52 protein-coding genes and 1 tRNA gene (1 of these 53 only partly in view) are annotated in these 57,671 nt (G+C 38.4%); 34 read left to right on the forward strand and 19 right to left on the reverse strand.

Features of this window, described 5'->3' with window-relative positions; all coding sequences use genetic code 11:
* Positions 1–3: 3 nt before the first annotated feature.
* A tRNA-Tyr gene (locus tag ATS74_RS10340) sits at positions 4–88 on the reverse strand.
* A 112-nt stretch (positions 89–200) separates the two neighbouring features.
* On the opposite strand from ATS74_RS10340, the gene ATS74_RS10345 reads away from it, so the two are divergent.
* The 3 genes from ATS74_RS10345 to ATS74_RS10355 all read left to right on the forward strand — a co-directional run bounded on the left by ATS74_RS10345 (position 201) and on the right by ATS74_RS10355 (position 2,735).
* Complete coding sequence (locus tag ATS74_RS10345; RefSeq protein WP_058548827.1) at positions 201–728, forward strand: VC2046/SO_2500 family protein; 528 nt, start codon at positions 201–203, stop codon at positions 726–728.
* Positions 729–1,108: 380 nt separating this feature from the next.
* The gene (locus tag ATS74_RS10350; RefSeq protein ID WP_058548828.1) at positions 1,109–1,411 is read left to right on the forward strand and encodes a DUF6172 family protein; all 303 of its coding nucleotides are present in this window, start codon (positions 1,109–1,111) and stop codon (positions 1,409–1,411) included.
* 469 nt (positions 1,412–1,880) lie between these two features.
* A complete protein-coding gene (locus tag ATS74_RS10355; protein WP_232007046.1) occupies positions 1,881–2,735 on the forward strand; it encodes a GGDEF domain-containing response regulator in 855 nt (284 codons plus the stop codon).
* Positions 2,736–2,770: 35 nt separating this feature from the next.
* Here ATS74_RS10355 and ATS74_RS10360 read toward each other — a convergent pair whose 3' ends face one another.
* From ATS74_RS10360 to ATS74_RS10370, 3 genes are all read right to left on the reverse strand, one after another.
* The gene (locus tag ATS74_RS10360) at positions 2,771–3,250 is read right to left on the reverse strand and encodes a YchJ family protein (protein ID WP_058548830.1); all 480 of its coding nucleotides are present in this window, start codon (positions 3,248–3,250) and stop codon (positions 2,771–2,773) included.
* Between the two features lie 38 nt (positions 3,251–3,288).
* Positions 3,289–3,723, reverse strand: coding sequence for a SulA-like leucine-rich domain-containing protein (locus ATS74_RS10365; protein WP_058548831.1), 435 nt, complete (start codon positions 3,721–3,723; stop codon positions 3,289–3,291).
* 285 nt (positions 3,724–4,008) lie between these two features.
* Positions 4,009–4,473, reverse strand: a complete 465-nt coding sequence (locus tag ATS74_RS10370) for an SEL1-like repeat protein (protein WP_058548832.1) — start codon at positions 4,471–4,473, stop codon at positions 4,009–4,011.
* Between the two features lie 118 nt (positions 4,474–4,591).
* On the opposite strand from ATS74_RS10370, the gene ATS74_RS10375 reads away from it, so the two are divergent.
* Positions 4,592–5,884 carry an NCS2 family permease gene (locus ATS74_RS10375; protein WP_058548833.1) on the forward strand — a complete coding sequence of 431 codons (1,293 nt, stop codon included), beginning with the start codon at positions 4,592–4,594 and terminating at the stop codon, positions 5,882–5,884.
* Positions 5,885–6,017: 133 nt separating this feature from the next.
* Here ATS74_RS10375 and ATS74_RS10380 read toward each other — a convergent pair whose 3' ends face one another.
* On the reverse strand, positions 6,018–6,776 hold the full coding sequence (locus ATS74_RS10380; RefSeq protein ID WP_058548834.1) for a hypothetical protein: 759 nt from the start codon (positions 6,774–6,776) through the stop codon (positions 6,018–6,020).
* A 320-nt stretch (positions 6,777–7,096) separates the two neighbouring features.
* Between ATS74_RS10380 and cysB the strand changes: the two genes are divergently transcribed.
* Complete coding sequence (gene cysB / locus ATS74_RS10385; protein ID WP_058548835.1) at positions 7,097–8,074, forward strand: HTH-type transcriptional regulator CysB; 978 nt, start codon at positions 7,097–7,099, stop codon at positions 8,072–8,074.
* 90 nt (positions 8,075–8,164) lie between these two features.
* Here cysB and ATS74_RS10390 read toward each other — a convergent pair whose 3' ends face one another.
* The 3 genes from ATS74_RS10390 to pabB all read right to left on the reverse strand — a co-directional run bounded on the left by ATS74_RS10390 (position 8,165) and on the right by pabB (position 11,571).
* Positions 8,165–9,541, reverse strand: coding sequence for an L-serine ammonia-lyase (locus ATS74_RS10390; protein WP_058548836.1), 1,377 nt, complete (start codon positions 9,539–9,541; stop codon positions 8,165–8,167).
* 101 nt (positions 9,542–9,642) lie between these two features.
* Positions 9,643–10,218 carry an NUDIX hydrolase gene (locus ATS74_RS10395; protein ID WP_058549157.1) on the reverse strand — a complete coding sequence of 192 codons (576 nt, stop codon included), beginning with the start codon at positions 10,216–10,218 and terminating at the stop codon, positions 9,643–9,645.
* 6 nt (positions 10,219–10,224) lie between these two features.
* The gene (gene pabB, locus ATS74_RS10400) at positions 10,225–11,571 is read right to left on the reverse strand and encodes an aminodeoxychorismate synthase component I (RefSeq protein WP_058548837.1); all 1,347 of its coding nucleotides are present in this window, start codon (positions 11,569–11,571) and stop codon (positions 10,225–10,227) included.
* Positions 11,572–11,738: 167 nt separating this feature from the next.
* On the opposite strand from pabB, the gene ATS74_RS10405 reads away from it, so the two are divergent.
* The 5 genes from ATS74_RS10405 (at position 11,739) to ATS74_RS10425 (ending at position 19,913) form a co-directional block, all read left to right on the forward strand.
* Positions 11,739–13,265 (forward strand): fumarate hydratase, encoded by a 1,527-nt coding sequence (locus ATS74_RS10405; RefSeq protein ID WP_058548838.1) that lies wholly within the window; start codon positions 11,739–11,741, stop codon positions 13,263–13,265.
* A 423-nt stretch (positions 13,266–13,688) separates the two neighbouring features.
* Positions 13,689–14,729 (forward strand): Leu/Phe/Val dehydrogenase, encoded by a 1,041-nt coding sequence (locus ATS74_RS10410; RefSeq protein WP_058548839.1) that lies wholly within the window; start codon positions 13,689–13,691, stop codon positions 14,727–14,729.
* Between the two features lie 105 nt (positions 14,730–14,834).
* Positions 14,835–15,473 (forward strand): CatA-like O-acetyltransferase, encoded by a 639-nt coding sequence (locus ATS74_RS10415; RefSeq protein ID WP_058549158.1) that lies wholly within the window; start codon positions 14,835–14,837, stop codon positions 15,471–15,473.
* Between the two features lie 336 nt (positions 15,474–15,809).
* Positions 15,810–16,634 (forward strand): M90 family metallopeptidase, encoded by an 825-nt coding sequence (locus tag ATS74_RS10420; protein ID WP_058548840.1) that lies wholly within the window; start codon positions 15,810–15,812, stop codon positions 16,632–16,634.
* 105 nt (positions 16,635–16,739) lie between these two features.
* Positions 16,740–19,913 (forward strand): amidohydrolase family protein, encoded by a 3,174-nt coding sequence (locus ATS74_RS10425; protein WP_058548841.1) that lies wholly within the window; start codon positions 16,740–16,742, stop codon positions 19,911–19,913.
* Positions 19,914–20,202: 289 nt separating this feature from the next.
* Here the strand turns inward: ATS74_RS10425 and ATS74_RS10430 are convergent, their stop codons facing one another.
* Entirely contained in the window at positions 20,203–20,571 is a 369-nt protein-coding gene (locus ATS74_RS10430) for a hypothetical protein (protein ID WP_058548842.1), read from the reverse strand.
* 150 nt (positions 20,572–20,721) lie between these two features.
* Here ATS74_RS10430 and ATS74_RS10435 point away from each other — a divergent pair, with 150 nt between their 5' ends.
* A complete protein-coding gene (locus tag ATS74_RS10435) occupies positions 20,722–21,474 on the forward strand; it encodes a Nif3-like dinuclear metal center hexameric protein (RefSeq protein WP_058548843.1) in 753 nt (250 codons plus the stop codon).
* Between the two features lie 18 nt (positions 21,475–21,492).
* Here ATS74_RS10435 and ATS74_RS10440 read toward each other — a convergent pair whose 3' ends face one another.
* The 3 genes from ATS74_RS10440 to ATS74_RS10450 form a co-directional block, all read right to left on the reverse strand.
* A complete protein-coding gene (locus ATS74_RS10440) occupies positions 21,493–22,257 on the reverse strand; it encodes a YdcF family protein (protein ID WP_058549159.1) in 765 nt (254 codons plus the stop codon).
* 52 nt (positions 22,258–22,309) lie between these two features.
* On the reverse strand, positions 22,310–23,197 hold the full coding sequence (locus tag ATS74_RS10445; RefSeq protein ID WP_058548844.1) for a LysR substrate-binding domain-containing protein: 888 nt from the start codon (positions 23,195–23,197) through the stop codon (positions 22,310–22,312).
* Between the two features lie 1,018 nt (positions 23,198–24,215).
* The gene (locus ATS74_RS10450; protein WP_058548845.1) at positions 24,216–26,585 is read right to left on the reverse strand and encodes an EAL domain-containing protein; all 2,370 of its coding nucleotides are present in this window, start codon (positions 26,583–26,585) and stop codon (positions 24,216–24,218) included.
* A gap of 183 nt (positions 26,586–26,768) precedes the next feature.
* On the opposite strand from ATS74_RS10450, the gene pyrC reads away from it, so the two are divergent.
* From pyrC to ATS74_RS10495, 9 genes are all read left to right on the forward strand, one after another.
* Entirely contained in the window at positions 26,769–27,821 is a 1,053-nt protein-coding gene (gene pyrC / locus ATS74_RS10455; RefSeq protein ID WP_058548846.1) for a dihydroorotase, read from the forward strand.
* Positions 27,822–28,276: 455 nt separating this feature from the next.
* Complete coding sequence (locus ATS74_RS10460) at positions 28,277–28,480, forward strand: cold-shock protein (protein WP_004588138.1); 204 nt, start codon at positions 28,277–28,279, stop codon at positions 28,478–28,480.
* A gap of 1,741 nt (positions 28,481–30,221) precedes the next feature.
* Positions 30,222–30,992, forward strand: coding sequence for a DUF3450 domain-containing protein (locus ATS74_RS10465; protein ID WP_058548847.1), 771 nt, complete (start codon positions 30,222–30,224; stop codon positions 30,990–30,992).
* A 7-nt stretch (positions 30,993–30,999) separates the two neighbouring features.
* Positions 31,000–32,364, forward strand: coding sequence for a MotA/TolQ/ExbB proton channel family protein (locus ATS74_RS10470; RefSeq protein ID WP_058548848.1), 1,365 nt, complete (start codon positions 31,000–31,002; stop codon positions 32,362–32,364).
* Positions 32,364–32,888 (forward strand): MotA/TolQ/ExbB proton channel family protein, encoded by a 525-nt coding sequence (locus ATS74_RS10475; protein WP_058548849.1) that lies wholly within the window; start codon positions 32,364–32,366, stop codon positions 32,886–32,888. The genes ATS74_RS10470 and ATS74_RS10475 overlap by 1 nt, the downstream gene beginning before the upstream one ends.
* A 14-nt stretch (positions 32,889–32,902) precedes the next feature.
* Positions 32,903–33,307, forward strand: a complete 405-nt coding sequence (locus ATS74_RS10480) for an ExbD/TolR family protein (protein WP_006792384.1) — start codon at positions 32,903–32,905, stop codon at positions 33,305–33,307.
* Positions 33,307–33,924 carry an energy transducer TonB gene (locus ATS74_RS10485; RefSeq protein ID WP_058548850.1) on the forward strand — a complete coding sequence of 206 codons (618 nt, stop codon included), beginning with the start codon at positions 33,307–33,309 and terminating at the stop codon, positions 33,922–33,924. The genes ATS74_RS10480 and ATS74_RS10485 overlap by 1 nt, the downstream gene beginning before the upstream one ends.
* 11 nt (positions 33,925–33,935) lie before the next feature.
* Positions 33,936–35,195, forward strand: a complete 1,260-nt coding sequence (locus ATS74_RS10490; RefSeq protein WP_058548851.1) for a tetratricopeptide repeat protein — start codon at positions 33,936–33,938, stop codon at positions 35,193–35,195.
* A 62-nt stretch (positions 35,196–35,257) separates the two neighbouring features.
* Positions 35,258–36,307 (forward strand): hypothetical protein, encoded by a 1,050-nt coding sequence (locus ATS74_RS10495; protein ID WP_058548852.1) that lies wholly within the window; start codon positions 35,258–35,260, stop codon positions 36,305–36,307.
* A gap of 30 nt (positions 36,308–36,337) precedes the next feature.
* Here the strand turns inward: ATS74_RS10495 and ATS74_RS10500 are convergent, their stop codons facing one another.
* Both ATS74_RS10500 and ATS74_RS10505 read right to left on the reverse strand, forming a co-directional pair.
* Positions 36,338–36,664, reverse strand: coding sequence for a hypothetical protein (locus tag ATS74_RS10500; RefSeq protein WP_058548853.1), 327 nt, complete (start codon positions 36,662–36,664; stop codon positions 36,338–36,340).
* Positions 36,665–36,722: 58 nt separating this feature from the next.
* Entirely contained in the window at positions 36,723–37,703 is a 981-nt protein-coding gene (locus ATS74_RS10505) for a tRNA-dihydrouridine synthase (protein WP_058548854.1), read from the reverse strand.
* Between the two features lie 234 nt (positions 37,704–37,937).
* Between ATS74_RS10505 and ATS74_RS10510 the strand changes: the two genes are divergently transcribed.
* From ATS74_RS10510 to adk, 12 genes are all read left to right on the forward strand, one after another.
* A complete protein-coding gene (locus tag ATS74_RS10510) occupies positions 37,938–38,372 on the forward strand; it encodes an HvfA family oxazolone/thioamide-modified RiPP metallophore (RefSeq protein ID WP_058548855.1) in 435 nt (144 codons plus the stop codon).
* 84 nt (positions 38,373–38,456) lie between these two features.
* Positions 38,457–39,314: an HvfB family MNIO-type RiPP peptide maturase gene (locus ATS74_RS10515; RefSeq protein ID WP_058548856.1), complete on the forward strand. Its 858-nt coding sequence runs from the start codon at positions 38,457–38,459 to the stop codon at positions 39,312–39,314.
* A gap of 25 nt (positions 39,315–39,339) precedes the next feature.
* Entirely contained in the window at positions 39,340–40,092 is a 753-nt protein-coding gene (locus ATS74_RS10520) for an HvfC family RiPP maturation protein (protein WP_058548857.1), read from the forward strand.
* 72 nt (positions 40,093–40,164) lie between these two features.
* Positions 40,165–40,287 (forward strand): hypothetical protein, encoded by a 123-nt coding sequence (locus ATS74_RS20170; protein ID WP_008132255.1) that lies wholly within the window; start codon positions 40,165–40,167, stop codon positions 40,285–40,287.
* A gap of 172 nt (positions 40,288–40,459) precedes the next feature.
* The gene (gene apt / locus ATS74_RS10525; RefSeq protein WP_058548858.1) at positions 40,460–41,005 is read left to right on the forward strand and encodes an adenine phosphoribosyltransferase; all 546 of its coding nucleotides are present in this window, start codon (positions 40,460–40,462) and stop codon (positions 41,003–41,005) included.
* Between the two features lie 3 nt (positions 41,006–41,008).
* Positions 41,009–43,528 carry a DNA polymerase III subunit gamma/tau gene (dnaX, locus tag ATS74_RS10530; protein WP_058548859.1) on the forward strand — a complete coding sequence of 840 codons (2,520 nt, stop codon included), beginning with the start codon at positions 41,009–41,011 and terminating at the stop codon, positions 43,526–43,528.
* A 59-nt stretch (positions 43,529–43,587) separates the two neighbouring features.
* The gene (locus ATS74_RS10535) at positions 43,588–43,914 is read left to right on the forward strand and encodes a YbaB/EbfC family nucleoid-associated protein (protein ID WP_058548860.1); all 327 of its coding nucleotides are present in this window, start codon (positions 43,588–43,590) and stop codon (positions 43,912–43,914) included.
* Positions 43,915–43,920: 6 nt separating this feature from the next.
* Positions 43,921–44,529, forward strand: a complete 609-nt coding sequence (gene recR, locus ATS74_RS10540) for a recombination mediator RecR (protein WP_058548861.1) — start codon at positions 43,921–43,923, stop codon at positions 44,527–44,529.
* Positions 44,530–44,659: 130 nt separating this feature from the next.
* Entirely contained in the window at positions 44,660–46,561 is a 1,902-nt protein-coding gene (locus ATS74_RS10545) for an MFS transporter (RefSeq protein WP_058548862.1), read from the forward strand.
* Complete coding sequence (locus tag ATS74_RS10550; protein WP_058548863.1) at positions 46,561–47,274, forward strand: RluA family pseudouridine synthase; 714 nt, start codon at positions 46,561–46,563, stop codon at positions 47,272–47,274. The genes ATS74_RS10545 and ATS74_RS10550 overlap by 1 nt, the downstream gene beginning before the upstream one ends.
* Before the next feature lie 88 nt (positions 47,275–47,362).
* Positions 47,363–49,276 (forward strand): molecular chaperone HtpG, encoded by a 1,914-nt coding sequence (htpG, locus tag ATS74_RS10555; protein WP_058548864.1) that lies wholly within the window; start codon positions 47,363–47,365, stop codon positions 49,274–49,276.
* Between the two features lie 178 nt (positions 49,277–49,454).
* Entirely contained in the window at positions 49,455–50,099 is a 645-nt protein-coding gene (gene adk / locus ATS74_RS10560) for an adenylate kinase (RefSeq protein ID WP_058548865.1), read from the forward strand.
* An 86-nt stretch (positions 50,100–50,185) separates the two neighbouring features.
* Here the strand turns inward: adk and tpx are convergent, their stop codons facing one another.
* Positions 50,186–50,767, reverse strand: coding sequence for a thiol peroxidase (tpx, locus tag ATS74_RS10565; RefSeq protein ID WP_058548866.1), 582 nt, complete (start codon positions 50,765–50,767; stop codon positions 50,186–50,188).
* A 288-nt stretch (positions 50,768–51,055) separates the two neighbouring features.
* On the opposite strand from tpx, the gene ATS74_RS10570 reads away from it, so the two are divergent.
* Both ATS74_RS10570 and ATS74_RS10575 read left to right on the forward strand, forming a co-directional pair.
* Entirely contained in the window at positions 51,056–52,060 is a 1,005-nt protein-coding gene (locus ATS74_RS10570) for a response regulator (RefSeq protein ID WP_058548867.1), read from the forward strand.
* Between the two features lie 3 nt (positions 52,061–52,063).
* Positions 52,064–53,035, forward strand: coding sequence for a sensor domain-containing diguanylate cyclase (locus ATS74_RS10575; protein WP_058548868.1), 972 nt, complete (start codon positions 52,064–52,066; stop codon positions 53,033–53,035).
* A 23-nt stretch (positions 53,036–53,058) separates the two neighbouring features.
* On the opposite strand, the gene ATS74_RS20175 is transcribed toward ATS74_RS10575, so the two are convergent.
* From ATS74_RS20175 to ATS74_RS10590, 4 genes are all read right to left on the reverse strand, one after another.
* Positions 53,059–53,190 carry a hypothetical protein gene (locus ATS74_RS20175; RefSeq protein ID WP_268801287.1) on the reverse strand — a complete coding sequence of 44 codons (132 nt, stop codon included), beginning with the start codon at positions 53,188–53,190 and terminating at the stop codon, positions 53,059–53,061.
* 94 nt (positions 53,191–53,284) lie between these two features.
* Positions 53,285–54,799, reverse strand: coding sequence for a SpoVR family protein (locus tag ATS74_RS10580; RefSeq protein WP_058548869.1), 1,515 nt, complete (start codon positions 54,797–54,799; stop codon positions 53,285–53,287).
* A 19-nt stretch (positions 54,800–54,818) separates the two neighbouring features.
* The gene (locus ATS74_RS10585; protein ID WP_058548870.1) at positions 54,819–56,102 is read right to left on the reverse strand and encodes a YeaH/YhbH family protein; all 1,284 of its coding nucleotides are present in this window, start codon (positions 56,100–56,102) and stop codon (positions 54,819–54,821) included.
* 31 nt (positions 56,103–56,133) lie between these two features.
* On the reverse strand, positions 56,134–57,671 hold the 3' portion of the coding sequence (locus tag ATS74_RS10590; protein ID WP_058548871.1) for a PrkA family serine protein kinase. It continues 385 nt past the right edge of the window; only the last 1,538 of its 1,923 coding nucleotides appear in the window; the start codon falls outside the window, past its right edge — the gene reads right to left on this strand; the stop codon is at positions 56,134–56,136.

Consider the following 57,671-nt stretch of genomic DNA (forward strand, 5'->3'; position numbering starts at 1 on the left):
AAGTGGTGGAGGGAGCTGGATTCGAACCAGCGAAGGCTGAGCCGTCAGATTTACAGTCTGATCCCTTTGGCCGCTCGGGAACCCCTCCAATGCAACGGCGCTGATAATAGCAAAATGCGTATTTAAGTAAAGAAAAAAGCTAAAGAAAATTGAAATAAAGCCGATAAATATCTATCAGTTACCATAATCGGCTAAAGACTATGCAAATCGATGGTTTGTTAATCACAGAGAGTCAGCTAAATAGCAAACTTAATAATAGTGTGCATGAAAATCGCCGAGGCGAGTTTGCACTTTTATTAGCGATGCTTTCGCATGATGCATTAGACTTCAGTCAATTTCATCTGCCAAAAACAGAAATTGACAGTACAGCCACATCTGAAGATTCCTTGAGAAAGAAATTTGGTGCTGGGCCTAAACAATCGCTAGCCCCCGGTGAGTTTGATATGCTTATAGGGCAGTTTAATGCAGCTTTAATCTCAGAGCATGGTGCGCAGGCGGGTATGAAAAGCATTAAACTTAATCAATACCTAAAGCCCGAGCCACTCACAATTAGAGATGATGACAAGCATATTCCACTTAATGTATTAGATAATTGCGAGATAGCGGTTAGGCGACGGATTAAAAGTGAATATACTCAGTTAGCAAACCCACCTATTGACGCAAGTGCTTTTTACGATAGTTTAAACGACGATTCAATTCATCAACCCCTTCATTTGATAGCGGTTTAGTCTCTAACCACCTTGCATGAAAACATGCACCCTCTATATAATTTTCTTGTAATAAAAAGTCTGTAAAATACATTTTATTCAAGCTTTGCTTTATATAATGTCTAATACCAACCTGCATAAATCTTTGATCAATTTAACGAATTAAATTGCACTATAACGTCGTTAAAAGTTTTTTATTTAGAACAACTAGATATAAAAATTTTTGCCTAGTTCTAGCGTAATTTTTTTAACGTTAAATAGACCCCATATATAAGCAGATTGGTATAATAATTGATTTAATGTAAAAAAAGCATCCAAAAATTAAATGCAATTGCTATAATGGCGACAAATGGTATGACATTAAATGCCGTTATCATTAAACCAAGGTAATTAGGAACGTAATGAAGAAAACATTCACGCTAAATCACGAGAAAATCAAATACCCTCGTATGGTTGATGCTGCAAAGCACGAAGTGAAAAAATATTTGAAAAGAGAGCGTAACAAGACGCTTCCTGAAGATGCTGATTATTGGGCATTTGACTGTAAGTTTGGTAATACAGCAGAAGAAGCACAGGTTGTGCATGTTGCTGAATTAAACAACCAAATTGGCGAAATTGAAAAGCAAGGTTTAACTTCTTTCTATGTAGAGATTTTAGCTCGACCTGCACAGCGTCAACAGTTAGACCTTGATGATGACGAGTAAAAAGTTAGTTTAAAACTAATATGTAAATTATGAAATGGGCCTAAGTGGCCCATTTTTTGTTTTTATGATCCGTTCTTTGTTTATGCCAATCTAAATAACCCTCAATCATTTTGAAGTGCCATACCTAGCGTTTGCTATGTGATTGCCTAGAAGGTTAGGTAACTACATATGTGCTTAGTATAGCTTTCATTTTTAAATGATTAGCAAAGCGAGTCGAATTTTTCTGCACACATTTTAACTGTCACTTCATTCAACTCGCCAATAAAGTAATAATGCATTTCTTGATATTTTGTCGCCACCTCAGCTTCACTACATAAGCTTAGCCTTTTATATGGCTGTTAACATTTGCATAACATAAAATAGTATTATAGTGTGTGTAAAATAATAAAAATAAGTATCGCAAGTTATGCCAATAAATTACTCAGATCATGCATTACAACTAAGTTTAAAAAGTTCTAAGGTACTTATTGTGGAAGACCAACTACTAACATTAATTGTACTTAGAAAGGCATTGTCGGATCGTTTTAATGTAATGACTTCTAGAAGTGGTGAAGAGGCTATAGATTTATGTAAGTTAGATCCGCCCGACCTAATACTTCTAGATATCAATTTAGAAGGTATTAATGGAATAGAAACCTGTTTAAAACTAAAAAATACTTACGAAACTCAAGATATCCCAGTTATATTTATTACGTCACTCGAAAGCGAAGAGGGGGCATGTTGGGAAGCTGGTGCCGTAGATTTTATAAAGAAACCGACAAATCCTGAAACACTATTTAGGAGGGTGAGAGCTCACTTAATGATTAAGGCTCAACATGATTTACTTAATCAAAAAGTGTTTATTGACGACTTAACTCAAATTTATAACCGACGCTACTTTGATACCCACTTTATAAAAATAGAACAAAGTGCATTACGTGAAAATGCAGACTGTGCACTGTTACTAATAGATATAGATTACTTTAAGCAATACAATGACACTTATGGCCACGTACAGGGGGATGCGGTATTAAACTTAGTTGCCCAAACAATTACTAAAAGCTTACAACGTCCTGCAGATTTTGTATCAAGATTTGGAGGGGAAGAATTTGTTGTTGTACTTCCCCATACAGGTAATAAAGGCGCTAATTGTGTAGCAGACAAAATAAAAAATAATGTAATGCAACTAGGTATATTGCATAAACACTCAGAGCATGAATTTGTAACAATTAGTATTGGTGGCGCAACATTGCAAACGCGCGACAATAGTAAAAATACATTACAGTTAGCAGATGAAAGAATGTATCAATCTAAGTTTCAAGGGCGTAACCAAGTCAGTTTTTAGCCCCTTTTTAAGTTATAGTTTTGGTTATGGGAGAGTCATACGCTGTGGCATTTTTTGTATTTTTTACCACTGCCACAAGGGCAGTTATCATTTCTACTCACCTTAATATCAGCTACAGGAAGTATAGTCCCATCGATATAACGCCATTTATCGTCCTCTTTTATAAATCGTGAGTGTTCGTGAAGCTCACAGTATAAATTTTGATAAAAATAATGCGCTTTAAATTCAACACTTCCTTGAGAGTCATCGTGGTTTGTACTTACTACGTCTAAACCTACAAACCGGCAACTATTTGCAAAATCTTTAATCTCTTTTATAGGGTTTTCCGCTTTTTTTTCAGAGGCATAAGTATGATAAACATACTTTGCATTTTTTGTAACATAAGCACTATAGCGAGAACGCATTAATTGCTCAGGATTAGCGGCTTGTTGTGACCCTATATGAAGGGGCTCGCAGCAGTGGGCATAATTCAGCCCGCTACTGCAAAAACATTGAGTGGTATTTGGTAAAATCATAATAACAGTACAGAGTTTAAAACATTAGTTTATCAATCTTATTGTGCTAGTGGTATCTCTGTAATTGTCGAGTTTTTTGTAAAGCAATAAAGCTTCGTTGCAGTTTTACTTAAATCTAAAGAAAGGCTATTAAGCAATTGATTATTTACTATATCGGTCCACGTTATTACAGCCGCAAAATTACCGTTATTCAACGCAGAATTCAAAACATACTCTAAATTTACTAAGTGTTTTTGCCTGATCACTAGCAACTTACTTGTATCAATAGAGCACGAGTCGAGTAATGCTCTACTAGGAACATGATCAGGAGCAATCAATAATGTCCATGCGTTAGAGCTATTATAATGGTGCAGCACTTTTAAAAGCTCAAACGTTGCTGATATCTCATCTTCAATTTGAATTAAGTTTACACAATCACGTTTATCATCTTGCTTATAACTTTTAACTGTTCTTACGGTAATAGGCTGTAACATAAATATCTCACTCACTGGGTTTTTATACAGTACACGTATACAGTAGTTTATACAGTGCTTCTGTGCAAGCGATATTTGCTATTTATTTGTACAGTTATTCAGTTTAAAACTAGTGAAGTTAAAAAGTTTAAAAATAATCAATTAGAATCAATCGGTTACATTTAATTTAATGTGAGTCATAATATTTATATTAGCTGATATTTTTGTCAAAGGTGCGATGACGGGTAGAGATAGATATTTTTATACAGTGTTTTATGCTCTATACAGTATTAAGCAAATGATTAATTAATCGATTTGAGGAGCATTAGGAATAAGGTGTGCGTACTGCAGCTGATGAATTTGCTCGTATAGGCTGGCGGCATAGCATTGAGCATCTTTAAATCGTTTAGTTTCTATATGCTTTCTTAGGTCGTTAACTGCAGCGCTAGCGGGTTCATAACCTTGGCTGCTAGCAAGGCTTAACCAAGCCGCAGCATGAAATACACTTTGTGGCACGCCTTCACCTTTTACAAAAAACAAACCTAAATAAAACTGTGCTCTTTGATTACCTGCCATTGCCGCTAGGCGCATCCATTTTGCAGCTAATGGAGGTTGCTTATTTTTTAAATAATATAGCGCTTTATTCAGTGTGCTTTGCTCATCTTTTTTAGCGTTAGCTACTGCAGGGTTGTTATCGGGTTGAGTAACAAAGCCTAAAATATTATCTAACTGTTGTTCTAGGTCGTGCCCGTTGGGTGTTGTTTTTAGCATATTGATTCATTTGTTATTTTAACTGCTTCAATAGTTTAGTATATCGCAAGGTAAAATGTCCTGTTAAAGATGATTTTTATGATAAAATCTCACTACTTTTTACTATTACAAGCTTATTATGTTCGAAGCCTTATTTAAACTTAGCGAAAATAACTCAACAGTTAAACGCGAATGCGTGGCTGGCCTTACTACCTTTATCACTATGGTTTACATTGTATTTGTAAACCCAGCCATGCTTGCAGAGGCTGGAATGGATCAAGGGGCTGCATTTGTTGCTACTTGTATTGCTGCCGCAATAGGCTGTTTTATTATGGGATTATGGGCAAATTACCCATTAGCGCTGGCTCCTGGCATGGGACTAAACGCCTTTTTTACTTATGGTGTTGTATTGGGGATGGGTTATACCTGGCAAGCTGCGTTAGGGGCTGTATTTATGTCGGGGTGTATATTTTTATTTTTGAGCTTATTTAAAGTCAGAGAGTGGATTATTAACGCTATACCTTTGGTATTAAAAAGAGCCATTGCAACTGGTATTGGTGCTTTTTTAGCGTTAATTGCATTAAAAAATGCAGGTATTATTGTCGCAAGTCCTGCAACTCTTGTTCAATTAGGTGATATCACATCGGCAGGTCCATTATTAGCAATATTAAGCTTTTTTGTTATCGCAGCACTTTTATACCGCGATTTTAAAAGTGGTGTACTCATTAGTATTTTATTAGTGACTGGCATTGCTTTAAGTTTAGGGCTTGTTGAATATCATGGTGTGATAGCTATGCCGCCTTCAATTATGCCTACTTTTATGCAACTAGATTTTGCCGCGGCTTTTGAGCTGTCTATGCTAAGTGTAATTTTTGCATTTCTGTTTGTTGATTTATTTGATACTTCGGGCACCTTGGTTGCTGTTACTCAAAAAGCGGGACTCGCAGACGAGAAAGGCAATATGCCGCGTTTGGGTCGTGCTTTAAGTGCCGATAGCTCTGCAACAATTGCCGGTGCTATGCTTGGTACTTCAACTACAACGTCTTATATTGAGTCAGTAGCGGGTGTATCTGTTGGTGGACGTACAGGCTTAACGGCTGTAGTTGTTGGCATATGCTTTTTATTAATGATGTTTTTTGCACCCCTTGCACAAATGGTACCGGCGTATGCAACAGCAGGCGCAATTCTTTACGTTGCTGTATTAATGCTACAAAATCTAAAGTTTGTAAATTGGGATGATATGACTGATGCAATTCCTGTTACTGTTGTATTGTTAATGACTCCACTTACTTTTTCTATTGCACATGGCATAGCGCTTGGTTTTATATCTTACACTGCGGTTAAAGTACTGTGTGGTAAGAAAGATCAAATTAGCATTAGCGTTTGGATTTTAACGGCATTATTTGTTATTAAATTTGCGTTCTTATCATAATAGAATAAAACGGTAATCATAAAAAACCCATACAAATTGATTTGTATGGGTTTTTTAATATTTGTAGCATGGATATAAAGAGTCGATAAGTTATCGCTGTTAATAACACCATGTATTATTTGGCAAACCTAATTTACCATTTCTTTTTAGGGGCAAATAAAACATCCAGATCGTCTTGTTCGGCTTCGGCTTTCTTTTTAAGGGCACTTGCATTAGAGGCTCTTAATTCAACACTAATTGCTTCTAGGTAGCCTTCAACTTCTTGGCGTTTTGATGTTACATACTCATCAGAGTAGGTAACAGCACTTAATGTTGCATATGCTTTTTCAAAATACTGTCTTGCTGAGCCAACCATGCTTGCTGAGCGAGCCGATAGACCTCGTTTTATTTGGCTTTCAATATTTATGCGTAATTGTAATTTTTCAAGACGTTTGTCCTCTACAGAAAAAACCTGACTATCAACACGGCCTTTACTGTGCTCAGAGCGTAAAATTGCGCGCAGCTTTTTTATACCTTGAATCAAACTTACCAGTTGCTTATCATTACTTGGTAATGCTAAAGACTCGCTATTATTACCTTGTACAGGGTTTGATAAGTGAGTTTTTGACTCGCTTAATCTACTTTTAAGCGCTTTAGAATTTGGCGAGTTTGAAACCATTGTATTTAATGCTTCATATACGCGGCGTTGTAATGCACGAATTATATTTTCGGATAAAGGAATATTTGCACTATTCATAAGTGCTTCTTCGGTTTCTTCAATAATTGCTTTTTGCTTTGTTAACTCTTTGCGGCGTTCAGCTTCTTGTTTTTCTTTATGTTGCTGTACAGCACTTACCCACAGCGCTATTACTATAAGCGCGACTATAAGTATTATTATGATAGAAACAATCATTTTTTAATTCTCTGATTCATAATCTAATTTGCTTAATCTTACATTAATTATACGTTAACTGTGTAGCTTTGCGTTGATAAACTTAAAAATACCCAGTTAATTAGGGTTTAGCTTTCTTAAAGTGTTGTAAGACGAAGGGATTATAAGATTAACCTGAATAAACATCGCTACCTCAAGCATATTTATTATGCTAGCCTTGAGTACTAATCAGATAATTGCATGCCTTAAGCACTAATGTGGCTTTTTATTCAAATAACACTTGGTTTTAACAGGTATTGCCTTTATAAATAATATGAATAACAACGTTAAAATTTGCAGCCATGAAATTACAACAACTCAGATACATAGTAGAAGTACAAAATCATAAATTAAATGTTTCAGCCACCGCTGAGAGCTTATTTACCTCGCAGCCGGGGATTTCTAAACAAGTACGAATGCTTGAAGATGAGTTAGGTGTACAAATTTTTGGTCGTAGCGGAAAGCATTTAACGCATGTAACAGGTGCTGGCGAAGATATTATTAATATTTCTCGTGAAATATTATCTAAAGTTGAAGGGATTAAAGCGGTAGCAAACGAACACACATTACCTGATCAAGGTAAGTTAAACATTGCAACCACACACACTCAAGCTCGTTATGCTTTACCAAATGTTATTCAAGGGTTTATGAAAAAATACCCTGCGGTATCACTGCATATGCATCAAGGCACACCTCAGCAAATCTCTGATGCTGCAGCACGTGGTGATGCAGATTTTGCAATTGCCACTGAAGCACTGCATTTATATTCAGATTTAGTTATGTTGCCTTGTTATCATTGGAATCGCAGTATAGTGGTGGCTAAAGATCACCCACTTGCCAAAAAAGCAGATAATTTAACTGTTTCTGATATTGCACAATACCCTCTAATTACTTATGTATTTGGTTTTACGGGTCGTTCGGAGCTTGATAAGGCATTTAGTGCTCATGGTCTTGAACCACACATTGTATTTACCGCAACCGATGCAGATGTTATTAAAACCTATGTACGGCTAGGGCTCGGCGTAGGCGTTGTTGCGTCTATGGCTATTGATCAGTTAAGCGATACAGATTTAGTGTGTATAGATGCTAGTCACTTGTTTGAAGCAAGTACGACTAAAATTGGCTTTAGAAAGGGCAGTTTTTTACGTACGTATATGTATGATTTTATTGAACGTTTTGCCCCGCACCTAACCAAGGAGCGAGTAGAGCGAGCAAGTTTACTGCGCAATCAAGAAGACGTAGATAAACTTTTTGAAGACATAGAGTTACCTGTTAAATAGCCTAATTAATCCGAGCTCTGGATAATTAAATTGAACGAATAATAAAAAGCCGCCTATTTTACAATAGGCGGCTTTTTGATTTTATCGCATTTAACATTCAATAATATTTACAGCTAACCCACCACGTGCGGTTTCTTTGTATTTAGTCTTCATGTCATTACCGGTATCAAGCATCGTTTTAATTACTTTATCAAGCGATACCTTTTGCTCACCACTGCCACGAATAGCAAGGCGTGATGCGTTTATTGCCTTAATAGAGCCCATTGCATTGCGTTCAATACAGGGTACTTGCACTAAGCCACCAACAGGGTCGCAGGTAAGACCTAAGTTATGTTCCATGCCAATTTCAGCGGCGTTTTCAACTTGTACAACATTACCGCCTACTATTTCAGTAAGTGCACCCGCAGCCATTGAACACGCAACACCTACTTCACCTTGACAGCCTACTTCAGCGCCTGAGATCGAAGCATTCTTTTTGTATAAAATACCAATAGCCGCAGCTGTTAATAAGTAGCGTGTTGCTATATCACGATCCACTTCTTTAATAAATGTGTGATAGTACATAAGTACAGCGGGCAATATACCAGCAGCGCCGTTAGTTGGAGCGGTAACAACACGGCCGCCGGCTGCGTTTTCTTCATTTACAGCAAGGGCAAATAAATCAACCCAGTCCATTGCGCGAAGAGGGTCGTTACTTACTTCAACATTAAGCTTTAAATATAAACTAGGGGAACGGCGTTTAACTTTTAGGCCTCCGGGTAAAATACCTTCGGTGCGCATACCGCGTTCAATGCAGGCTTTCATTACTTGCCAAATATTAAAGAGTTCATCTTTAATTGCATCTTCGCTGCGTAGTGTTTTTTCATTTTTCATCATCAAGCTAGATACACTCAAGCCTGACTCTTTACACATTTCTAGCAAATCTTTGGCACTGCCAAATGGAAAGGGTGCAGGGTTTTCTTCTCTAATATCAAGCGCAGCTTGTTTTTCGTTTTCAAACTCTTCATCGGTAACAATAAAGCCGCCACCAATTGAGTAATAAACTTTACTGTAAATTTTTTCGCCATTGTTTGAGGCAATAATTTCCATTGCATTTGAGTGCTTAGGCAGTGTTTTTCGACGGTGAAAAACAATTGCACCTTGTTTAGGGAATTTAGCTTTATGTGTTTGGTTTAGATAAATAACTTGCTCATTTTCAATAGTTGCCAAAATATCGTCTACTAAATCAGCATCTATTGTTTCTGGGTCGTAGCCTGCAAGGCCTAAAATTACCGCTTTACCAGAGCCGTGGCCTACGCCTGTTTGCCCTAATGAGCCGTATAACTCTACTTTTATATCGGTAACATTTGCTAATAATTGTTGTTCTTGTAAGTCATTAACAAATAAGCGTGATGCGCGCATTGGGCCAACAGTGTGTGATGAAGAAGGGCCAATACCAATGCTAAACATATCAAATGCACTGATCATAATGTGTGTCTCTACTTTGCTTTCTCAGCACGAGGCTGTTCTTTGAACGGTCGAGTATAATAACGTGGAATTGTTAGCATGTAACCAACAATAGTGAAGATTTAAACTGGTAGGGCAAGCTGTTTTGTAAAGTTTTTTATAATGCTTGCCGTTGCACCCCAAAGTAGTCCATGTTGAGTTGCAAAGCCTTGTAAGGTAATTGTTTTACCAAAGCGTTGAAAAGGCAAAGGCTGCCAATTAGCGTCGTTACTTAAATCGCTAAGTGAAAGTAAAAAACTAGCTTGAACTTCATTATGATCGTTCTCCCATGTAGTTGCTTTATTAAGTAAACCAACAAAGGGGCTAATACTAAAACCAGTTAAAGTAGAGTACTCAGGCAGTTGCCCAAGTACAGTTACATTACTTGGCGCAATATTAAGTTCCTCTTTAAGCTCACGAAGCGCAGTCGTACGAAGTTTAATATCGCTTTGTTCATACTTTCCACCGGGCAAACAAATTTCCCCAGGGTGATGATGCAAATAAGTAGGGCGTTTACACAATAAAATATGCGCATGATTATCTATATCGATAATCGGCAGCATGACCGCACTGGCGCGCTTTTTACGTGTATCTTTTAGCTGGTTAGGCGCAGTAATTGGGCTTAATTGAAACCGAGCCATAATATGTTCACTATTCAAAGCCACCTACTGTGTTAATAAAGGAAGGATTTTATTCACTTTATCGTATGTTTCTTGATATTCCAATTCGACTTTAGAATCAGCCACTATCCCTCCGCCGGCCCAACAGTAAATTTGTTGGTTATGGCAGACTAAAGTACGAATAGTAATACTGGTATCCATATTACCGCAGGCACTTAAATACCCTATAGAGCCACAGTAAATACTGCGTCGATGTGGCTCGAGTTCTTCAATTATTTCCATAGCCCTAATTTTAGGAGCGCCAGTAATTGAGCCGCCCGGAAAGGCCGCTTTTAACTGATCAACTGCTGTTTTACCTTCATCGAGCTCTGAGGTAACGGTGCTTACTAAATGATGTACTGCCGGAAAGCTTTCAATAGCAAATAAAGACGGCACGTTTACAGAGCCTGGTTTTGCAACTTTACCTAAATCGTTACGCAGTAAATCGACAATCATCACATTTTCTGCACGATCTTTTGCTGAGTTGGCCAGTAAATTAGCTTGATGCTGGTCCTCAAGTGCATCGGCTTTGCGTGGTAGGGTGCCTTTAATGGGTTTGGTTTCAACTTTGTTATTATTTACCAAAATAAAACGCTCAGGGGAGATGGATAATATGGCCCCTTGCGGATGATTAATAAAGCTTGAAAAAGGGGCTTTGTTAGCCTCGCGCAATTTTATATAAGCGCTCCAAGGTGAGCCTTTGTAGTGAGCGCTAAAGCGCTGTGCTAAATTAATTTGATAGCAGTCACCACTTTTTAAATAATCTTCGATTTTTGCAAATTTTGAAGCGTAGTCTGCTTGGCTCATATTAGATTGCCACTGGCTGTTAAGAGCAAAATTTTTATTTGTCACGCTTTTATCTAAATATTGCTTATACAAGGCTAAGCGATCAACGTTTGGCTGAGATACATAAAACCAACTTTGCTGAAGCTTATCGTAAATTAGGGCATCTAAATAAAGGCCAATAGCCATTTGGGGTAAGTTAATATCATTAATAGCTTTACGTGGCATACTCTCAATTGTACGGCCTAGGTCGTAACCAAAATAACCAAGCCAGCCACCATTAAAAGGCAAGTCGTAATCTGCTTTAGTGCAATCGAGCTTTAAAAGTTCGCTGTTCATAATTTCAAAGCATGATTGATTACTTTCAATATTATTAAAAAAACTTTGGTTATTTTTTACTTCAAGGGTACTTTGCGGCTCAATAGCAATAATATCAAAACGGCTATTAATATGATTACTATTAGCTGAGTCTAAAAGAATTGCGTAAGGCAAATGCGCAAAATGCGCAAAAACTTCAATGCAGTTTTGCGTTATGGCTAATTTAGTACAATTTTTTTTATTGTTTAGCATTTACTGCCCCTTTAAGAACTGGCTCGAAACGGGCTGGGAGGGTATCATAAGTCAAATTTTTTTGGCAGCGTTTAAGTAAAAGCGCTGTAATTAAACAGTGCAAACCACCGTCACCGGTTTGATATAGATTACGCGACTATGCGTAACGGTAACTTAAGGAACCACTAATGAGTACAATCCGTCAGCAAGACTTTATTGATAGCATTGAAGATGCGTTGCAATACATCTCTTTTTATCACCCACTTGATTTTGTTCAAGCATTAGAAAAAGCTTACAACAAAGAACAAAGCAAAGCGGCAAAAGATGCAATAGCTCAAATCTTAATTAACTCGCGTATGTCGGCTGAGGGCAAACGTCCACTGTGTCAAGACACGGGTATTATTACGTGTTTTGTAAAAGTAGGTATGGATGTTAAGTGGGATAAAACAGATTTAACAGTTCAGCAAATGGTTGATGAAGGTACTCGCCGTGCGTATTTGAACCCAGATAACCCGCTTCGTGCTTCTATTGTTGCAGACCCTGCAGGCACACGTAAAAACACGAAAGACAATACACCTTCAGTTGTACACATTGATTTAGTCGCTGGTGGTGAAGTAGAAGTAATGGTTGCGGCTAAAGGCGGCGGCTCTGAAAACAAAAGTAAAATGGTAATGCTAAACCCATCAGATGACGTTGCTGCATGGGTTGAAAAAACATTACCTACAATGGGTGCTGGTTGGTGTCCGCCAGGCATGCTAGGAATAGGTATAGGTGGCACTGCTGAAAAAGCAGCGGTAATGGCAAAAGAGTCGTTAATGGATCCGGTTGATATTCATGAGCTTATGGAGCGCGGCGCAGAAACTACGGAAGAAAAACTGCGTTTAGAAATTTTTGAACGTGCTAATAAATTAGGTATTGGCGCACAAGGTTTAGGTGGCTTAACAACGGTTGTTGATATTAAAATTAAAACAGCACCTACACATGCTGCATCAAAACCAGTGGTAATGATCCCTAACTGTGCTGCAACTCGCCATGTACACTTTACTTTAGACGGTTCGGGCCCTGCTGACTTGAAAACACCTAAACTTGAAGATTGGCCACAAGTAACATTTGAAGTAGGTGAGGGTACTCGCCGTGTTGATCTAAATACATTAACAAAAGCAGATGTTCAAGAATGGAAAATGGGTGAAACCGTTTTACTTTCAGGCACTATTTTAACAGGCCGGGATGCTGCGCATAAACGTTTGCAAGACATGATCAATTCAGGTGAAGGTTTACCTGAGGGCGTAGATTTTGATAACAAGTTTATTTACTACGTAGGCCCAGTTGATGCCGTTGGTGATGAAGCTGTAGGCCCAGCAGGCCCAACTACAGCAACACGTATGGATAAATTTACCGATATGATGCTAGAAAAAACTGGCATTGTAGGCATGATTGGTAAAGCCGAACGTGGCCCTGCTACAGTTGAATCTATTAAAGAGCATAAATCAGTTTACTTAATGGCTGTAGGCGGCGCAGCTTACTTAGTATCTAAAGCGATTAAAAAAGCACGTGTTGTAGCCTTTGAAGATTTAGGTATGGAAGCGATCTACGAATTTGAAGTAGAAGATATGCCAGTAACAGTTGCTGTAGATAGCGAAGGTGCAAATGCACATACGCAAGGCCCTGCAATTTGGAAAGCTAAAATTGAAGAGCTAGACGGTAAATTAAAATAAGCCGTGAATTTTAAAAAAGCGAGTTTAGGCTCGCTTTTTAGTATTCTAAATTCTCTTATCAACTAATTTAACACCTCAGACCAGTTTTGATTACTCCCCTCTAATTTTCATAAACCTATACACTGTGCGCATTGCAGTATAATTGGCACTTGTACTTTAAACTTTACATCTATTAGTTTCTTCTCGTTTACGTAAGCGTAAGTTGTTGTGGTTTTTATTAATTTAGTTTTTAAAATTAAAATAGTTGTTTATTCAGGTTTTTTTATCTTTAAAATGGCTTTTGTTGGGTTGTTTAATTTAAGCTTGATGTTTTCATTGGGTTTATCATCCATTGGTGTGGCGAACCTGAATATGAAGTGGTAAAGTCTCGTGAATTTCCAGCGCGTATACCCTCTCACGGGTTAATTTTTCGGAGTATTTAAAGTGGCTGTATTTAACCAAGCTGAATTTGATAACCACGAACAAGTGGTTTTTTGTTCTGATGAAGAGTCAGGCTTAAAAGCAATTATTGCTGTACATAATACCAATTTAGGCCCTGCTGTTGGCGGCTGTAGAATGTGGGATTATGCAAATGACGACGATGCAGTTTACGATGTGTTGCGTTTAGCTAAAGGCATGACATATAAAAATGCAGTTGCACGCCTACCATTTGGTGGTGGTAAGTCAGTTATTATTGGTAACGCTAAAGAAATTAAATCAGAGCAGTTATTTCGTGCTTTTGGCCGAAAGCTAGAAGGGTTAGGTGGTAGCTATTACTGTGCAGAAGATGTAAATATCACTTGCGACGATGTTGCCCTGATGAATAAAGAGACAAACTACGTTTTGGGTCTTGAAGGTAAAAGTGGTAACCCATCGCCATTTACTGCTTACGGTACATTTTTAGGAATTAAAGCCGCATTACAGCATCAACGCGGTCATCAAAACTTTGCGGGTATTAAAGTGGCTGTACAAGGTTTAGGTTCAGTTGCTTATGCGCTTTGTAAGTATTTATCTGAAGCAGGTGCAGAGTTGTTTGTTACTGATATAAACCAAGACGCTATTGAAAGAGTAGTCAATGACTTTAATGCAACAGCGGTTGGTATTGATGAAATTTACGACTTAGATGTAGATGTATATGCGCCCTGTGCGTTAGGTGCAACGATTAACGACTTAACGATTCCGCGTTTAAAAGCGACGATTATTGCAGGCTGTGCTAATAATCAGCTGGCAGAGTCTCGCCACGGTGAAGTTATTCGTGAAAAAGGCATTCTATATGCACCAGATTACGTAATTAACGCTGGCGGTATTATTAATGTTTATTACGAAACAGCACCTGAAGGTTACAGTAAAGCTGCATCTAATAAGCATGTTGAGGTGATTTTTGATACTTTGACTGAAATTTTTGCTCGTAGCGAAAAAGAGCAAAAATCAACGCATTTAATTGCCGATGAGTTAGCACAAGAGATCATTAAAAACGGTCTTTAATCAGTAATTACACAATGAAAGGCGTACAGAGGTACGCCTTTTTTGTTTATACTTTAAGGTGTTAATTACACTCACACGGATATTATGACTTCTTCAACTCCTTTTATGCAGCCTTTTGATTTAGAAAGTTGGTCTCGCACGCAGCACTTTGAGCTTTTTAAAAACTTTGCTCAGCCTTACTTTAATGTTTGTGTGCGTATAGATGCACAGCAGCTTTATCAGTATTGTAAAACGCAGAGCTTATCTTTTTTTCAGGCTTATATATTTTGTACTTTAAAAGCATGCCATGCTTATGAGCCGGTAATGCTACGTATTTTAGAGCAAAAGCCTTGGTTGCTTAATCAAGTACGAGCAAGTGTGGTTGAGCTTGATAAAAATGATACATTTATTTTTAGTTATTTTAATAGTAAGAGCACATTTGCTGAGTTTGCAGTTCATGCCAGTGAAGTAAGTAAAAAAGCTAAATCTCAGCCGCTTTTTTCAGATGCGTTTGAGCAAACAGAAGGGCAAGCCGATTTAATCCACATCTCGGTTTTACCATGGTTAAACTTTAGCGCGTTTTCGCATGCGTTTAGTAATGAAGAGAGTTTAGGGATCCCTAAATTTGTGTTTGGTCAATTTGATAAAAGTACAGGAACCATGCCTCTATCTGTTGATGTACACCACTCGTTGATGGATGGATTGCATGTAGCTAAATTTATTAACGTACTGCAAAGTGCCTTTGATGACTTTTGTAATAGCTGATTGGCAGGTAAGCTAAAGCTTATTATTAAATAACCTGTACTCTGGATAATAAACCTATCTCTAGCTGCTACTTTAAGCGCTAACTGTGTTGAATTTACTTGCAATAGGCAAGCTATTGACGCGTAAATTCGCCTTGTTTTCACTAAAAATCTCTGGCTAGAGAAGATAAGCTTAAATATCATCATAATTCAATACGTTAGTAAATCTCTTAACCAGAATTTAGGTTAAATAATTTTAAAATAACGTGCGCTCTATATTAAATGTGGAGCCATATGCAGTTGAAAAACAACATCCCCGGACATATTTACATAACATAAATTAATTTAGGACGTCCTTATGATAAATGGACTGTTATTACTCATTTTAGTTGTGTTTGTTATTGTGTTTTGGCGATGGCCTTCAATACAAAACCGCTTATGGCAAAAAAAGTATAAAACTCTTTCCTTAAATTCTCAGCAAAAAGATATCTTACTCCGCTGCATGCCTATTTATAAAAAAATGACTGACGCAGATAGAGAAAAGCTAGAGCGCCATATCGTCTGGTTTTTAAACGAGAAACGCTTTTTAGGGCGCGATGGTTTAAAGCTAACACCTGCCATGAAATTAATTGTAGCTGCCGACGCGTGCGTACTTGTGCTAAATAAGCCATGGCCGCTTTATAAAAACGTGAAGGAGATATTACTATACCCAAGTGCTTACTATGCGCCGCAATCGACCCGCGATAGTGCAGGGCTTGTTAGTTATCATAACGCTGTACGTTTGGGTGAGTCGTGGCCTGGCGGCACCTTAGTGCTTAGTTGGCACGATGTGCTGGAGGGAAACAGATTACCTAGCGATGGCCACAACTTGGTATTTCATGAATTTGCTCATCAGCTTGATCAAGAAACAGGTAAAACATCGGGTACGCCACTTTTAAAAAGCGCTGCACAATACACAGAATGGGGGCGTGTATTTAGCCGTGCATTTACTCAGTTAAAAACACATGTGGCGTATAGTATGAGCCATGTTATACATAGTTATGGTGCAACTAATGAGGCTGAATTTTTTGCTGTGATCACAGAAACATTCTTAGAAAAACCAGCTGAACTTAGACATCACGATCCTGAAATTTATCGTCTGCTGGTGGATTACTATCAATTTGATCCTATTGTTTGGCATTAAACCTACATAAACTGCGTTTTATCATATAACGCTGGCAAGTTAGACTTGTTTTTGTTGCAATCATGTAAAATAGATTTAACTGCAACAATAACAAGCGAGAAACGCATGAAAAAAATGCTTCATACAGTATTGGCACTTTCAGTGTCATTGGCTCTAGGGCATGTAAATGCTGCCGAAAAAGATGAACAAAAATGGCAAGTAGACTCTCCTAAAGGCCAGTTTGTTGACGCTGCAATTAGCGTTGAACAAGGCACATGGATGAATATTGATGTAAGCCCTGATGGAAAAACAGTTGTGTTTGACCTGCTCGGTGATATTTATACAATGCCAATGAGTGGCGGTACAGCTACAAAACTTACCTCAGATATTGCATGGCAAATGCAGCCTCGCTTTAGTCCAAATGGAAAACACATTGCTTTTACCTCAGATCAGGGGGGGGGCGATAATATTTGGATAATGGATTTAAATGGCGAAAACCAACACGCGGTTACTGATGAAACCTTTAGGCTTTTAAACAGCCCCGCATGGAGCCCTGATGGCGATTACCTAGTTGCACGTAAGCACTTTACTGCAAGCCGCTCGTTGGGAGCTGGTGAAGTGTGGCTTTATCATAAGGCGGGTGGTAAAGGTGTTCAGCTTACTAAGCGCGAGAACGATCAAAAAGATTTAGGTGAGCCAATGTTCTCCCCAGATGGACGTTATGTTTACTTCTCACATGATGCAACGCCAGGTAAAACTTTTCATTATTCAAAAGATTCAGTAGCCGGTATTTATAAAATTAAACGCTACGACCGTGAAACGGGCGAGATAGAAACTGTTATTGACACTATGGGGGGAGCGATAAGGCCCACACCGTCGCCCGATGGCAAAAAGTTAGCGTACATTAAGCGCGATGACTTTCAAACCAGCCTTTATTTATACGATTTAAGCAGCGGCGAGCACACAAAGCTTTACGATAAACTTGAGCGTGACATGCAAGAAACGTGGGCAATTCATGGTGTTTATCCAACCATTGCATGGACGCCAGATAACGAAGAGCTCGTTTTTTGGGCTGGTGGTATTATTCACAAGCTAGATGTTGCAGACAAATCTGTTAAAACCATACCTTTTAAAGTGCAAACCAGTAAAAAAATTCAAAAAGCAGTGCGATATACACAAAATTTAGACACAGACGAGTTTGATGTAAAAATGCTGCGAAATGTACAGGTAAGCCCAGATGGCGAAACGGCTATTTTTGAAGCACTTGGTTATATTTATAAACGTGATTTAGAGTCGGGTAAGATTAAACGTTTAACTAAACAAACTGAGCATTATGAGTTATTCCCGCAATACTCTCGTGATGGTAAAAAAATCGTATACACCACTTGGAACGATAACAAGCAAGGCACGGTACGTGTTGTATCGTCGCGCAGCGGACGTGGCGATAGCATTACCACAGAGCCTGGCAAGTATGTAGAGCCAACATTTAGCCCAAATGGTAAAACGGTTGTGTACCGAAAAGCCACAGGTGGCAGCATATTAAACCCTAAGTGGTCTTTAAACCCAGGCATTTATAGCGTAAGCGTAAAAGGTGGTAAAAGTGAGCTGATTTCTAAAAACGGGTATCAACCACAGTTTGGTGATGAAAGTGATCGCGTTTTTATTATGAGCCCATGGCCAAAACCAACGCTTAGCGTAGTAGATCTTAAAAGTAAAAAAATACGTAAGCTTTATGAATCTGAGCATGCAACTGAATTTAGAGTTTCACCAGATGGTCAATATTTAGCGTTTGCTGAGCGGTTTAAAGTGTTTGTAACACCTTTTGTAGAAAGTGGCTCAACAATTAATATAAGCCCTAAGGATAGCCAGTTCCCTATAGAGCAATTGTCTGCTCGTGCGGGTGAAAACATTAGCTGGAATACTAAAAGCAATACGCTTTATTGGACTTTAGGCCCAGAGCTTTACCATGCAAGTTTAGAGGGAATGTTTGCAATTAATAAAGCCGATGATGCTGACTTTAAAGTAAAAAGTGGCGATAACATCGGTTTTAGTAAAAAAATGGCTAAGCCTAAAGGCATGATTGCGTTAAAAGGCGCAAAAATTATTACCATGGATGGCGAAAAGGTCATTGAAAATGGTGTGATAATTACAGATGGCAAGCACATCAAATCAATTGGTACAGCTAATGAAGTAACCATACCAAAAGATGCAAAAGTAATTGATGTAACAGGTAAAACGATTATGCCTGGTATTGTTGATGCACATGCACATGGCTCTCAAGCAAGTGATGAAATAATTCCACAGCAAAATTGGAAAAACTTTGCAGGTTTAGCGCTGGGTGTCACTACAATTCATGACCCATCAAATGATACAACAGAAATATTTACTGCCAGTGAAATGCAAAAGGCAGGGATGATTGTTGGCCCGCGTATTTTCTCTACAGGGACCATTTTATATGGCGCAAATATGCCGGGTTATACGTCACACATAGATTCGTTAGAGGATGCTAAATTTCATTTAGAGCGACTTAAAAAAGTGGGGGCGTTTAGTGTTAAATCGTATAACCAACCACGGCGTGAGCAGCGCCAGCAAGTAATTGAAGCCGGGCGTGAACTTGAAATGATGGTAGTGCCAGAAGGTGGCTCATTATTGCAACATAACTTAAGTATGGTGGTTGATGGCCACACAGGTATTGAACATTCTATTCCTGTTGAACATATTTACGATGATATAAAGCAGTTATGGTCACAAAGTGATGTAGGCTATACACCTACATTAGTTGTTGCTTACGGTGGTATATGGGGTGAAAACTATTGGTATGATAAAACGGATGTGTGGAACCACCCACGTTTAAGTAAATTTGTGCCTAAAAATCAATTATTACCGCGCTCTATGCGCCGCGTAAAAGCGCCTGATCATCACTATAATCACTTTAATAATGCACGTGTGGCAAAAGAGCTGCAAGACTTGGGCGTACTGGTTAATTTAGGTGCCCATGGGCAGCGTGAAGGGCTTGGAGCACATTGGGAAATGTGGATGTTCGCTCAAGGCGGAATGAGCTCACTGGAGGCTATTAGAGCATCGACGCTCGACCCAGCCAAATATTTAGGGCTTGATAAAAACGTAGGCTCGCTTGAAGTAGGTAAACTTGCCGATTTAATGGTAATAGATGGCAATCCACTTAAAAATATTCGAGATTCGGATAAAGTTGATTACACCATGATCAATGGTCGTTTATTTGATGCAAGTACAATGAATGAAGTGGGTAAAAAGGAACGCGAACCGCTTTATTTTGAATAGCTTTAATTATTATTTTTAATTTTTATAAAGCGGCTAATAGCCGCTTTTTTAGCCCTGTATTATTAGCAAAGAATTTAGCATGCTAATAATGGCTTTTATTGGTGTTGTATTTGCTGCTCATTTGCATTTTTGGCGTGTTCTGAATGAGAATTTTTTAACGCAGGTAGCGACACGTTTAGCCCCGCAAAATAACTAAGTATTATTGCGGATGAGTATTACATGCTCAATTAATAAATAGCAGACACAAAAAAACCGCTTAACGCGGTTTCTTTAAAATCACAAATGTTGTTTAAACAACACCGCGCGGTAAGCGACAGTCATGATCTTTGCGAGCTAAAATTACAATCCAAAGCTCTTCAGCTGTGTAACCTTCTTCATTTTCGGTAACAACAGAGAACGGTGCTTTTTTCTGTGCTTTAACAGGCGCAGCAGTTTTCGTTTTAGTTTTTTTAGCCGGCGCTTTTTCTGCAGCTTTAGGTGTAGTTTTACCAGAGCTTAATTCTTCAGTCAGCTCAGCTACGTCAGCTAGGCGTAAATTTTTTCCGCCATCAATGCTGTACCAGCCTGGTTTAGTTGTAATTTCAGGTTTTTTACCATTAGCAGCTTCATATGCAGCTTCAAAGGCAGATAACACTTCTGTTTTGTCTAGTTTGCTCATCAGAGACCCTATACGTTGTGAACACAGATAAAGAAGTCGTATTTATACCTATTTTAAAACTGTTTTTCAATTTTTTGCGATTTTCCTTCCATTTTTCACCTATAAACGCCAAAATTTGCACAAAATTCAGTGTTAAGTAAGGTAACGTGTATGCAACGTAGAGAATTTAACCAACTTCTAAATGACATTTTAAAACCGCATTTAATTAAAGACTTTTGCCCGAATGGATTACAAGTTGAAGGTAAAAATGAAATTAAAACCATAATTACAGGTGTAACAGCAAGCCAAGCACTTATTGATGCAGCTATAGAAAAAAATGCAGATGCTATTTTGGTTCACCATGGTTTTTTTTGGAAAGGGGAATCTCAACCGATCACAGGTATGAAAAAGCGCCGTATAAGCGCACTACTTGCAAATGATATAAATTTATTTGGTTATCATCTACCACTGGATATTCACCCGTCTATTGGTAATAACACGCAGCTAGCTAATTTACTTGGTATTGAGATAGAAACTGGGCTTGAGCCAACTACCAATAGTGTAGCAATGAAAGGACGTTTAAAAACTCCGCTCACAGGTAGTGAGTTTGCCAATAAAATTGCCAGCGTTTTGCACCGAGAGCCATTGTGCAGTATTGTTCGCGATGAAAAAATACAAACCATTGCATTGTGTACAGGTGGTGGGCAAGGCTATATAGATTTAGCAGCAGAGCAGGGAATTGATGCCTATTTAACAGGTGAAGCGTCTGAGCAAACTATTCACAGTTCGCGTGAGCAAAATATAGATTTTTTTGCTGCGGGGCATCATGCCACTGAGCGCTATGGAGTAAAAGCATTGGGTGAGCTACTAGCTAAAGATTATGGTTTTGAGGTTACCTTTATAGATATAGATAACCCAGTATAACTAAATACTTATAAGATACTAAAGCGCTTCTGGATTTATCCAGCGGCGCAAATTAATCCACGCATTTCCCAGCACTTCATGTGCGTATTGTGTAACAACTCTTAAAGCTTCTGCGCTTGGAATAAATTGCTTGTATAAAGGCTGCGCTGCAAAATTATGGTAATCAGTCGCAGCTGTTATTACATCAATTCCTTGGGCGTTAAATAAACTTTTTGCACGGGGCATATGAAGCACAGAAGTAACCAAAGCAACGTTAAAATCAACCAGTTTTGGGGCTAACATTTTTGCCTCAGCAGCGGTATCCATAGCGTGTGGGTTTTGACTAATACGGTTTTTATTCACTCCCAAACTAATGGCTGTTTTATACATTAAGGCGCTATTAGTGACATTTTCGTAACCACCACCAGATACAATAAGTTGAGCATTAGGGTATTGCTTTGCAAGCTTTACACCTTCTACTAAACGGCTAAGTGCACAGTTACCAAGCTGGTTGTTGGCACTGAGCCCGTTATTTGGGTTTATGTCGCAGCCAAGTACAACAATCTTATCTATTTTAGGGTGTTTTAAAGTATTAAACGCAAGTGAGGTTGGCTCATTACTTTTAATAATTTGATGTGCGAAAAATGGCGTACTAAGAGAAAGTAAAACGAATAAGCTTAAACTCGAAAGAACAAGTGCTGATTTACGCCCTTTAAATGCAAACAACAGCATTATAAAAGCAAACAGAGAAAATAAAGGGAGTGGCATGAGTAAGCCACCTAAAATCTTTTTTAATTCAAACATAATAAGTAACATAAATTATAATAGTGCTTTATGTTACTTATTAGCATGTAATTTATCGACCGTTATTTAACTTACACGTATTTAAAAAGTGACGATAAACGGGGTTATCTTTCATGTCTTTTTTCATTGCTAAATACATTGGGCGTGTTAAGCCAAGTGCACCAAGCGGAATTGATTTAATTAACCCTTGGCTTTCGTAAGGAGTAACGAGCCAATCAGGTAATGCCGCTACACCCATTCCAGCGCTTACTAATTGAAATATAAGCAGCCCTTGGTCAACATTTTTTAGTGTGCCGTCAAAGCGTGCATTTTGAATGAAATGTTTAAAAATATCTTGGCGTTCACGTGGAATAGGGTACGAAATAATAGTTTCGTTTTTTAGATCAAGCGCGGTTACATAGGCTTTTTTAGCAAGTTCGTGATCTGGTGCCACAATAAGCTTTAATTTAAAATCAAATAAATGTGCGTACTCTAGTTTGTCTGGTTCACGGATATCTGAGGTTAATACTAAATCTAGCTCATCACTTAATAAATCAGGAATAGCGTCGTAACTGAAACCACGTTCGTAGTCTATTTTTATATCTGGCCAAAAATTATTAAACTCTTTAATCGTAGGCAGTAACCAATGAAAACACGCATGGCATTCTACGCTCAAACGCAGTTGTGAAATAGGTTGGTTAAGGCTTTCTTTTAATCTGCATTTTGTTGCTTCTACCTTTGGTAACACCTCGTTTGCGAGTTCCAGTAACAACATTCCCTGTGGCGTAAAGCGAACAGGTTGAGTTTTACGTTCAAATAACTGGCAATCTAATTTGTTTTCTAAGTCTTTTATTTGATGAGACAACGCCGATTGTGTCAAAAACAGCTCGCGTGCTGTATTAACCAAAGATCCAGTGTCTTTTAAGGTGGCAATGGTTTTTAAATGTTTAATGTCTATCATCTTTAAAAATTCTCATGGTGAAAGTGAGTTCGGCTTAGATTAATTACATACTACGCTTTTCTAAAAAACGTTTCAACGTCTAGATGGCTAAAGTGAGGTTGTTTATTCTGATTTTCCTTCTTAATATTAAATTACTTAATGAAGATGTTCGTTTTAGGGCTTGTTTGATGAGTTAACTATGAGCTTAGCTCATGTTTAGTTTAAATCTACATAATTAATCTGAACTATAAATAATAAATCTATATCAAGCAGCTAAATTACATACTTATTAAGAGCTGGCGGAGCTAAATGGATTGTTTTTTCAATGCGAAAGTGAATATTTAAACCCGAGTTTGGGTAGTGAATACAATAATTTGTTTAGTAAAATACCTAGGGCGTGTTGATCTTTGCGGATTGAAATTTGTTCAATCTAGGGGCGATTTAATCGCGGCGCGAGGTTTGTAACCTAGTGGGCTCGGTAACTGCTCCTGCGTTACCCTACTGGCTTACATCCATGTAGGCAACAAAGAGTTTATCGCCCCTAGGCAAAACCCGAAGGGCAGCGCATGTTTGGCATTTATGCTGCGTTATCGCCTATTTATGGGGAGTAACCACACTTCATAGGCTCTGCTTTGCCTAAAAACCAAACATACTGCTGCAAACTAAACCATTAAAGAACAACACGCCCTAACCAAATTAGAGGGATATTTTAAAGAATGAATAAACAAAGGTATCTAAAATGCAAACGCTGATAGGCGCATAAGGCACTCTGCATTGCAATTACCTAATGCTTCATTTAATACCAATCCGCAGTAATACTTAATCATTTTCATGGGCTAAATGTGTCGCTATCCGCGTTAAAAAATTCTCATTTAGAACAACTAAATAGCGAATTTTTTGCCTTGCTATCAACACGTTTATCCATCCTCAAAATAGATCACTTAATTATGCGGATTGGTATAAGGCGTTCATTAAGAGTCAATACATCAACTAAAATAGCGTAATGCTCAGGTTAGTTGATGTATTAATGTGTAGGTGTTTAAAGGGGCTTATTAATTAACTTAATTGCTTGGCTCGCGGTGACAGGCTTTGATTTTAAATAACCTTGTCCGTAATTGCAGGCGGTTAATTTTAAAATAGCAAGTTGCTCTTGTGTTTCGATACCTTCAGCAACAACCTCAAGTTGAAGTGATTGCGCCAGAGATAAAATAGCTTCAACAAGGGGGTTAGTTGAATCTTGAAGGTGATCAATAAAGCTTTTGTCTATTTTTAAAATGTGGATAGGTAATTGGTGCAAGTAACCAAGCGCCGAATAGCCTGTACCAAAATCATCGAGGCATAACTTCACTTTTAATGGTGAAAGCCCTTCGATTATGTGTGTTGCCAGCTCTAGGTTTTCTATTAAGCCAGACTCTGTAATTTCTAAGCATAAAGAGCCAAGAGGTAATTGGTACTTATTGTAAATTGAGTGAATTTGAGCAACAAAATCAAGGCTTGCAAAATGACGTGAAGATACATTAACGGTTACTTTTAAAAAACGATGACCTTGTTTGTGCCATTTAGAAATATACTGTGCAGCTAGATCAAGCAAGTGCAAATCTAAGTTAATTATTTGCCCTGTGGTTTCAGCTATAGGTATAAAGTCATTAGGTGGTACAAAGCCTTTTTTAGGGTGATGCCAACGTACTAAAGCTTCAAAGCCTATTACTTCACTACTATTAATAGTAAATATTGGCTGAAAATAGAGCTCAAACTCATTATGCTCAATACCATGCTGTAAATCGTTTTCGATATCTGCATGGGTTTTAAGCTTTTTACGCATCGTATTATTGAAAAACTTTACTTGCCCGCGACCGGTCGATTTTGCTTCGTACATGGCAGCGTCAGCTTGTTGTAATAGAATATAGGCTTTATCGTCAATACTATCGCTGTAAGCTATACCAATGCTTGTTGAGGCTTGTAATAGGTGACCATCTACATTTAAAGGTTTAGAAAGTGCCGTTTGTATGCGTTTTAACGCTTCACTGACCTGATTTTTATGGGTGATATTTTCCATGAAGATCGCAAATTCGTCACCGCCTAAACGTGCAAAAGTATCGGTATTACGGACGGTATTTTTAATGAGTTCACAAATTTTAATTAAAAAGTGATCACCCACCTCGTGGCCTAAAGCGTCATTTATACTTTTAAATCGGTCAAAATCTAAATATAAAAGTGCATGGCTTGTGCTTTTTTTAGCACGGGATAAGCGTAAAATAGCGTGCTTTATCCGCTCAATAAGTAAAGAGCGGTTAGCAAGGCCTGTTAGTTCATCATGAAGTGCTTTGTGCTCTAGCTCTTGACGGGCTAATTGCCTGTCTATTGCCATACTTATTTGGCGGCTAACATAGGTTAATAGAGCGCTGTCGTGTTCATTATATTGCAAATTTTTATCATAGCTTTGAACAACAATTACACCACTTATTCTCTCATTTGTTTTAAATGGGACGCCAAGCCAGGATTCAGATAACCTACCAACAAGTTTAAAGTCGCCCGCATTAATGTGTTGCTGATATTGTGATTGGTTAAGTAATAAAACACGATCTGATTTTAATAAATAGTAAGAGGCTGTATCTTTTAGCTGCTCTTTTGATATTTTTTTATGGGCATGACTTTGGATCCCTTCTTCGACTATATAAACCAGATCGAGAATATCAACTTGCTTATCGTAAAGAGCAATAAAAAAGTTATCGGCGGGTATTAAGCTGTTTATTATTCTATGCAGTGCTTCAAAGAAAGTGTCTAGGTCACTTGCTTTGTAGGTTAGGTTAGCTATTTGTAATAAGCTATTTTCCAACTTTTGAGCATTGTTAAGCTGCTCAACGGTTTGCTGTAAGTTATTTACCGTATTTACTTGGTTTATTTTTGCACTAAGTAAATGAGCAACCGTTGTTAGTATTTCAAGGTGAGCATTAGTAAAGTAATTTTTGACAGGGTGCTCACAATCAATAACACCTAAAACTTGTTCCTTGTATATAAGAGGAACACAGAGCTCTGATTGAGCAGGGCGATTATCTGCAATATACCGACTGTCTTTAGTTACATCATCAATAATGACTGCTTTACCTGTACTTGCAACTGCACCTGTAATGCCCTCACTAAAGCGAATTATTTTACGCTCAGCTTGGTATTTATCCCGTGCATGAGCAATGCCCATTGAGGCGACTTGATTTAATGTATCAGTGTCTCGATCTGCAAGATAGATAACGCAATCAACAAATCCTAAGCGGTTGACTACATGTGTTGTAACGTACTCAAATAACTCATCGAGTGTGTCGAGTTGTAATAAGCTAGATGAAAATTGATTAATGATACTGAGTTGATCAGTTTTTATTTCAAGGGCTCTAGCTGCGTCGATTTGATAAGGCATAGGCAATTTATATTATTCTTTTTATTTTTTGATACAGGTACTAAGTTAACTCAATATTTTCTTGAGTACAAAATAAAGCGATAAATAGATTTTATAAAGCGTAAAGCGATTCTTTTTAATAAAATCTTTACTCCAAAACCTCATATGCCTATGATCGGATAAATTCAGCCGTGGAACAAAGTAATGACAAGTAATACATCTAACACCGTAACAACTCTCACTATCACTCGCCCAGATGACTGGCATGTACATTTAAGAGATGGTGATCAGTTAAAAGATACTGTGCGCGACATTAGCCGCTACATGGGTCGAGCTATTATTATGCCAAACCTTGTTCCGCCTGCAACATGTACTGATACAGCATTAGCTTATCGTGAGCGTATTATGAATGCTGGTCCACAAGGGCAATTTGAGCCTTTAATGGTGCTTTACTTGACGGATAAAACGACTCCAGACGAAATCAAGAAAGCCAAAGCAACGGGTAAAATTTTTGCTGCAAAATTATATCCAGCAGGAGCGACTACTAACTCTGATTCAGGCGTTACATCAGTTAAAAATATTTATCCTGTTTTAAAAGCGATGCAAGAAGTCGGTATGCTACTTTTAGTGCACGGTGAAGTCACAGATTCTTCAATAGATATTTTTGACCGTGAGAAGGTGTTTTTAGATACTATTTTAGGCGATGTTGTTGCTGATTTTCCTGAATTAAAAATAGTTTTGGAGCACATAACAACAAAAGATGCTGTTGAATTCGTTATGGCTGCACCGCAGAACGTAGCCGCGACCATTACAGCACACCATCTTCTTTATAACCGTAATCATATGTTAGCGGGTGGTATTCGCCCACATTATTACTGTTTGCCTATCCTTAAGCGTAATACTCATCAGCAAGCTTTAATGGGGGCTGCAATTAGTGGTAATAAAAAGTTTTTCTTAGGGACTGACTCTGCACCGCATTACAAAGACAAAAAAGAAGCTGCGTGCGGTTGTGCTGGGGCTTACACAGCTCATGCATCAATTGAGTTGTACGCAGAGGCTTTTGAAGATGCAGGTGCTTTAGATAAACTTGAAGGGTTTGCAAGTCACTTTGGAGCTGACTTTTATGGCCTTGAGCGCAATACAGATACAATTACATTAGAAAAGAGTCCTTGGAAAGTACCCGCAACTTATACTTTGGGTGATTCTAAAGTCGTGCCTATAAAGGCAGAAGACACTATTGATTGGCAAGTAAAATAGTACGATTAAATGTTTATAAAGCCACAAATGAAATTTTGTGGCTTTTTTAGTTTCTTACCATTGGGTTTCTAGCCTCTTAAAAGAATATGATATTTAAGCACTTTTTATAAAATGCTTAATTAAGCCCTCTATTTATAGTTTTTAAATCATACAATAGTATATTTAAGATTATTTCTGCTTTTAAATTAACCATTTATCATTAAATTAAAGAAAGTTAAGTTTCTTATTAAATAAATCCCAATTAATAGAGCCAAAAAAAAATTAATGTGTTAATCTTAACTTGCTTTGAGTTTTTGCGTATTGAATTTACGGATATTGTGCTGCGTTTAAGGTTACCGGTTAGGTTAAAACTTGTTCCTGTACTATACCTCCAGAATTTTGGGCACTGACTCAGGGAGGATATAGCCATAATAATATGGCTGAATTTTAATTATTGACTTACAGGAAAATTTAGTATGTCGGTTACTGGTAAAGTAAAGTTTTTCAACGAAGCTAAAGGCTTTGGTTTCATTGAACAAGAAAATGGTCCTGACGTGTTTGTACATTTCAGCGCAATCACTGGTTCTGGTTTTCGCACTCTTAGCGAAGGTCAAGCAGTGACATTCAGCATCAAACAAGGTCAAAAAGGCCCTGAAGCTGAGAACGTAGAAGTAGCATAATTTTAATTATGTGAACCTTAGTTCATCGTGGTGAAGCAGACATCTGTTTCACCATAATCCCCTAATCACAAACTCTAACTTTCCATTTAAACTCAAAATCCCCAGCTTACTTTGCAAACTCATTTAAAAAAACTGACAAAAATAACGATTGTTATCAGCATTGACCATTATGTACTACCACAATTGGTTTATGACGATTAGGTAATTATTAAAGTTTATTTTATCAAACCAAATAGTACTCATAACTTAATACCTTTGCTCAATATAGATTAATAATTAATTAAGTACCTCAGAATTTTATCCCCGATTAAAAGTACCTTTAGCTCTATGTATTACTAAAATGATGAGCTTATATAAAAGGGAGTAGTGTTAGGGGGGGAGGCTATTGGCGTTCATAGGTAATATTTTTCTAAGAATGAAACTAAATAGTAACACGCGGTTTTAACCTAGTGGTATTAGAAACCATTCTTGCAATACCTAAATGTTCCATCATTATATTACAGCAGGCTGAAAAGGTTTCAGTATCCAGCCTACAAACTATACTTAGTATCAATCCACAATAATACTCAATCATTTTGCGGGGCTAAACGTGTTGCTACATGCGTTAAAAATTCTCATTTACGACCGCAGGGATGCAGAAGTTATAGCAATTGCCGAGAACAACTAAATAGCAAATATTTTACCCAACTATAAACACGTTTTCCGGCCTCAGAATAGATCACTTAATTAAGCGAATTGGTCTTATTGAGTAATAAAAAGAGTCAAGCAGGTTTAGGGCGAACCTAGATGGTTGCGCTTATTTAGATTTTACAATGTCATATCAAAGATGTGCGATGGCCACACTTTATAGACTCTGCCTTGATTGAATAGCTGACTAATTACTAGGGCGTATTGATCTTTGCGGATTGAAATTTGTTCAATCTAGGGGCGACTAAATCGCGGCGCGAGGTTTGTAACCTAGTGGGCTAAGTAAAAACCGAGTAAAGCTTCCGCGTCCTGCTCACGCCCCTTACCTACATCCATGTAGGCAACAAAGAGTTTATCGCCCCTAGGCAGAACACGAAGGGCAGCGCATGTTTGGCATTTATGCTGCGTTATCGCCTATTTATGGGGAGTAACCACACTTCATAGGCTCTGCCTTGCCTAAAAATCAAACATACTGCTGTAAATTCAATCATCAAAGATCAACACGCCCTGGGGTAGGAGTGCGAAATATAAATAGAAGCAAAGCTTTTATCTATATTTTCAAAATGGCTTTGCTCTACTCAATCAAGTGATACTAAAACCGCACACTGTTGTTTTTTTGTGCGACAAACGGTTTGTTTTATAGGACGAAGTGTAAAAAAGGTGAGGAAATGTACCAAGTAAGTTTAAAAAATAACTTTTGTTATAATTGTATCGTTTTTTTTTGAGTTTTTTTCAGTGCGAATTCAGTTTTAGTTAAATGTTACAATTATGTTGTTGTTTGTCAGTGTAATGCGAATAAATACCCCCCTCAAAAGGCTTTAATTGATATATCAAAAAAAAATGTCGTTGCAATAATGTTAACAGTTGTATGCTAATACTTTAGTGCAACCTTTATCTTCGCTATTTATTTACTGATATCAGCAAACATCAAGTTGACAGCATCAATTGCATTTAGCATTATTGGTAGGTTGATATCTATTAAAAGATATCAGGGTTGTTCTCCTCGGAGGATAATTAAATTATAAAAGTAACATTACTTAATTGGTTGGGAACTATGTCTGTTAAAATCAGAAAGAGTCTTGTAGCAACTGCGTTGGTTGGCGCTTTTGCATTTGCAAGCAGCAATGTGATTGCAGATCCTTTGAATGACGTGCAAAAAGCAGGTCAACAAATTCAAAAGGCTGCTGTTAAGTCTCAAACTAAAATTGACAATGTATATGGTCAAACTCAGGAGCTAATCGCTGAGTACCGTAGCGTTGTTGATGAGACTGAACTTATGAAAGTATACAACGATCACGTAGCACGTTTGGTCGCTGACCAAAACGCTTCTATCGAGTCGTTTGACCGTCAAATCGCTACAATTGACAACACAAAGCAAAACGTTGTGCCTTTGATGTATCGCATGATCGATACGCTTGAGCAATTCATCAAAGCGGACGTTCCATTTAATCTTGAAACGCGTCTTGGACGTGTTGAGAAACTTCGCGACATCATGGCTTCTGCGTCTGTAACGACGTCAGAGAAATTCCGCCAAGTTCTAGAAGCGTACACAGTAGAAACTGCTTACAGTTCAGCTGTAACAGCTTCACAAGGTACTTTAGAAGTTGATGGCAAGAACATTAACGTTGATATCGGTCGTTTAGGTCGTATTTCATACGTAGCACAGTCTTTTGACTTAAAACACGCTTGGGTGTGGGATAACAACACTAAAGAGTGGAAGAAGTTAGGTGATGAATACCTAAAATCAGTTAAAGAAGTGATCCGTATGGCGCGTAAGCAAGCGACACTAGAACTTGTTAAACTACCAATTTTTGGCGCGGAGTAATTAAATAATGAAGAAACTATTTAAAGGTTTTGCTGTTGCAGCAGTACTATCTGTTTCTGCAGGTACCGCGCTTAATGCACACGCAAATACTGGTGCTTTAGATAAAATTCTTGAGCAAGTTAAGCAAGAGCGTATCTCTGAAGGTAAAATCAATAAGCAACGTGAGCAAGAGTTCCTTTCAGAACGTGCTGACAAGCAAGCATTACTTAATAAAGCAAAAAGCCAACTAGCTGCTGAAAAAGCACGTGGTGATAGCTTAGCTAAGCAATATGCACAAAACGAAAATACTTTAGCTGAAAAAGAGCAAGCTCTTCAAAACGCTCAAGGTACACTTGGTGAAATGTTTGGTGTTGTACGTCGTGCAGCTCAAGACGCTATCGGTTCTATCGAAGCTTCACTAGTTAGTGCTGAAAAGCCAGGTCGTGCTGAAGTATTACGTTCATTAGCAGCTGCTAAAGAACTTCCAACAGTTCGTGAACTTGAAGAACTTTGGATTTCACTTCAAACAGAAATGACTGAGTCAGCGAAAGTTTCTACTTTTGAAACTGAAGTTGCTGGTCTTGACGGTAATGCTTCAATGAAGCAAGTAACTCGTATCGGTAACTTTAACTTAGTTACAGACGAAGGTTACTTAATCTACTCGCCTGAGACTAAGTCTATTCAGCCTTTAGGTAAACAACCTGATAGCTACATTTTAGACGGTATCTCTGCTCTTGAAGGTACTTCTGCAGATAACTATGCTGGCGTATACGTTGACCCGACTCGTGGTGCAATCTTACGTATCAACACGCAGAAGAAAACGCTTATGGAATACTACGAGCAAGGTGCTGAAGTTGGTTACATCATCACAGTACTATTAGCTGTAGGTCTATTAATCTTCTTAGTACGTTTTGTTGATTTAGCGCTTACTACTTCTAAGATCAAGTCTCAGCTTAAGAACTTGTCTACACCGAATACAAACAACCCACTGGGTCGTATTCTTAAAGTGTACCATGACAACAAGACTCAAGATGTTGAAAACCTTGAACTTAAACTTGATGAAGCTATTTTACGTGAAACTCCACGTGTTGAAGCTGGTATCAACATCATCAAGATTCTTGCTGCAATCGCACCATTACTAGGCCTACTAGGTACTGTAATCGGTATGATCTTAACGTTCCAAACAATCACATTGTTCGGTACAGGTGATCCGAAGATCATGGCAGGTAACATCTCTCTAGCTCTTGTAACTACAGCGCTAGGTCTTATCGCAGCACTACCACTTATCCTACTTCACTCAATTGTTGCAGGTCGTAGTAAGTCGGTATTACATATCCTTGATGAGCAAAGCGCTGGTATCATCGCTACTCACGCGGAGAAGGAGAAAGCCTAATGCTAGTCCTGATGGAGATATGGGAATCTATCAGGGATTTTGTTGGCACAGGCGGTCAGGTTTTATACGTGGTCGCGATAGCACTCTTTCTTATGTGGGTTTTAATGATTGAGCGCTATTGGTTCCTACTTGCTGAATTTCCTCGTTTGACGAAGGACATTGTAGCCAAGTGGGATGCCCGCCAAGACACTACGTCTTGGTACGCACACAGAATCCGTGAAGCATGGATTTCTGAAGCGTCTGAAAAATTAGATCAGCGTATGTTGTTGATTAAGACATTAGTAGCTATTTGTCCTTTAATAGGCTTACTTGGTACTGTAACGGGTATGATCGCGGTTTTCGAAACCATGGCAACTCAAGGTACTGGTAATGCACGTTTAATGGCATCAGGTATTTCAATGGCAACAATCCCAACAATGGCTGGAATGGTTGCGGCACTATCTGGAGTTTTCTTTAGCTCACGCCTTGAGGCAAGAGCGAGAATGGTGAAAGCCAAACTTGTAGATAGCATGCCTCATCACTAGAGAGAGAATTAAATATGGCACGTAAACAACGTTTTCGTGAAGAAGAAGAAGCAGCGGTAGATATGACGCCGATGCTTGACATCGTATTTATCATGCTTATTTTCTTTATCGTAACTACATCGTTCGTTAAAGAGGCTGGTATCGAGGTCAATAAACCTAAAGCGGCTCAAGCTACGAAGCAAAAAAATGCTAACATTTTTATTGCTATACGTAGTGATGGTGCTATCTGGATTGATAAACAGCAGGTTGACGTTGAACGTGTTTCAGCGAAAATTGAAAGTTTATTAGCAGAACAACCTACTGATGTTGTAATTTTGCAAGCTGATAAAGAAGCAAAGCACGGCACAGTGGTTAAAGTTATGGACCAGATCAAAGCGACGGGTGATAACCTAAGAATTTCAATAGCTGGAGATCAGTAATGATTCGTTTTCTGTTTTCACTGATTGCAGGTGGGGCAGTTACTTTCGGCTTGTTCTACTTCATGGCTTACCTCATCTCTGGTGGGGCTGACCGTAATACGGAACAAAAAGAGCAGATCATAGTCGAAATAATGACGAATCCGCCTGAATCTAAGGTGCAGGAGAGGAAGCGTGTACCGCCTCCACCTCCGCCACCGCCAAAGCAGCCGCCTAAACCGCAGCCGCCACAGCCGGAAAATAATAATCCTAACCCTGGTGCTATGTCATTTAACATGGGTAGCATTGATGTAGGTAGTTCAGCTGGTGGACTAAGTGGTCCAGGTGCATTTGGACGAGATGGTGATGCGACACCTATCGTTCGTATTGAACCAAAATATCCAACGCAAGCAGCGCGTGATGGTAAAGAAGGTTGGGTTCAACTTTCATTCACAATCGATGAGTTAGGTGGTGTGACTGACGTTGAAGTAATCGACGCTGATCCTAAACGTATCTTTGACCGTGAAGCTAAACGTGCACTGCGTAAGTGGAAATACCGTCCTAAGATCATTGACGGGAAACCACAAAAACAACCAGGTTTACAAGTTCAACTAGACTTTAAACTTAACCAAGGCAACTAAGGAGGCGAGTAATGAGAAATTTTTCTAAAGTAACTGCTCTTGCAATTCTTATGTCTGTGTCAGGTGCTACATTAAGTGCATCTGTTTTAGCGGCGCCAGATTACGCAAAGATTGAAGAGCGTAAGAAAGCAAAAACTAAAATCATGGGCGAGCGTACTGGTAAAAAAGTAATTAAAGCATTTGATTTGTACAACGAAGAAAAAGTTGATGAAGCTATTGCTTTGCTTAGAGAGATTGAACCTTCGAATGACTTTGATAAAGCGACCGTAAATCGTTACTTAGGTAGCATGTACGCTCAAAAAGAAAAGTATGCCGATGCGATCAAATACGCTAAGCAAGCAGTTGCGCCTGATGTTTTAAACTTTGCTGACCAAGAACAGACACTAAAGCTGTTAGGTGATTTATACGCCGGCACTGAGAAGTACCAAGAAGCCAAAAAAGCTTATGTAGCTTGGATGGACTTTACAGGTGAAGAAGATCCAACAGTTTATACACGTATCGCTCAAGCTAACTATCAGTTAGAGCAATACCGTGACGTTTTTGAACCAGCTGATAAAGCAATTAAACTTCAAAAAGAGCCTAATAAAGGCCCTTACCAATTAAAACTAGGTGCATACTTTGAGTTAAAAGATTATGCAAACATGGTTAAGATTGGCGAAGAGATTGTTCGTGTGTGGCCAGATGATAAAAAGGCTTGGGTTAGCTTAGGTAAATATTACCTACAAACCGAAGACTATTCTAAAGGTCTAGCAACTATGGAAGTTGCATACAAGAACGGTTACTTTGAAAATGAAGTTGAATATAAAGTTTTATCAAACTTTTACTCTCTAAACGAGATTCCTTTTAAAGCAGCTATAACGCTAGAAAAGGCCGTTAAAGGAGATAAAGTAAAACGTACTAAGCAGAATGTTAGCGCGATTGCGAGTAACTACCATCGCTCTAAGAATCTAGAAAAAGCTGCTAAGTATTACGAAGAAGCTGCTAAATTTGATGAAGATGCTGAGCTTTACCGCAAAGCAGGTTCATTACTTTTACAATCTGAAAAATTCAGTGCTGCTGTTGTTCGTTTGAACAAAGCGTTAGAACTTGGTTCTGACAAAAAAGGTACTATTTATTCAGATTTAGCTGAAGCGTATTACTACCAAGGTAAGTATAAGCAAGCATATGCTGCTATTACTAAAGCTATGGACGACCCACGCACTCGTAAGTTTGCTAAAGGTTGGTCTACTTATATTAAAGATAAAGCCGCTCGCAACGGTGTTAAAATTTAACTTTAATTAGCTTAAGCAACTTATTAAAAAGCCCCTCAGGGGCTTTTTTTATTGGAAAAACTATGTATAAAACGCTCTCATTTTTATCACTTATGTGTCTGTTTTTAGCTGCATGCTCAAAGCAACCTCAACCATTTACATCATTTGAAGACGCGCAGACGGCTTTAAAATCTCTAAATACCGCACTTGTACAAACAAAAACAATAAAAATAGATACGGTAACTGACGAGCAACTCGTTTTCTCTGATGCGTATTTGGCTAAGCGCCATGCTGTTTATCAAAGCTTAATGGATATGCAACTTGAATCGAATCAAATTGCTCAAGTGAACTATTTAGTTATTGCTGAGCGATTTCCTGAGCGTTACTTTAATTGGCCAGCTCAGATAAACGTACTTGAAAACATGCTTGCTTTTGATGGTACAAAACACAAACCAGACAACATTATTAAATGGCTAAAATTGACTCAAGATCAATTAGATAGTGCTAAACAAAGTAATTTAAAGCTAAATAAAGTTGAGCTGTCTTTATTAAATTCGTATGTTGATGAAACACTTAAAAATAATAAAGTTCAAGGTGCTCTGCAAAGCCACTTAAGGGCATTTAGCGTGTATTTAAGTAATTACAAGGTTCGCGGGAGTGTAGGACTTCGCGGTCTTGCTAATGGTAGCGAGTGGTATCAAAGTAAGCTTAATTATTTTAGTGGCGCTGTTCACTCTCCACTTGAATGGGCTTCATTACTTAATAAAAAAATAAATATGTTAAAAGTTACAGAATCTATATCTAATGTAGATGTCCCTAAAACACATGAATATTCTTTTATAGTTCAAGTTGTTAAAAGTAGTAAACAAATCCCAGGTTTAGATTGGCAAAGCCATTACCTCGATTTACCATCAATGGCAGCTAACATGAATGCTTCTGCTTCTAATAGTGCTTTAATGCTAGTGATGATGGAAACTGATGTTGGTATTCATTATCACGCATGGACACTACCTCAGGCTAAGGTAAACTTAATTAAAAGATTAAAAATAAGCCCAGAGTTTGCGCAGTATCTAGTGGAAGATATTATTTTATATCCAGGGCAGTCATTTAGTTTTGCATCAACAACGTTATGATTATTACCAATGCTAATGTGATAAGTACGCTTATTTAGCGCACTTATCACAGCGCTGCGCTGCTGGATCCTTTTCAAGTAAGGTTGCGGGTATTTCTTTTTCGCAATCGCAGCAATATCCATACTGGCCTATATCAATTTGGCTTATTGCAGCCTCAAGTTGAGTCATTCTATTTATTAAAGGGGTGTATTCAGGTCCGAGTTTTTGCGCAACATGGTCAAGCCAATCATTTCTTCCAATGGTCAATAATTCACACTTTAATTGCTGGTAACAAGAGTGGGGGGATTCAGACAGCATTGCCATTATAGCTGATTGGACTTTAGTTATCTCATCATCGAGTTTTTGCTGATGGTTCATATCAGTATAACCTTTAAAATTGGCTTATCGTTATACTGATATTATCTAGGGTTTAAACTTAACCGTTATGATTTGAATCAAGTTGCGGTGCTTTGGCATATTTTTTTAATACACCTGCAACATCTTCTTTACTTTTCAAGCGTCTAATTTCATCAAATAGCTCAATTGCTTGAGGATACTGGCGTTTTAAGTAGCCAAGCCATTGTTTAGTTCGTGATGCAAAATACTTTTCGTCTTTTGCTGGGTCTTGATGAATAGCAGAATGAATTAGATGATAAATTATATGTTCCCACTCTAAAGCATTATATTGTTCATTGTTAACATGAGCTTTGATTTTTTTTGCTAAGTCAGGGTGAGAAAGAGCACCTCGGCCAAGCATTAAATCAGTGCACCCGCTGCGTTTTTGGCACAATAAAGCATCCTCAACCTGCCAAATTTCACCATTCGCAACCACTGCAATATTCTTGTTTTTTATAATAGGAGGGATCTTTTCCCAGTATGCAGGAGGATTGTAACCATCTCGTTTGGTGCGAGCATGTATAGCAACGCTATTTGCACCAGCACTTACTACTGCATCAACTATTTCCTGGCTATTAGAATCATCATCAAACCCTAGACGAATTTTTGCGCTTACCTCATGGTCATTATCTACAGCATCTCTTACGGCTTTAATAATGGTATACATGTGTTCAGGATCTTTTAGTAATACTGCGCCACCACGGCTTTTATTAACCGTTTTTGCAGGGCAACCAAAGTTAAGGTCAACGCCATGAGAGCCGAGCGCGATTGCTCTTATTGCATTTTCAGCAAGAGGGTTTGCTTCTTGTCCAAGTAATTGTACACGTACTGGCGTTCCTGCGCGGGTATAACCATTATTGTGAAGCTCAGGACAAAATCTATGGAATACTTTATCGGGTAAGCATGCTTCTACAACTCTCACAAATTCAGTTACACATAAGTCGAATCCACCTATATCGGTAAGTAACTGGCGCATTTTGAAATCAACAACACCTTCCATAGGCGCTAAAACAAGCTTCATAAAATATTTAATGTTTTGCTAAAAATTGGACGCATAGTTTAACCGTAAATCTTAAATTGATAAATCTGTATTTGTCGTCCATATTTATTTCAATAAAGTGAATAGTAAAAAAAATGAAAATAAATGAAAGATTTTATTATCAGTCAGGTCTACTTAATTATACCAACTACATACAAATGTAAAAATTGCGTGAGTAGTTTTAGAATACAACCCTTGATAAAAGAGAGTCATAATATGAATACAGTTAAAAAAAATACAATCGCGTTAACTTTAGGTGCAGTAGTTGTTGGCTCTGCAAGTTTTGTATCTACGGATGTACAAGCTAACCCATTTGAGTTTCAAGAGCTAGTTACAGGTTACCAATTGGATGCTGCAGAAGGTAAATGTGGCGAAGGCAAATGTGGGGGCGACGCAAAAGATAAAAAAGAAGGTAAGTGCGGCGAAGGCAAATGTGGCGGCGACGCAAAAGATAAAAAAGAAGGTAAGTGCGGCGAAGGTAAATGTGGCGGTGACGCAAAAGCTAAGAAAGAAGGTAAGTGCGGCGAAGGCAAATGTGGCGGCGACGCAAAAGCTAAGAAAGAAGGTAAGTGCGGCGAAGGCAAATGTGGTGGCGATACTAAAGCAAAAAAAGAAGGTAAATGTGGCGAAGGCAAGTGTGGTGGCCAATAATCATTTTGATGTAATTGCTTAAGCTATTCAGCTGCAATTATACTAAAAGGGCCATTGGGCCCTTTTTGCTTTAAGGAGACAATAATGAAAACAACTCAAAACGCCGGGTTTGGTATGGTAGGGCTCGGCCTTCGTCGTGAGATGCTTGATGAGCTACTTGAGCATGTACCCAAGCAAGTAGATTTTATGGAAGTGGCACCTGAGAACTGGTTAAAACTAGGTGGGCGTTTTAAAAAGCAATTTAAAACATTAACTGATGCTACTAACTTTGTTTGTCATGGATTATCGCTTTCAATTGGTTCACCTGAGCCATTAGATATTGAATTTGTGAAGTCACTTAAAACTTTTTTTGATGAGCACAATATTAAAATATTTAGTGAGCATTTAAGTTATTGCTCCGGCACTGGCCATATGTACGATTTAATGCCAATTCCGTTTACTCAAGATGCAATCGCACATGTTGTTCCTCGCATTAAGCAAGTACAGGATATTTTAGAGCGCCAAATAGCGATAGAGAATGTTTCTTACTATGGTGCGCCTGGTCAAGAGTTATCTGAGCTTGAATTCACCAATACTATTTTAGAGCAAGCTGATTGTAAGCTATTGCTAGATGTTAATAATATTTACGTTAACTCAATTAATCATGGATACAATGCTGAAGAGTTTTTAAATGGGCTGCCTTCAAAGCGTATCGCTTATGGCCATGTTGCAGGGCATTATAATGAAGCCGAAGATTTGATTGTAGATACCCACGGTGCAGATGTTATAGGCCCTGTGTGGGAATTGCTAGATAAAGCTTATGCAAAGCACGGTGTTTTTCCTACACTGCTTGAGCGAGATTTTAATATTCCAACGATGAATGTATTAACTAAAGAGCTAGACATTATTCATGAGCTGCAAAGTAAGTATTTAAATTCGTCTTTAACTAAGCAAAGTGCTTAATATTTGTTTATAAGAGTATGCAATTATGAGTTTTATTGAAGTACAAAACGAATTTATGGCACATATTCGCCAGCCTCAACAAAATAAAAAGCCCAGCGACATAGAAGACAGGCGAATGGCTATTTATCGTGACTTATTTTTTAATAATGTAGATGGATTTATTTCATCAGGTTTTCCGGTATTGAAAACCTTATATAGCGAAAAACAATGGAAAAAGCTCGTTAGGCAATTTTTTAGTAACCATGATTGCCATTCACCATACTTTTTAGATATAGCAGGCGAATTCATTAATTACTTAGCCAGTGATTATAAGATGCAAAAAAATGATCCGGCCTTTATGTTAGAGCTTGCTCATTACGAGTGGATTGAGCTTGATGTGTCTATTGCTATGGATGATCCGCAAGAGCAAAAGCTCAATGCGACTGATATTACGCACCTTCCAATGTATTTATCTGTAGCTGCGCGTAATTTGAGTTACCAGTATCCGGTACAAACTATTAGTGTAGACTTTCAACCTAAGCACCCAGCAGAGCAGCCAAGTTATTTTGTCGTCTATAGAGATGCACAAGACGATGTGCAATTTTTGGCAACCAATGCAATGACGGCTTTATTACTTTCAATTATTGAAAATAGTAATGGCATTACCTTTGACGAAATTTGTGAACAGGTATTAAGTCATGCTCCACAATTTAGCCCGGAACAAATAAATCAAGGCGCACTTGCTACGCTTAATGCAATGGCGGAGCGCAGAGTAATAGTGACAAAAAATCAAGATTAAGTCCTTTATAGATGTTTTTACATCGTCTATCATGGCAGCCTAATTTATCGTGCTTAATAAAAGGTTGTACCCATGTCAGATGATAAAGATTTTAAAGATCCGTTTAATGCTACTTACTTTATTGCTTTTTTAGCGGTATTTGCAGGTATTGGTTGTTTAAATGCGATTTTAGGCTGGATCACTAGCTTAACTTAAAATGTATTTGCATCGAGAGGCTGTTGTTAGCATCAGCCTTGACCATTTTAATTTTAATCCTCGTAAATCTTCCCGCTCTTTCTTTTTTATAATTATTGCAAACTCGCAATTTAAGGTCAGTTAAGGTTATAATCACCTGCTTTGTAATATAAACCATTGAGCAGTTAAAATTATGACTCAAGTAACACCAGCAATTATCAAAAACAGCATAACTACAATTGCTGATTATCCAAAAGCGGGCATTATGTTTCGCGATGTAACCACATTAATGGCAAACCCTGACGCGTTTAAAGCAACAATTGATGCTTTTATAAACGAGTATAAAGATCAAGGTTTTACTAAAATCATTGGTACAGAATCACGTGGCTTTATTTTTGGCGCACCTTTATCTTATGCTTTAGGTATTCCATTTATTCCTGTGCGTAAGCCGGGTAAATTACCACGAGAAGTTATTCGCCAAGATTACTTATTAGAATACGGTGAAGACACACTTGAGCTTCATATTGATGCAATAGTACCAGGCGACAAAGTGTTGTTAGTTGATGATTTACTTGCAACAGGCGGTACAATTGAAGCCACGGCTAAGCTTGTAAATAAACTTGGTGGGGAAGCAACTGATGCAGCATTTGTAGTTTCACTTCCAGAGCTTGGCGGCGAACAACGCATCGAAAAAATGGGTATTAAAATTCTAAAATTGGTTGAATTTGAAGGCGAGTAATCGATGAGTTATCAGGTTCTAGCGAGAAAATGGCGTCCACAAACCTTTCATGAATTGGTTGGGCAGTCTCATGTTAAACAAGCGCTGGTTAATGCGCTTACACAAAATAGACTGCATCACGCGTATTTATTCACTGGAACCCGAGGTGTGGGTAAAACCACCATTGCGCGTATCTTTGCTAAAAGCTTAAATTGTGATGAAGGCATTTCTGCATCTCCTTGTGGAAAGTGTAGTAGCTGTACAGATATAGAAGCAGGTCGTTATATAGACTTACTTGAAATAGATGCAGCCTCTCGTACTAAAGTAGAAGATACCCGCGAAATACTTGATAACGTGCAATATGCGCCAACGCGCGGGCGTTATAAAGTATACCTAATAGATGAAGTTCACATGCTCTCAAAGCATAGCTTTAATGCCCTTTTAAAAACGTTAGAAGAGCCACCAGAGCATGTGAAATTTTTATTAGCGACAACCGATCCTCAAAAATTACCTGTCACTATTTTATCTCGTTGCTTACAGTTTAACTTAAATGCATTATCGCAAAGTGAAATTAAAACTCAGTTAGAGCATGTATTAACTCATGAGCAACTAAGTTTTGACAATGATGCGCTTAGCATTATTGCAAAAGCGGCTGATGGCAGTATGCGCGATGCGCTTAGTTTAACTGACCAAGCGATAGCGCAAACAAATGGTGATATAAATAATCAAGCAGTACAAACTATGCTTGGTTTAATGGATACGCATTATAGCCAAAGTTTACTTGCCGCATTATTAGCGCAAGATGGCCCAGCGCTTATGAATGAAATAGCGCAAGTTGCTAGTCGTAACCCAAATTATGTAGCATTACTTGATGATTTAATTGCACTTACGCATTTAGTTCAATTAAGTCAGCTTGTTCCTGAAGCTGCAGCACTTGATGAAAAGAACGTTGATTATATTGCACATGTTGCTGAGCATACGAGTGCACAACAGATTCAAGTGTATTATCAACTCCTGTTAAATGGTAAAAAAGATTTACAGTGGGCACCAGAGCCTCGCCTAGGCTTTGAAATGATAATGCTAAGGCTATTAGCATTTGAGCCAACGCAAACCGAGCATAAACAGGCTGCGCCCTTAGCAGCTCAAGAGCCTGTTGAAAATAAACCAGGTAGAGCGAGTGCACTGCGAGATATATTAAATAAAAATAAAACATCGCAAAAAACAACAGGTAACCAAAGTAGTCCTTCAACTAACAGCACACAAGCTTTAGATAATACTTCACAGCTAAACACTCAAAAACAAGAGTCAATGGTTCAAGTACCACCTGTACAAGAGCCGTCAGTTGCCAATGAAGTTTCGAATACGCAGCCCGCTACAATTGAGGCCAAGCCGCCAGTTCAACAACCTGAACATGTTAATGAGCAGCCAAAAAGTACTGTAATTTCAGATGAACAAGCTCAGCGTCAAAGTGAAGATGAAGCTTATATGCAACATAGCGATGCTGAGCAAACACTCGCTTCGCAATTTGACGATATAATGAACAGTGCCGTAGAGCAGGGATTTAACCCTGCGCAAAGCACTAATTCAGAGTCACCCTCTGAGCCGGCATCAAGTGAAAGTGCGGTTAGCCAAAATACGAGTACACCAATTGCAGAGCAAGACGCTCAGGCGCAATCGGCTATTGCCCGTATTTTACGTGACAGAAATATATCGGGCGCAGGTAGACTTTCAGGTGCAAATACTCGCACTGCTGAAAATAACGCATCAGAGCCGTTAACCAAGCCAAGTGCAAAAGAACCTAGCCAGCACCCTAGAATGCCAAAAGTAGCAACGAGTCAAAATGCACAGCCAGCGAGTAATGAAAGCGCACCAAACCTTGATGCAATTGACGATGCACCACCATGGGCAACCAATAGTGCAGGTGAGAGTGAAAAAAAGCATGAGCTCCCAGTAACAGGGGGCCAAACAGAGTCACTTAATCAAGCAAATACAAAACCAGCACGTAAGATTGATTTTAAAGAAAAACATCAAACAATTACTGAAAACTTAGCGCCAGAGTTACTTGAACAAATTAATCCTCAAAAGGTGGTAGAAGCCGCCCCTGAAGAGCCAAGTATTCCGGTGCCCGATGATTTTCAAAGCCCGATCAGCGAAATTAGGTTTGCACACCAGCAAGATGAATGGGCTTATTTAATTAAGCGTATGGGCTTAGGGGGGCGTATGCGCCAGTTTGCCTTGCACTCCATTTTTACTAAGCAAGGTAACAACTTGCATATTGATGTTGATGAATCACAAAAACACCTAGATACACCAGTGCTTCGCCAAAAATTAGATGCAGCACTATCAAGCATTTATGAGCATAATGTATCGCTTAGCATTAATTTTGCAAAAGGGGTGATAGATTCACCTTACTTAATTCAACAAAAAATAGATGTAGGTCGTCATCAACAAGCAATCGATGTGATCACAACGGATGACAATATAGTGCAGTTTCAGCAAGTATTTAGCGCGGAAATTGACGAAAATAGCATTCAGGCATTGTAATTAAATACAATCGCCCTTATCTTCATGACAATTAAAGTTTAAAAGAAAGAGAGAAAATTATGTTTAAAGGTGGAATGGGTAACATGATGAAGCAAGCGCAGCAAATGCAAGAGCGCATGCAAAAAGCCCAAGACGAAATCGCAACACTAGAAGTTGTAGGTGAAGCGGGCGCAGGCCTAGTTAAAGTAACTATGCTTGGTAACCATAATGTACGTCGTGTTGAGCTTGATGAAAGTTTAATGGAAGACGACAAAGACATGATTGAAGATTTATTAGCAGCAGCATGTAATGACGCTGTACGACGCGTGGCTGATGAAACACAAGAGCGCATGGGCAAAGTAACTGGCGGTATGCAATTACCACCAGGTATGAAAATGCCGTTTTAAGTAAATATGCAACTTTCAGATAGTTTAACTCAGCTTATTGAAGCATTGCGCTGTCAGCCAGGCATAGGCCCAAAGTCAGCGCAGCGTATTGCCTTTCATTTGCTTGAACGCGACCGCAAAGGTGGCACTCAACTTGGTAATGCGCTCACTAAAGCAATGACTGCGGTAGGACATTGTCAATCGTGCCGTACGTTTACAGAACAAGCACAATGTGACATTTGCTTAAGTACTAAACGTCAAGACAGTGGGATTTTGTGTGTTGTTGAATCACCAACAGATGTACTGGCAATTGAGCAAACAGGGCAATATCAAGGTTTATACTTTGTTTTAATGGGACATTTATCACCTATTGATGGTATTGGTCCTAAAGAAATTGGCCTTGATGTACTAGAGCAAAAGCTTTCTCATGGTGGTATAAACGAAGTTATTTTAGCGACTAACCCTACGGTTGAAGGCGAAACAACAGCACATTATATTGCTCAGCTTTGCCATAAATATAAAGTAGGCGCATCAAGAATTGCTCATGGTATACCTGTCGGTGGTGAGCTCGATTTGGTCGATGGTACCACACTTATGCACGCCTTTAGCGGCCGTCGTGCGGTAATGCAAGACTAAAGCAGCTATTTGAAATTTACTTTAAAAGCCTACATTGTAAAATATGTAGGCTTTTTTGTTTTTAAAGCAAAACATAAGGTAAGATTAGCGCTTTATATGATTAAGCATTAGCGAGTGACTAAGGGACAAAATGCAAAATAATAAAAAACATCCAAGTGCATTACTAAACAGTAAGCGTTTTCTACCGCTTTTTGTTACGCAGTTTTTATCAGCCATAAACGATAACGTATACAAGCAGTCGGTGCTTATTTTATTGGTTTTTCAAGCGGCAACACTTGCAGACGGTGCATTATATTCGAATATTGCTGCAGGCTTGTTTATTTTACCATTTTTTTTATTTTCTGGTATGGCAGGGCAACTTGCCGAAAAAACAGAAAAATCAAAGCTTATTAGGCTTGTAAAGCTATGCGAAATACCAATTATGGTCATTGGCGCTGCATCAATTTTAACGCAGCAAGTATGGCTAATGCTTGCAACAATATTTTTTATGGGATTGCAAAGCACCTTTTTTGGCCCATTAAAATATTCAATATTACCTCAACATGTTGCTCCAAACGAGCTCACTAAAGCAAATGGTTTAGTGGAGTCGGGTACGTTTGTGGCAATTTTATTAGGGACTATATTTGGTACTTATTTTATTACTCAAACAGTGGGTCCTGTTGTAATAAGTATTGCAGTATTGGTACTGGCTACACTTGGGTATTTTAGTAGCCGCTTTATACCGGTAAGTGAAGCGAATGAGCCTAACTTGCACTTTACGTACAATATTTTTTCGTCAACTAAAAATGTATTTAAAGCGCTTAATGCACAAACAGAATCTGTGGGTAAATCTGTTTTAGGGATCAGTTGGTTTTGGCTTATAGGCGCTATTATTTTAACCGCACTACCAAATTACGTTAAACATGTGATGGGCGGCGATGAATTAGTAGTAACCAGTGCGTTGGTGGTCTTTTCTTTAAGTATTGCAATTGGTTCTCTGCTGTGTGAAAAGCTTTCACGCTCTCGTATTGAGCTTGGTATTGTGCCATTTGGGGCTATTTTAATAACGCTTTTTTTGTATTTATTAAGCCAAGAACCAGCAATTGAGACGTACATTACTCCAAGTGAAAACTTATTAACCCTTAAGCAAGTTTTAAATACTGGCGATATGATCTGGCATTTTATTTGGATGGCTGGAATTGGTATTGCTTCAGGTTTTTATACAGTGCCGCTGTATGCGTTAATTCAGCAGCGTACTGAGGAGTCGAGCCGATCACGCGTCATTGCCGCTAATAATGTTCTTAATGCATTGTTTATGGTTGGCAGCGCTATATTAAGTATTATTACGCTGTCTGTTCTTAAGTGGCATATTTCATCACTACTTTTATTACTCGCAGGTCTTAACTTACTTATTTCAATATATATTTATACTAAAGTGCCTGAGTTTTTCTTACGCTTTATTATTTATATATTAGCGATATGTATGTATCGCGTACGTACAAAAGGTGAGGTTAATATTCCATCTGAAGGGGCTGCGGTGATTGTTTCAAACCACGTTAGTTTTGTAGATTGGATGTTTATTTTAGCTGCTTCACCAAGGCCTATACGCTTTATGGTGTTTGCGCCTATTTATTATTCTCCTGCTTTACATTGGCTATTTAAAATGGCCAAAGCAATTCCAATAAATAGCGAAAAAACAAACCCAGAAGCGTTTAAAAAAGCGTTTGATGATGTAGCCAGTGCACTTGAACGCGGCGAGCTTGTGGGCATATTTCCAGAAGGGAAATTAACTAGCGACGGTTCGATTGATATGTTTAGGCGTGGCATTGAGCGTATTATTGAACGCTCACCCGTGCCTGTTATTCCTGTGCACTTAGGTGGATTATGGGGCAGTATGTTTAGCCGTAAAGCTAAGTGGCAATTACCTCGATTAAAGTACTCTTTAGTATCGGTTACAGCAGGTGAGCCAATAGCAGCAGATAAAGTGACTGCCGATAATTTACGCGAGCAAGTATTGGCTTTAAAAGCGCTGCATTCTAAAGATATTGATTAATGGTTGAACCTTTGAGTGCGCCTCATACAATTGTTGATAATTTTATAGCGCCCAAGTGCCATGAAGCTATTAAAATACTTTATCAAGATGATGCTATTTTGATTATTAATAAACCCAGTGGATTATTAAGTTTATCTGGGAAGAATCCACTTAACTGGGACTCAGTACACTACCGGTTAGTAAATGGTCAAAAAGGATTAACTGCGGCCTTTCCTGAAGCTAAATTACCGCACCGGCTAGATTTTGGCACATCAGGTATTATGATTGTTGGGTTAAATGCCTCTGCGTCTAAGCATTTAAATAAACAGTTTCAAAGTCGAGCAATACAAAAGCGTTATTTAGCGATGCTAGAAGGAAGTGTGACTACCTTGCAAGGTGAAATAAATTTGCCTATAGCAAAAGACAAAGAGCGCTTTCCTTTAGTCAAAATATGCAAAGCCACAGGTAAAGAAGCAATTAGTAAATACACAGTTCTCAAAAGGTTATTAAAGCCTGAACGTACATTTGTGCAATTTACACCTATTACAGGACGTACGCATCAACTACGTATTCATAGTGATGCAATAGGACACCCAATTTTAGGGTGTGATTTATATAAAAGTAAGCGCAGTGAACAAATGGCTGAACGTTTATTGCTACATGCCAGTGACGTATTTTTTGATCACCCAATAACAGGGCTTCCTTTTCATGCAAAGTGTCCGTGCCCGTTTTAATCTTTTTTAAACTTTTCCCTTGAAGTTGATTCACCTCACCCCATATTAAGTGCATAACGCAGACACTTTGCAAATTGGAGATACATAAATGACTGCAGCACAAAAAGAAACATTAGGCTTTCAAACAGAAGTAAAACAATTATTAAACTTAATGATTCATTCTCTTTATTCAAATAAAGAAATATTTTTACGTGAACTTGTTTCAAATGCATCTGATGCAGCAGACAAGCTACGCTTTTTAGCGCTTTCTAATGGCGACCTTTACCAAGGTGATGCTGACTTACGTGTACGTATTAGCGCAGACAAAGAGGCCAACACAGTTACTATTTCAGATAACGGTATTGGTATGACCCGTGATGAAGTAATTAGCTCTTTGGGCACAATTGCAAAATCAGGTACTGCTGAGTTTTTTAAAAACTTAACAGGCGATCAAAGTAAAGATTCACAGTTAATTGGTCAATTTGGTGTTGGTTTTTACTCAGCATTTATTGTAGCCGATCTAGTTACTGTACGTACTCGTAAAGCCGGCGAAACAACAGCTTATGAGTGGGAATCTAAAGGTGAAGGCGAGTACACACTTCAAGAAATTGAAAAAGAAGGCCGTGGTACAGAGATTATTTTACACCTTCGCGATGAAGAAAAAGAATTTGCTGATGACTACCGTCTACGTAGCATTGTTACTAAATACTCAGACCATATTTCTACGCCTGTACAAATGTACAAACCAGAAGTGCCTGAATCAGAAGGCGAAGACGGTGAGAAAATCCCAGCGGTTCCAGGTGAGTGGGAAAGCATTAACCGCGCTACAGCATTATGGACGCGAGATAAGTCAGAGCTTTCTGATGAAGAATACAAAGAGTTTTATAAACATGTAAGCCATGATTGGGAAGATCCACTTAGCTGGGCACATAACAAGGTTGAAGGTAAAACTGAATACACGAGCCTTTTATATATTCCTAAAAAAGCGCCATTTGATTTATGGAATCGTGACCGTCAAAGCGGCTTAAAACTATATGTACAGCGCGTATTTGTAATGGATGATGCTGAGCAGTTTATGCCAAGCTACTTACGTTTTGTAAAAGGTTTATTAGATTCAAACGATTTACCACTAAACGTATCTCGCGAAATTTTACAAGACAACAAAGTAACACAAGCTATTCGTAAAGGGTGTACATCGCGCATTATCAAAATGCTTGAGCGTATGGCTAAAAACAAAGCTGATGACTACCAAGTGTTTTGGAATGAATTTGGCCAAGTAATGAAAGAAGGTCCAGCGGAAGACGCAGCAAATAAAGAAGCTATTTGTAAGTTATTACGCTTTTCTTCAACTCATACTGATTCAGAAACGCAAGATGTATCGCTTGAGCAATACGTTGAGCGCATGAATGAAGGCCAAGACAAGATTTATTATGTAGTGGCTGACACTTTCACTTCGGCTAAGAACTCTCCACATTTAGAGATTTTCCGTAAGAAAGGCATCGAAGTATTACTACTAAGTGACCGAGTTGATGAGTGGATGATGAGCCACCTGACTGAATTTGCTGATAAGCAGCTTCAATCAATTACGCGTGGTGATTTAGACTTAGGTAAGCTTGACGACGAAGAAACTAAAAAAGCACAAGAAGAGTCTGAAAAAGAAATGGCAGGCCTTGTTGAGCGCATTAAAACATCGCTAGGTGATGATGTAAAAGACGTGCGCTTTACGCACCGTTTAACAGATTCTCCAGCGTGTGTTGTAAGTGATGACAATGATATGAGCTCACAAATGCAAAAGTTAATGGAGTCTGTAGGCCAAGCAGCCCCAGAAGCTAAACCTGTGTTTGAGCTAAACCCTGAGCACCAACTTGTTAAGCACTTAAATGATGAGCAAGATGAGGATAAGTTTGCACAGTGGTCACATGTATTATTAGACCAAGCATTGCTTGCTGAGCGCGGTACATTAAAAGATCCAACAGGATTTGTTACACGCCTAAATAAACTTATGTTAGAACTTAGCAAGTAATTGCTGATTGGCTAAGTAAATAAAAGTACAAAGTTTGTACACATTTAAAAAGGAAGCGTTTGCTTCCTTTTTTTATGCGCTGCAGAGTAGGCAATTAGTATAAGTTACTTGAGTATCAGCGGCGCTTGTGGAAGAATTCAGGCTTTAAAAATAAACTTCCATACTAGGGGACAATGATATGCGCATTATTCTTTTGGGCGCGCCGGGTGCTGGTAAAGGTACTCAAGCTCAGTTTTTAATGGACAAGTACGGTATTCCACAAATTTCTACTGGCGATATGCTTCGCGCAGCTATTAAAGAAGGCACACCACTGGGTCTTGAAGCAAAAAAAGTAATGGATGCAGGTCAGTTAATTTCTGACGATATCATTATCGGTTTAGTTAAAGAGCGTATTGCTAAAGCTGATTGTGAAAAAGGTTTTTTACTTGATGGTTTCCCACGCACTATTCCACAAGCAGATGCAATGAAAGAAAATGGCGTAGTGGTTGATCACGTTATTGAATTTGATGTGGCTGATGAAGTAATTGTAGAGCGTATGGGCGGACGTCGTGTACACCCAGGCTCAGGTCGTGTTTACCATGTAGTTTACAACCCACCAAAGGTTGAAGGTAAAGACAACGAAACAGGCGAAGACTTAATTGTTCGCGCAGACGATACTGAAGAAACAGTACGTAAACGTTTAGGCATTTATCATGAGCAAACTATGCCATTAGTTGATTACTACCAAGCTGAAGCTGCTGCAGGTAACACGCAGTACCACAAACTTGACGGTACACAAGCCGTTGAAGTTGTGAGCGCACAGTTAGGTGAGCTTTTAGGTTAATTTAAAGCGCACTAAAAAACCGCCAAATGGCGGTTTTTTGTTTTTACTAATCCGCAATAATACTTAATTAAGCTAATTGGTAAAAATTAAAGTGTTTTAAGCTTTTCAATCACACTATCGTATTCTGGCTCTGTAGATAGGCTGCTTACTAGCTGTTTATAAATAACAGTATGACTCTTATCTAAAACAAGTACTGAGCGCGTTAACAGACCCATATCTTTAATAATTAAACCATATTTTTGACCAAAGTCACGCCATACCGAGTCAGACAGCGCAGTAACTTTGTCTATATTTTCAGCTTTACAAAATCGCTTTTGAGCAAACGGTAAATCTGCACTAATCGTAAGCATGGCAACACCTGGAAATTGCGCTGCCACTTTTTCGTTAAAATGTTTAGTTTGCAAACTACAAATACCCGTATCAAGACTTGGCACTACACTTATTAGTACAGCTTGACCTTGATAATCATCAAGCGTTACAGGAATAAAGCTGCCATCAACCACTTTAAAGTTCGGTGCGCTATCACCCACAGCGACCCCGTTACCTAATAAAGTGACAGGCTTACCTTGTGCCGACACTTTTCCTGCATCAAGCGTGTTTTCTGGGTAATCGGCAGCAATAGCAACAGAGCAAAATGTACTCAATGCAAACGCAACTGAACGAAACATAGGGTATTTCCTTTTAAATTAACGCAATAGGTGTCAGTGTATTATACTGCGTAATAGTAACCAAGTGATTATGTAGCTCTTTAGCGGCTTGCTTTGAGATTTAAACTTTGTTTAATCTTGCAAGTTAAGCACGTACTTATGGACTCGGAATTAATTCTGTAATATAAAAATTGTAACCAAGACAATCTTTGATTAACATGAAGTTACAAAATATATCTTTAATAAAAAAAACAATAGCCTTTATAAATCATTTTGATGCTCATAACGGGTTTAAAACAGAGAGATAGTATGTCAACAACGGTATTAATATGTGATGACTCAAAATTAGCGAGACGCCAATTAGCTCGTTCATTACCTGAAGATTGGGATATTAAGGTTGAATTTGCACTGGATGGCGTTGATTGCATAAAACAAATTAAACTAATCCAACCAGAAATACTGTTTTTGGATTTGAATATGCCTGAAATGGATGGGTACGAAGTTCTCATCGCGATGAAAGAGCAAGGTTTAAACATTCTTACTGTGGTTGTCTCCGGAGATATACAGCCAAGCGCGCATCAACGCGTTCTTGAGCTTGGTGCAATCGACTTCATACAAAAACCTTGCTCTGCTGAAAAGCTCGCACATATTATTGAACACCATGGAATTAAAGATAAGGCAATGCGTGAGCGACTATCTCATTCATTAGGTGAGCAAGTTGACCCTGATGTACGAGATATATATCAAGAGCTGACCAACGTTGCTATGGGCCAAGCTGGTGACTTATTAGCTCGCCTACTAAATGTATTTGTAGAGTTGCCAATTCCAAATGTGAACATTTTAGAAGTTAATGAGCTTGATATGGCGCTTCAGTCTATTGATAACAATGCTGCTACCTCGGGTGTGTGCCAAGGCTTTATTGGTGGTGGAGTGTCTGGTGAAGCATTATTACTACTAAATGACTCTAGCTTTAAAGAAATTGCCTCACTGATGAATTACGACGGCGAGCTAAACGATAAGGTTGAGCTTGAGCTCCTTATGGATATTAGTAATATTTTGATAGGTGCAATTTTAACAGGCCTTTCAAAGCAGCTTGATATGTCATTTAGCCAAGGGCACCCAATAGTACTTGGGCAGCACAGAGATGTGTCTGATTTAGTAAAATCAAACAAATCACGTTGGCAACGCACGCTAGCGATAGAAATAAGTTACGGTATTGAAAACCACGATATAAATTGCGACCTCATGCTGTTATTTACTGAAGATTCACTTAAAACTTTGAAATTCAAAGTTGCTTACCTATTAGAAGATTAAGTTATGGCCGCTGATTTAGAAATGAATGAGATCCATTGGTTAATGGATATGTTTAATACTGTAGATGTAGGCCTTGTGGTACTCGATAGGGATTATAAGGTATGTGTATGGAATGGTTTTATGGAAAATCATTCTGGGTTACTTCCTAGTGCCGTTAAAGATAAAGACTTATTTGATTTATTTCCTGCAATAGACGAAAAATGGTTTAGAAGTAAATCAGAATCTGTATTTGTACTAAAAAATCGCTCTTTTACTATTTGGGAGCAGCAACCTTATATTTTCCGCTTTAAAAATTACCGACCAATCACGGGTAAAGCAGATTATATGTATCAAAATGCCACGTTTATTCCTCTTACGAATACGATGGGTGAAGTGAGTCATATTTGTATAATTTTGTACGATGTAACAGATATAGCCGTAAATAAAAAAGAGCTCGAAGAGTTAAATAGAAAGCTTGAGCAGGTTAGTCAAACTGATAGTCTTACTCAGCTTTCAAACCGTGGGCATTGGGAAGGTACACTTCGCCAAGAATTTTTAAGAGTGAAGCGAAGTGGGGGATGCAGCACTTTATTAATGTTTGATATTGATCACTTTAAAAAAATTAATGATGAATATGGCCACAGCTGTGGTGATGAAGCACTTCGTCATCTATGTGACTTACTGAGAACAACACTTCGAGAAACAGATATAGCAGGGCGCTATGGCGGTGAAGAGTTTGTAGTTACTTTACTGGACACAGATAAAGATGGCGCGACAATATTTGCTGAGCGTTTAAGAGCATTAATTGAATCAACGCCTGTAAAATATAAACACTTTGAAATACAGATGACCATTAGTATAGGCTTTGCCGGTAGCAGTAATGACTTTAAAAATCATGAACGTTGGATTGAAGCTGCTGACAAAGCGCTTTACCACTCAAAGGACTCTGGTCGAAATAAAGTGACCGCCTATGTAGATATAAAAAATGACACTTAAGCGTCATTTTTTAAGATTTGTTGTTAAAGTGGCGGTAAAACCAAAACATCAGTTTTAATGAGTTTCATCATTTTCTCTGCAGTATTATCAATCAACGTATTTTTAATACCTGAGTTTCCTACAGATCCAATAATGACTAAATCGGTATCAGGCATAGCCCCTAGTCTTGGATAAACTTGCTCTGCTAAGCCCGCTGTACTTACATAATCGACTGAGACAATGAATACAAAAAGCTTTTTATTATTATATTCACTCTGTTATATGGCGTGAATCATCGTTTGGGCATTGCCCTAGTATTGATACGTCACCAGTATTTGACTCTTGCTCCAGCTTTACCTTAAAGCCCCATAGTCTGTAAAGGTGTTTTAGTACTTCCTCATGAGAGTTTGCAAGCGGGATTTTATTATGCGGAACGTATCTTAGCGTTAAAGATCGATTGCCTCTAATATCAACGTCATATACTTGAATGTTTGGTTCAAGATTACTCAAATTGTATTGTGCAGAAAGAGCTTCTCTGACTGCTTTATAGCCACTATCATCATGAATAGCACCTACTTCTAAGTGTGAGCTATTAGCATGATCAACGATAGTAAATAGCTTAAATTCACGTATGAGCTTAGGTGATAAAAACTGACTAATGAAGCTCTCATCTTTAAAGTTTTCCATAGCAAAATGTAAGGTGTCTAACCAATTGCTCCCTGCATATTCAGGAAACCAACGTTTGTCTTCATCTGTAGGGTTTTCACAAATACGGCGAATATCAACCATCATATTAAAGCCTAGAGCATATGGGTTAATACCTGAATAATAATTACTATTGTAAGGTGGCTGATAAACTACATTAGTATGGCTTTGTAAAAACTCAAGCATAAAGGCATCGCTTAGTTTTCCTTCATCGTATAGATGATTCAAGATAGTGTAATGCCAAAAAGTGGCCCAGCCTTCGTTCATTACTTGGGTTTGCTTTTGCGGGTAAAAGTATTGCGAAATTTTACGCACTATACGGATTATTTCACGTTGCCAAGAACCCAAAAGTGGGGCGTTTTTTTCAATAAAATATAATATATTTTCTTGAGGCTCTTGCGGAAAATGCTTCTCCTGCTTTTTTGCTTCCTGTTGTTGAACAGGTATAGTCCGCCATAGCTCGTTAACTTGAGATTGCATATAATCTTCACGTTCTTGCTGGCGCTTCTGCTCTTCAAATAATGATATTTGTTGCGGGCGTTTATATCTATCTACACCGTAATTCATTAAAGCATGGCATGAGTCGAGCAGCGACTCTACCTCACTAATACCGTATTTTTCCTCACAGCGATTAATATAGTTTTTAGCAAATACTAAGTAATCAATAATTGATCCCGCATCAGTCCAGGTTTTAAATAAATAGTTACCTTTAAAAAATGAGTTATGACCATAACAGGCATGTGCCATAACTAGAGCCTGCATGGGCAGGGTATTTTCTTCCATTAAATACGCAATACATGGATCAGAGTTAATCACTATTTCGTAGGCTAAGCCCATTTGCCCACGTTTATAGTTTTGCTCTGTTTGAATAAACTTTTTGCCATATGACCAATGGCTGTAGCCTAAAGGCATGCCAACACTTGAGTATGCATCCATCATTTGTTCAGCGCTAATAACTTCAATTTGATTAGGGTAGGTATCTAACCGGTAGTGCTCTGCAACGCGAGCAATTTCTGTTTGGTACTCGTGTAATAAGTCAAATGTCCAATCGGGGCCATCATTAATACGTTTATTACTCATATTATTACCTCGCTTAGGCTTATGCTGTACCTTGCTGTTGGCGGCTCTTTTTAAATAGCTCCCTAAATATAGGGTAAATGTCTTCGACACCTTGAATGTGTTGTATAGCAAAATTATTGTGGCTTTGTGCTATGCCCTCGTATTCACGCCATAGACTTTGATGGGCACGCGTTGTAATTTCAATATAGGCGAAATACCTAACTGCTTTTAAAAGCTTGTTCCGTAATATTTGCCCACAGTGAGGGGTATCATCAGCCCAGTTATCGCCATCGGATGCTTGTGCTGCATATATATTCCATTGCTCAGCGTCGTAACGATCTTTTATTATTTCATTCATTAACTTAAGTGCACTTGAAACGATGGTGCCACCTGTTTCTTGCGAATAAAAAAACTCTTGCTCGTCTACTTCCTTTGCTTGTGTATGATGGCGAATATATACCACCTCAATATCTTTATAGCTACGTGTTAAAAACTGATACAGCAAAATATAAAAGCGTTTAGCCATATCTTTTGTGGCTTGGTCCATAGAGCCAGATACATCCATAATACAAAACATGACCGCTTTGCTGGTGGGGTGAGGGCGTTTTTCATAATTACGAAAGCGCAAATCATAATTGTCTATAAATGGCACACTTTTAATTTGTTGTTTTAATAATTTAATATCCTCATGCAGTAATGCAATAACCGCTTTATCGCTTTGAGGTTGCTCAAGCTCCATTGCAAGCTGCCCTTCAAGCTCTGCGAGTCGCCTTTTTTTACCCGCATTCATAGCTACTCTTCGGGCTAGGGAGCCTTGAAGTGAGCGCACAATATCTATATTACTGGGCATGCCATCGCTACAAAAACCAGCACGATGCGTTTTCATTTGTACTAGTTTATCAAGTTGATTTTCTTGCAAATTAGGCAGTTCTAAATCTTCAAATAGTAAATCTAGGTATTCATCTTTTGATATAGAAAATACAAACTCATCTTGCCCCTCGCCAGAATCACTCGCATCGCCATCTCCTGCGCCACCACCTTGGCCACTTTTAGGGCGTTCAATTTTATCTCCCGTAGAGAATTGATCATTCCCCGGGTGAATTTGCTCTCTATTTCCTCCTCTGCCTTGATGAAAGGTAGGCTCGCTGATATCACGCTGCGGAATAGAAATACTTTCACCAGAGCTTGAGTCGGTGACACTGCGTTTGTTTATTGCATCTGACACAGCTTCTTTAATTTGCTTTTTATAGCGCCTAATAAAGCGCTGGCGATTAAGCGTACTTTTGTTTTTTCCGTTTAAACGCCTATCAATAAAATTCGCCATAATGACCTCCTAAAAACTACAAATATGAAGGCTATTGCGACTTTCTAACTCGTAAATACCATTCAGAAAGCAAGCGAACTTGTTTTTGTGTATAGCCTTTTTCGACCATACGGTTTACAAAGTCTTCGTGTTTTTGTTGATCTTCCGCTGATGTTTTAGTGTTAAACGAAATAACGGGTAGTAAGTCTTCTGTATTTGAGAACATTTTCTTCTCAATGACAGTGCGTAACTTTTCGTAACTGGTCCACAGTGGGTTTTTACCGTTATTATGGGCACGAGCGCGAAGTACAAAGTTAACTATTTCGTTTCTAAAATCTTTAGGATTAGAAATACCGGCTGATTTTTCAATTTTTTCAAGCTCTGCATTAAGTGCTGCACGGTCAAATAGTTGGCCTGTATCTGGATCACGGTATTCTTGGTCTTGAATCCAAAAATCAGCATAAATAACATAGCGGTCAAAAATATTTTGGCCGTATTCAGAATAAGACTCTAAATATGCGGTTTGTAGTTCTTTGCCAATAAACTCTACATATTGTGGTATTAAATAGCCTTTTAAAAAGCTTAAGTAGCGCTCTTCAACTTCGCTACTAAATTGCTCTCGTTCAATTTGTTGCTCTAGCACATAAAATAAATGTACAGGATTAGCTGCAACTTCAGTGGTGTCAAAATTAAACACACGGGACAAAATTTTAAACGCAAAACGGGTAGAGAGCCCCGTCATGCCTTCATCAACACCTGCGTAGTCGCGATATTCTTGGTAAGATTTTGCTTTAGGATCTGTGTCTTTTAAGGTTTCACCATCATATACCCGCATTTTTGAATAAATACTCGAGTTCTCAGGCTCTTTTAATCGGGATAACGTGGTAAATTGTGCCAGTGTTTTTAGTGTGCCAGGTGCACATGGCGCATTATAAAGCTCGCTATGCTCTAGTAATTTATCGTAAATTTTAATTTCTTCGGTTACACGTAAGCAGTAAGGCACTTTTACAATGTAAACACGATCTAAAAACGCTTCGTTATTTTTATTATTTTTAAACGTTTGCCATTCTGATTCATTAGAATGGGCGAGGATCATGCCATTAAATGGCAGAGCACTAATGCCTTCGGTACCATTATAATTGCCCTCTTGAGTAGCTGTAAGTAAAGGGTGTAGCACTTTAATAGGCGCTTTAAACATTTCTACAAATTCCATTAAACCTTGGTTTGCAAGGCATAATGAACCCGAATAAGCGTATGCATCTGGATCGTTTTGCGCAAAATGCTCAAGTTGGCGAATATCAACCTTACCAACCAATGCAGAAATATCTTGGTTGTTTTCATCTCCAGGCTCGGTTTTGGCAATACCAATTTGGTTTAAAATAGAGGGGTAGCGTTTTACTACTCTAAATTGACTAATATCGCCGTTAAATTCTTTTAATCGTTTGCCAGCCCAAGGTGACATAATCGTTTTTAAATAGCGGGGTTTAATGCCGTATTCTTGCTCAAGGACGCTAGCATCTTCTACCGCATCAAATAAAGATAAAGGGTGGTCGTTAACTGGTGAGCCTTTTATAGAATATATGGGCACTT

Source organism: Pseudoalteromonas sp. H103 (assembly GCF_001469205.1).
In the GTDB taxonomy this organism is placed as follows: domain Bacteria; phylum Pseudomonadota; class Gammaproteobacteria; order Enterobacterales; family Alteromonadaceae; genus Pseudoalteromonas; species Pseudoalteromonas carrageenovora.

Bases quoted from the DNA above. Each gene is read 5' to 3' on its own strand.
- htpG (WP_058548864.1), top strand. From the start codon at position 47,363: ATGACTGCAGCACAAAAAGAAACATTAGGCTTTCAAACAGAAGTAAAA.
- pyrC (WP_058548846.1), top strand. From the start codon at position 26,769: ATGACAAGTAATACATCTAACACCGTAACAACTCTCACTATCACTCGC.
- ATS74_RS10585 (WP_058548870.1), bottom strand. From the start codon at position 56,102: ATGGCGAATTTTATTGATAGGCGTTTAAACGGAAAAAACAAAAGTACG.
- ATS74_RS10520 (WP_058548857.1), top strand. From the start codon at position 39,340: ATGAGTTTTATTGAAGTACAAAACGAATTTATGGCACATATTCGCCAG.
- ATS74_RS10460 (WP_004588138.1), top strand. From the start codon at position 28,277: ATGTCGGTTACTGGTAAAGTAAAGTTTTTCAACGAAGCTAAAGGCTTT.
- ATS74_RS10430 (WP_058548842.1), bottom strand. From the start codon at position 20,571: ATGAGCAAACTAGACAAAACAGAAGTGTTATCTGCCTTTGAAGCTGCA.
- ATS74_RS10515 (WP_058548856.1), top strand. From the start codon at position 38,457: ATGAAAACAACTCAAAACGCCGGGTTTGGTATGGTAGGGCTCGGCCTT.
- ATS74_RS10510 (WP_058548855.1), top strand. From the start codon at position 37,938: ATGAATACAGTTAAAAAAAATACAATCGCGTTAACTTTAGGTGCAGTA.
- ATS74_RS10425 (WP_058548841.1), top strand. From the start codon at position 16,740: ATGAAAAAAATGCTTCATACAGTATTGGCACTTTCAGTGTCATTGGCT.
- ATS74_RS10435 (WP_058548843.1), top strand. From the start codon at position 20,722: ATGCAACGTAGAGAATTTAACCAACTTCTAAATGACATTTTAAAACCG.
- ATS74_RS10535 (WP_058548860.1), top strand. From the start codon at position 43,588: ATGTTTAAAGGTGGAATGGGTAACATGATGAAGCAAGCGCAGCAAATG.
- ATS74_RS10415 (WP_058549158.1), top strand. From the start codon at position 14,835: ATGCAGCCTTTTGATTTAGAAAGTTGGTCTCGCACGCAGCACTTTGAG.
- ATS74_RS10485 (WP_058548850.1), top strand. From the start codon at position 33,307: ATGATTCGTTTTCTGTTTTCACTGATTGCAGGTGGGGCAGTTACTTTC.
- tpx (WP_058548866.1), bottom strand. From the start codon at position 50,767: ATGTTTCGTTCAGTTGCGTTTGCATTGAGTACATTTTGCTCTGTTGCT.
- ATS74_RS10390 (WP_058548836.1), bottom strand. From the start codon at position 9,541: ATGATCAGTGCATTTGATATGTTTAGCATTGGTATTGGCCCTTCTTCA.
- apt (WP_058548858.1), top strand. From the start codon at position 40,460: ATGACTCAAGTAACACCAGCAATTATCAAAAACAGCATAACTACAATT.
- ATS74_RS10570 (WP_058548867.1), top strand. From the start codon at position 51,056: ATGTCAACAACGGTATTAATATGTGATGACTCAAAATTAGCGAGACGC.
- dnaX (WP_058548859.1), top strand. From the start codon at position 41,009: ATGAGTTATCAGGTTCTAGCGAGAAAATGGCGTCCACAAACCTTTCAT.
- ATS74_RS10445 (WP_058548844.1), bottom strand. From the start codon at position 23,197: ATGATAGACATTAAACATTTAAAAACCATTGCCACCTTAAAAGACACT.
- ATS74_RS20170 (WP_008132255.1), top strand. From the start codon at position 40,165: ATGTCAGATGATAAAGATTTTAAAGATCCGTTTAATGCTACTTACTTT.
- ATS74_RS10475 (WP_058548849.1), top strand. From the start codon at position 32,364: ATGCTAGTCCTGATGGAGATATGGGAATCTATCAGGGATTTTGTTGGC.
- pabB (WP_058548837.1), bottom strand. From the start codon at position 11,571: ATGCTAAACAATAAAAAAAATTGTACTAAATTAGCCATAACGCAAAAC.
- ATS74_RS10365 (WP_058548831.1), bottom strand. From the start codon at position 3,723: ATGTTACAGCCTATTACCGTAAGAACAGTTAAAAGTTATAAGCAAGAT.
- ATS74_RS10545 (WP_058548862.1), top strand. From the start codon at position 44,660: ATGCAAAATAATAAAAAACATCCAAGTGCATTACTAAACAGTAAGCGT.
- ATS74_RS10495 (WP_058548852.1), top strand. From the start codon at position 35,258: ATGTATAAAACGCTCTCATTTTTATCACTTATGTGTCTGTTTTTAGCT.
- ATS74_RS10490 (WP_058548851.1), top strand. From the start codon at position 33,936: ATGAGAAATTTTTCTAAAGTAACTGCTCTTGCAATTCTTATGTCTGTG.
- ATS74_RS10575 (WP_058548868.1), top strand. From the start codon at position 52,064: ATGGCCGCTGATTTAGAAATGAATGAGATCCATTGGTTAATGGATATG.
- ATS74_RS20175 (WP_268801287.1), bottom strand. From the start codon at position 53,190: ATGCCTGATACCGATTTAGTCATTATTGGATCTGTAGGAAACTCAGGT.
- ATS74_RS10505 (WP_058548854.1), bottom strand. From the start codon at position 37,703: ATGAAGCTTGTTTTAGCGCCTATGGAAGGTGTTGTTGATTTCAAAATG.
- ATS74_RS10500 (WP_058548853.1), bottom strand. From the start codon at position 36,664: ATGAACCATCAGCAAAAACTCGATGATGAGATAACTAAAGTCCAATCA.
- ATS74_RS10345 (WP_058548827.1), top strand. From the start codon at position 201: ATGCAAATCGATGGTTTGTTAATCACAGAGAGTCAGCTAAATAGCAAA.
- adk (WP_058548865.1), top strand. From the start codon at position 49,455: ATGCGCATTATTCTTTTGGGCGCGCCGGGTGCTGGTAAAGGTACTCAA.
- recR (WP_058548861.1), top strand. From the start codon at position 43,921: ATGCAACTTTCAGATAGTTTAACTCAGCTTATTGAAGCATTGCGCTGT.
- ATS74_RS10360 (WP_058548830.1), bottom strand. From the start codon at position 3,250: ATGATTTTACCAAATACCACTCAATGTTTTTGCAGTAGCGGGCTGAAT.
- cysB (WP_058548835.1), top strand. From the start codon at position 7,097: ATGAAATTACAACAACTCAGATACATAGTAGAAGTACAAAATCATAAA.
- ATS74_RS10380 (WP_058548834.1), bottom strand. From the start codon at position 6,776: ATGATTGTTTCTATCATAATAATACTTATAGTCGCGCTTATAGTAATA.
- ATS74_RS10370 (WP_058548832.1), bottom strand. From the start codon at position 4,473: ATGCTAAAAACAACACCCAACGGGCACGACCTAGAACAACAGTTAGAT.
- ATS74_RS10405 (WP_058548838.1), top strand. From the start codon at position 11,739: ATGAGTACAATCCGTCAGCAAGACTTTATTGATAGCATTGAAGATGCG.
- ATS74_RS10465 (WP_058548847.1), top strand. From the start codon at position 30,222: ATGTCTGTTAAAATCAGAAAGAGTCTTGTAGCAACTGCGTTGGTTGGC.
- ATS74_RS10420 (WP_058548840.1), top strand. From the start codon at position 15,810: ATGATAAATGGACTGTTATTACTCATTTTAGTTGTGTTTGTTATTGTG.
- ATS74_RS10580 (WP_058548869.1), bottom strand. From the start codon at position 54,799: ATGAGTAATAAACGTATTAATGATGGCCCCGATTGGACATTTGACTTA.
- ATS74_RS10550 (WP_058548863.1), top strand. From the start codon at position 46,561: ATGGTTGAACCTTTGAGTGCGCCTCATACAATTGTTGATAATTTTATA.
- ATS74_RS10480 (WP_006792384.1), top strand. From the start codon at position 32,903: ATGGCACGTAAACAACGTTTTCGTGAAGAAGAAGAAGCAGCGGTAGAT.
- ATS74_RS10350 (WP_058548828.1), top strand. From the start codon at position 1,109: ATGAAGAAAACATTCACGCTAAATCACGAGAAAATCAAATACCCTCGT.
- ATS74_RS10375 (WP_058548833.1), top strand. From the start codon at position 4,592: ATGTTCGAAGCCTTATTTAAACTTAGCGAAAATAACTCAACAGTTAAA.
- ATS74_RS10470 (WP_058548848.1), top strand. From the start codon at position 31,000: ATGAAGAAACTATTTAAAGGTTTTGCTGTTGCAGCAGTACTATCTGTT.
- ATS74_RS10450 (WP_058548845.1), bottom strand. From the start codon at position 26,585: ATGCCTTATCAAATCGACGCAGCTAGAGCCCTTGAAATAAAAACTGAT.
- ATS74_RS10440 (WP_058549159.1), bottom strand. From the start codon at position 22,257: ATGTTTGAATTAAAAAAGATTTTAGGTGGCTTACTCATGCCACTCCCT.